The 57,671-nt window shown below is 52.9% G+C and carries 46 protein-coding genes (1 of these 46 cut by a window edge); 20 read left to right on the top strand and 26 right to left on the bottom strand.

The features are described 5' to 3' along the window. Positions 1-194, bottom strand: the 5' portion of a protein-coding gene (locus tag ACO0K8_RS10555; protein WP_422946605.1) for an accessory factor UbiK family protein. Its footprint begins 37 nt before the window's first position; 194 of the gene's 231 nt are visible here — the first part of the coding sequence; it begins with the start codon at positions 192-194; the stop codon falls past the left edge of the window. A gap of 345 nt (positions 195-539) precedes the next feature. On the opposite strand from ACO0K8_RS10555, the gene ACO0K8_RS10550 reads away from it, so the two are divergent. The 4 genes from ACO0K8_RS10550 (at position 540) to ACO0K8_RS10535 (ending at position 4,057) form a co-directional block, all read left to right on the top strand. Next, positions 540-1,277: a TorF family putative porin gene (locus ACO0K8_RS10550; RefSeq protein WP_422946604.1), complete on the top strand. Its 738-nt coding sequence runs from the start codon at positions 540-542 to the stop codon at positions 1,275-1,277. Positions 1,278-1,292: 15 nt separating this feature from the next. Further along, positions 1,293-1,631 carry a P-II family nitrogen regulator gene (locus ACO0K8_RS10545; RefSeq protein WP_422946603.1) on the top strand — a complete coding sequence of 113 codons (339 nt, stop codon included), beginning with the start codon at positions 1,293-1,295 and terminating at the stop codon, positions 1,629-1,631. Between the two features lie 19 nt (positions 1,632-1,650). Beyond that, the gene (locus ACO0K8_RS10540; protein WP_422946602.1) at positions 1,651-3,225 is read left to right on the top strand and encodes an ammonium transporter; all 1,575 of its coding nucleotides are present in this window, start codon (positions 1,651-1,653) and stop codon (positions 3,223-3,225) included. A 328-nt stretch (positions 3,226-3,553) separates the two neighbouring features. Next, positions 3,554-4,057 (top strand): hypothetical protein, encoded by a 504-nt coding sequence (locus ACO0K8_RS10535; protein WP_422946601.1) that lies wholly within the window; start codon positions 3,554-3,556, stop codon positions 4,055-4,057. 31 nt (positions 4,058-4,088) lie between these two features. On the opposite strand, the gene ACO0K8_RS10530 is transcribed toward ACO0K8_RS10535, so the two are convergent. The 8 genes from ACO0K8_RS10530 to ACO0K8_RS10495 all read right to left on the bottom strand — a co-directional run bounded on the left by ACO0K8_RS10530 (position 4,089) and on the right by ACO0K8_RS10495 (position 10,979). After that, positions 4,089-4,508, bottom strand: coding sequence for a nuclear transport factor 2 family protein (locus tag ACO0K8_RS10530; RefSeq protein ID WP_422946600.1), 420 nt, complete (start codon positions 4,506-4,508; stop codon positions 4,089-4,091). Next, a complete protein-coding gene (locus ACO0K8_RS10525; RefSeq protein ID WP_422946599.1) occupies positions 4,505-5,332 on the bottom strand; it encodes an SDR family NAD(P)-dependent oxidoreductase in 828 nt (275 codons plus the stop codon). Before ACO0K8_RS10525 ends, ACO0K8_RS10530 begins: the two co-directional genes overlap by 4 nt. Then, positions 5,329-5,868, bottom strand: a complete 540-nt coding sequence (locus ACO0K8_RS10520) for a DUF3833 domain-containing protein (RefSeq protein ID WP_422946598.1) — start codon at positions 5,866-5,868, stop codon at positions 5,329-5,331. The genes ACO0K8_RS10525 and ACO0K8_RS10520 overlap by 4 nt, the downstream gene beginning before the upstream one ends. Further along, a complete protein-coding gene (locus ACO0K8_RS10515; protein WP_422946597.1) occupies positions 5,865-7,112 on the bottom strand; it encodes an MFS transporter in 1,248 nt (415 codons plus the stop codon). The genes ACO0K8_RS10520 and ACO0K8_RS10515 overlap by 4 nt, the downstream gene beginning before the upstream one ends. After that, positions 7,109-7,678, bottom strand: a complete 570-nt coding sequence (locus tag ACO0K8_RS10510) for a chalcone isomerase family protein (protein WP_422946596.1) — start codon at positions 7,676-7,678, stop codon at positions 7,109-7,111. The genes ACO0K8_RS10515 and ACO0K8_RS10510 overlap by 4 nt, the downstream gene beginning before the upstream one ends. Next, positions 7,644-8,789 carry a class I SAM-dependent methyltransferase gene (locus ACO0K8_RS10505; RefSeq protein WP_422946638.1) on the bottom strand — a complete coding sequence of 382 codons (1,146 nt, stop codon included), beginning with the start codon at positions 8,787-8,789 and terminating at the stop codon, positions 7,644-7,646. Before ACO0K8_RS10505 ends, ACO0K8_RS10510 begins: the two co-directional genes overlap by 35 nt. A gap of 89 nt (positions 8,790-8,878) precedes the next feature. Beyond that, positions 8,879-9,670 (bottom strand): DUF1365 domain-containing protein, encoded by a 792-nt coding sequence (locus ACO0K8_RS10500; RefSeq protein WP_422946595.1) that lies wholly within the window; start codon positions 9,668-9,670, stop codon positions 8,879-8,881. Between the two features lies 1 nt (position 9,671). After that, on the bottom strand, positions 9,672-10,979 hold the full coding sequence (locus ACO0K8_RS10495) for an NAD(P)/FAD-dependent oxidoreductase (protein ID WP_422946594.1): 1,308 nt from the start codon (positions 10,977-10,979) through the stop codon (positions 9,672-9,674). Between the two features lie 138 nt (positions 10,980-11,117). Here ACO0K8_RS10495 and ACO0K8_RS10490 point away from each other — a divergent pair, with 138 nt between their 5' ends. After that, the gene (locus tag ACO0K8_RS10490; protein ID WP_422946593.1) at positions 11,118-11,723 is read left to right on the top strand and encodes a TetR/AcrR family transcriptional regulator; all 606 of its coding nucleotides are present in this window, start codon (positions 11,118-11,120) and stop codon (positions 11,721-11,723) included. A gap of 6 nt (positions 11,724-11,729) precedes the next feature. Here ACO0K8_RS10490 and ACO0K8_RS10485 read toward each other — a convergent pair whose 3' ends face one another. The 4 genes from ACO0K8_RS10485 to ACO0K8_RS10470 all read right to left on the bottom strand — a co-directional run bounded on the left by ACO0K8_RS10485 (position 11,730) and on the right by ACO0K8_RS10470 (position 19,457). Then, complete coding sequence (locus ACO0K8_RS10485) at positions 11,730-12,473, bottom strand: DNA alkylation repair protein (RefSeq protein WP_422946592.1); 744 nt, start codon at positions 12,471-12,473, stop codon at positions 11,730-11,732. 20 nt (positions 12,474-12,493) lie between these two features. Next, a complete protein-coding gene (locus ACO0K8_RS10480) occupies positions 12,494-13,369 on the bottom strand; it encodes a DNA ligase (protein ID WP_422946591.1) in 876 nt (291 codons plus the stop codon). A gap of 372 nt (positions 13,370-13,741) precedes the next feature. Beyond that, entirely contained in the window at positions 13,742-17,749 is a 4,008-nt protein-coding gene (locus tag ACO0K8_RS10475) for an EAL domain-containing protein (RefSeq protein ID WP_422946590.1), read from the bottom strand. Between the two features lie 493 nt (positions 17,750-18,242). After that, complete coding sequence (locus ACO0K8_RS10470; RefSeq protein WP_422946589.1) at positions 18,243-19,457, bottom strand: alpha/beta hydrolase family esterase; 1,215 nt, start codon at positions 19,455-19,457, stop codon at positions 18,243-18,245. 681 nt (positions 19,458-20,138) lie between these two features. On the opposite strand from ACO0K8_RS10470, the gene acnB reads away from it, so the two are divergent. Continuing rightward, positions 20,139-22,724: a bifunctional aconitate hydratase 2/2-methylisocitrate dehydratase gene (acnB, locus tag ACO0K8_RS10465; RefSeq protein ID WP_422946588.1), complete on the top strand. Its 2,586-nt coding sequence runs from the start codon at positions 20,139-20,141 to the stop codon at positions 22,722-22,724. Between the two features lie 276 nt (positions 22,725-23,000). After that, entirely contained in the window at positions 23,001-23,891 is an 891-nt protein-coding gene (locus tag ACO0K8_RS10460; protein ID WP_422946587.1) for a PAS domain-containing protein, read from the top strand. A 92-nt stretch (positions 23,892-23,983) separates the two neighbouring features. On the opposite strand, the gene ACO0K8_RS10455 is transcribed toward ACO0K8_RS10460, so the two are convergent. Further along, positions 23,984-25,951 (bottom strand): PhoX family protein, encoded by a 1,968-nt coding sequence (locus ACO0K8_RS10455; protein ID WP_422946586.1) that lies wholly within the window; start codon positions 25,949-25,951, stop codon positions 23,984-23,986. 338 nt (positions 25,952-26,289) lie between these two features. Between ACO0K8_RS10455 and ACO0K8_RS10450 the strand changes: the two genes are divergently transcribed. The 7 genes from ACO0K8_RS10450 (at position 26,290) to ACO0K8_RS10420 (ending at position 35,151) form a co-directional block, all read left to right on the top strand. After that, positions 26,290-27,168: an outer envelope protein gene (locus tag ACO0K8_RS10450; RefSeq protein ID WP_422946585.1), complete on the top strand. Its 879-nt coding sequence runs from the start codon at positions 26,290-26,292 to the stop codon at positions 27,166-27,168. 269 nt (positions 27,169-27,437) lie between these two features. Further along, a complete protein-coding gene (gene xdhA / locus ACO0K8_RS10445) occupies positions 27,438-28,907 on the top strand; it encodes a xanthine dehydrogenase small subunit (protein ID WP_422946584.1) in 1,470 nt (489 codons plus the stop codon). Positions 28,908-28,923: 16 nt separating this feature from the next. Beyond that, the gene (xdhB, locus tag ACO0K8_RS10440; RefSeq protein WP_422946583.1) at positions 28,924-31,284 is read left to right on the top strand and encodes a xanthine dehydrogenase molybdopterin binding subunit; all 2,361 of its coding nucleotides are present in this window, start codon (positions 28,924-28,926) and stop codon (positions 31,282-31,284) included. A 15-nt stretch (positions 31,285-31,299) separates the two neighbouring features. Beyond that, a complete protein-coding gene (xdhC, locus tag ACO0K8_RS10435) occupies positions 31,300-32,391 on the top strand; it encodes a xanthine dehydrogenase accessory protein XdhC (protein WP_422946582.1) in 1,092 nt (363 codons plus the stop codon). 145 nt (positions 32,392-32,536) lie between these two features. Next, positions 32,537-33,880, top strand: a complete 1,344-nt coding sequence (gene guaD / locus ACO0K8_RS10430) for a guanine deaminase (protein ID WP_422946581.1) — start codon at positions 32,537-32,539, stop codon at positions 33,878-33,880. A gap of 261 nt (positions 33,881-34,141) precedes the next feature. Further along, entirely contained in the window at positions 34,142-34,930 is a 789-nt protein-coding gene (locus ACO0K8_RS10425) for a class II aldolase/adducin family protein (protein WP_422946580.1), read from the top strand. A gap of 29 nt (positions 34,931-34,959) precedes the next feature. Next, positions 34,960-35,151, top strand: a complete 192-nt coding sequence (locus ACO0K8_RS10420) for a 4-oxalocrotonate tautomerase (protein ID WP_422946579.1) — start codon at positions 34,960-34,962, stop codon at positions 35,149-35,151. 13 nt (positions 35,152-35,164) lie between these two features. Here ACO0K8_RS10420 and ACO0K8_RS10415 read toward each other — a convergent pair whose 3' ends face one another. The 5 genes from ACO0K8_RS10415 to ACO0K8_RS10395 form a co-directional block, all read right to left on the bottom strand. Then, positions 35,165-36,004: a substrate-binding periplasmic protein gene (locus tag ACO0K8_RS10415; RefSeq protein WP_422946578.1), complete on the bottom strand. Its 840-nt coding sequence runs from the start codon at positions 36,002-36,004 to the stop codon at positions 35,165-35,167. A 67-nt stretch (positions 36,005-36,071) separates the two neighbouring features. Next, a complete protein-coding gene (locus tag ACO0K8_RS10410) occupies positions 36,072-37,121 on the bottom strand; it encodes a BMP family ABC transporter substrate-binding protein (protein WP_422946577.1) in 1,050 nt (349 codons plus the stop codon). 255 nt (positions 37,122-37,376) lie between these two features. Next, positions 37,377-37,784 (bottom strand): tautomerase family protein, encoded by a 408-nt coding sequence (locus ACO0K8_RS10405; RefSeq protein WP_422946576.1) that lies wholly within the window; start codon positions 37,782-37,784, stop codon positions 37,377-37,379. Between the two features lie 81 nt (positions 37,785-37,865). Beyond that, positions 37,866-39,092, bottom strand: coding sequence for a M20 family metallopeptidase (locus tag ACO0K8_RS10400; protein ID WP_422946575.1), 1,227 nt, complete (start codon positions 39,090-39,092; stop codon positions 37,866-37,868). Positions 39,093-39,116: 24 nt separating this feature from the next. Then, entirely contained in the window at positions 39,117-40,343 is a 1,227-nt protein-coding gene (locus tag ACO0K8_RS10395; protein WP_422946574.1) for a urate hydroxylase PuuD, read from the bottom strand. A 298-nt stretch (positions 40,344-40,641) separates the two neighbouring features. On the opposite strand from ACO0K8_RS10395, the gene ACO0K8_RS10390 reads away from it, so the two are divergent. Next, the gene (locus ACO0K8_RS10390) at positions 40,642-41,580 is read left to right on the top strand and encodes a LysR family transcriptional regulator (RefSeq protein ID WP_422946573.1); all 939 of its coding nucleotides are present in this window, start codon (positions 40,642-40,644) and stop codon (positions 41,578-41,580) included. Between the two features lie 5 nt (positions 41,581-41,585). Here ACO0K8_RS10390 and uraH read toward each other — a convergent pair whose 3' ends face one another. After that, positions 41,586-41,939: a hydroxyisourate hydrolase gene (gene uraH / locus ACO0K8_RS10385; RefSeq protein ID WP_422946572.1), complete on the bottom strand. Its 354-nt coding sequence runs from the start codon at positions 41,937-41,939 to the stop codon at positions 41,586-41,588. 173 nt (positions 41,940-42,112) lie between these two features. Here uraH and puuE point away from each other — a divergent pair, with 173 nt between their 5' ends. The 4 genes from puuE to ACO0K8_RS10365 all read left to right on the top strand — a co-directional run bounded on the left by puuE (position 42,113) and on the right by ACO0K8_RS10365 (position 48,384). Then, on the top strand, positions 42,113-43,075 hold the full coding sequence (gene puuE, locus ACO0K8_RS10380; RefSeq protein ID WP_422946571.1) for an allantoinase PuuE: 963 nt from the start codon (positions 42,113-42,115) through the stop codon (positions 43,073-43,075). A 153-nt stretch (positions 43,076-43,228) separates the two neighbouring features. Further along, on the top strand, positions 43,229-44,989 hold the full coding sequence (locus tag ACO0K8_RS10375) for an allantoate amidohydrolase (RefSeq protein WP_422946570.1): 1,761 nt from the start codon (positions 43,229-43,231) through the stop codon (positions 44,987-44,989). A 585-nt stretch (positions 44,990-45,574) separates the two neighbouring features. Continuing rightward, complete coding sequence (locus tag ACO0K8_RS10370) at positions 45,575-46,963, top strand: nucleobase:cation symporter-2 family protein (RefSeq protein ID WP_422946569.1); 1,389 nt, start codon at positions 45,575-45,577, stop codon at positions 46,961-46,963. A gap of 59 nt (positions 46,964-47,022) precedes the next feature. After that, positions 47,023-48,384 carry an 8-oxoguanine deaminase gene (locus tag ACO0K8_RS10365; protein ID WP_422946568.1) on the top strand — a complete coding sequence of 454 codons (1,362 nt, stop codon included), beginning with the start codon at positions 47,023-47,025 and terminating at the stop codon, positions 48,382-48,384. Positions 48,385-48,679: 295 nt separating this feature from the next. Here ACO0K8_RS10365 and ACO0K8_RS10360 read toward each other — a convergent pair whose 3' ends face one another. From ACO0K8_RS10360 to gcl, 6 genes are all read right to left on the bottom strand, one after another. Next, a complete protein-coding gene (locus tag ACO0K8_RS10360) occupies positions 48,680-49,597 on the bottom strand; it encodes an urea transporter (RefSeq protein WP_422946567.1) in 918 nt (305 codons plus the stop codon). Between the two features lie 21 nt (positions 49,598-49,618). Continuing rightward, positions 49,619-51,040: a pyruvate kinase gene (gene pyk, locus ACO0K8_RS10355; protein WP_422946566.1), complete on the bottom strand. Its 1,422-nt coding sequence runs from the start codon at positions 51,038-51,040 to the stop codon at positions 49,619-49,621. 101 nt (positions 51,041-51,141) lie between these two features. Then, the gene (locus ACO0K8_RS10350) at positions 51,142-52,410 is read right to left on the bottom strand and encodes a glycerate kinase type-2 family protein (RefSeq protein ID WP_422946565.1); all 1,269 of its coding nucleotides are present in this window, start codon (positions 52,408-52,410) and stop codon (positions 51,142-51,144) included. Between the two features lie 245 nt (positions 52,411-52,655). After that, positions 52,656-53,543 carry a 2-hydroxy-3-oxopropionate reductase gene (locus ACO0K8_RS10345; RefSeq protein ID WP_422946564.1) on the bottom strand — a complete coding sequence of 296 codons (888 nt, stop codon included), beginning with the start codon at positions 53,541-53,543 and terminating at the stop codon, positions 52,656-52,658. A gap of 63 nt (positions 53,544-53,606) precedes the next feature. Beyond that, complete coding sequence (hyi, locus tag ACO0K8_RS10340) at positions 53,607-54,386, bottom strand: hydroxypyruvate isomerase (RefSeq protein ID WP_422946563.1); 780 nt, start codon at positions 54,384-54,386, stop codon at positions 53,607-53,609. 330 nt (positions 54,387-54,716) lie between these two features. Further along, on the bottom strand, positions 54,717-56,498 hold the full coding sequence (gene gcl, locus ACO0K8_RS10335; RefSeq protein WP_422946562.1) for a glyoxylate carboligase: 1,782 nt from the start codon (positions 56,496-56,498) through the stop codon (positions 54,717-54,719). Positions 56,499-56,627: 129 nt separating this feature from the next. On the opposite strand from gcl, the gene ACO0K8_RS10330 reads away from it, so the two are divergent. Then, complete coding sequence (locus tag ACO0K8_RS10330; protein WP_422946561.1) at positions 56,628-57,536, top strand: LysR family transcriptional regulator; 909 nt, start codon at positions 56,628-56,630, stop codon at positions 57,534-57,536. Positions 57,537-57,671: the final 135 nt, after the last annotated feature.

Below are 57,671 nucleotides of genomic sequence, written 5' to 3'. Positions count from 1 at the left end.
TCTTCTAGCTTGGCACGGGTCTTGGCCAATACCTGTGCTTGTATATCAAATTCTTCGCGCGTGACTAAATCGAGCTTGGCAAAGCCTTGGCTCATCATGGCTTTGACATTTTTTTCTATGTCTTTTGCCGGAGAGTTTTCCAAAGCTTGATTGATTTTAGCTTGCATATCAGAAAAGAAATTTTGCTTATCCATAGTATTCCTAATAAAGTGGTTCTTGTACGCTTTTCGCACAATTTTGGTGCGGACTATTTGCAGCATGTCATTTGCTCCGCCTTAACTTGGTGCGGACACGAATGCGCGTCGATGTGTTAAATGATATTTTACTATTATCTTGCGAAAGTTTTATGACTATCATAGCGCATAGCGTTCCAAGCATAGCGTCTTTTATCCACATTGTGGCACTCGCTACACTATGAAACGTGAAAACGTCTTTCCCTATTTTTTGCGTCATCTTAATACTTGGCACGACTTCTGCTTATACAAAATCAAAAGCAAGAAAATCTTTCAATTTGTTAAACAACCAAAAGAGGGAACGCAATGAAAAAACTACTACTCTGTGTCGCAGTTGCAGCAACTTTCACTGGCAGTCTGGCGTATGCAGAAGATGCTAAGCCAGACAATGAACTCAGTTTCAATATTGGCGCCGTCAGTGATTACCGCTATCGCGGTATCTCACAATCCCGTTTGGACCCAGCCTTGCAAGGTGGTGCCGATTACACGCATAACCCTAGCGGTTTTTATGCAGGGACCTGGTTGTCTAGCATTAAATGGATCAAAGATGCCGGCGGTAGTGGGAATCTTGAATGGGATGTGTACGGCGGTAAAAAAGGTGAAATCGTCCCTGGTGTTTCTTACGATGTCGGTGTGCTCTCGTATATTTACCCATCGAATGGTTTAGCGGTTGATGCCAATACCACCGAGATCTACGGCCAAATTGGTTACGGACCTGGGTATATCAAATATTCTCAAGCGGTGACGAATCTGTTTGGCTTTGATAACAGCAAAAATAGTGGCTACCTCGATCTGGGCGCGAATTTTGAAGTCGCTCCTGGTTATACCCTGGGCTTGCATTATGGTCACCAATCTGTGAATAACAATGGTGCGGTAGCCTATGACGACTGGAAAGTCGGCGTGAATAAAGAATTTTTCGGCGTGAATTTTGGCTTGGCCGTCATCGGTACCAACGCCAACGAAAAATTGTATGTCACTCCAGCTCCAGACAGTAAATTCACAGGCAAAACCGCCGTTGTTTTGTCTGCAGTTAAAACATTCTAAATAGTCGAGCTCACCATGAAACTAATTACTGCAATCATCAAACCCTTTAAGCTCGATGAAGTGCGTGAAGCACTTTCGGCGATCGGCGTACAGGGCATCACCGTTACCGAAGTAAAAGGTTTCGGCCGTCAAAAAGGACATACCGAGTTGTATCGTGGTGCCGAATACGTCGTCGATTTTTTGCCTAAAACAAAAATCGAAGCAGCGGTCGACGATACCATCGTAGACAGAGCGATAGAGGCGATAGAAACAGCTGCCCGCACAGGCAAAATTGGTGACGGTAAAATTTTCGTCTACTCACTAGAACAAGTAGTGCGTATCCGTACCGGCGAAACCGGCAACGACGCGCTCTAATCGGCCACAGGGGACATTCATGAAAAAACTATTTGCACACCTACTTGCTGCCAGCACTTTGATGCTGTCTGCTAGTGTATTTTCTTCCGCAATGGCGGCCGATGAGGCCGCTGCCGCTTCGGCAGCAGTCACCAGCGCAGTAACATCTGCAGTCACGGCACCAGCCTCAGCTACGGCAGAAGCCGCACCCGCTGCAGCGCCAGTCGCAGCACCTGCAGCCACAGTTGAAGCCAGCGCAGCATCGGTAACGGCGACTCCGGCAGCAGTGCCAAATAAAGGCGATACGGCCTGGATGATGGTTTCGACCTTGTTGGTCATCTTAATGACGATACCGGGTCTGGCTTTGTTCTACGGTGGACTGGTACGCTCCAAAAACATGCTGTCTATCCTGATGCAAGTGTTCATGATTTTTGCTGTGATCATTGTATTGTGGTGTGTATATGGTTATTCCCTGGCCTTCACCGAAGGTGGTAAATTCATAGGCTCGTTTGACCGTCTATTTTTAAACGGTATCTGGGATCCGGCCAAAGCCAGTTTCTCTACCGCTGCCACTTTCAGCAAAGGTGTGGTGATTCCTGAGTTTGTCTACGTCGCCTTCCAGGCAACGTTTGCAGCGATTACTTGCGGTCTGATCATTGGTGCTTTTGCCGAACGCGCAAAGTTCACAGCAGTCTTGTTGTTTGTGGTCTTGTGGTTCACTTTCAGTTATTTACCAATTGCCCATATGGTCTGGTTCTGGACTGGTCCGGATGCGATCAAAGATGCCGCAACGCTGGCTACTGAAACAGCCAAAGCAGGCTTCTTGTTCCAAAAAGGTGCTCTCGATTTCGCCGGCGGTACGGTGGTTCATATCAATGCGGCGGTAGCAGGTTTGGTTGGTGCTTTCCTGATCGGCAAACGTGTTGGCTACGGTAAAGAAGCGATGGCACCTCACTCCTTGACGATGACCATGATAGGCGCGTCCCTGTTGTGGGTGGGCTGGTTCGGTTTCAATGCTGGTTCGGCGCTCGAAGCAGGTGATATCGCAGGTTTGGCTTTCATCAATACTTTGTTGGCTACTGCCGCTGCCACTGTTTCCTGGGTGTTTGGCGAGTGGATGTCGAAAGGTAAGCCATCCATGTTAGGTGGTGCTTCCGGTGCGGTTGCTGGCCTGGTAGCGATCACTCCAGCCTGCGGTTTTGTTGGCCCTATGGGCGCCTTGGTAATCGGTTTGCTGGCTGGTATCGTATGCCTGTGGGGTGTGAATGGTTTGAAGCGCTTACTCGGCGCCGATGATTCTCTGGATGTGTTCGGTGTGCATGGCGTCGGTGGTATTTTAGGTGCCTTGTTGACTGGCGTATTTGCGTCGCCAAAATTGGGTGGTCAAGGGATCATGGATTACGTGACCAACAAAATGTCGGCTGATCCTTACTCCATCATCGATCAAGTTACGGTACAAGCAACAGCAATCGGTACTACCATCTTGTGGTCGGCGGTGGTCTCTATCGTTGCCTTCAAACTGGTTGATCTGGTGGTTGGTCTGCGCGTTCCCGAAGATGAAGAGCGTGAAGGTCTGGACATCACTAGCCACGGCGAATCTGCTTATCATTCTTAAAAAAACGTAAGCGAAAATTTTTACCATAGCTGGTATCCGCTAGCCCTGCTCAGAGCGCAGGGCTAGCTTTTATAAGCACCTCTTGTAGGTGCTTTTTTTTATGCGCGCAAGCATCAATTCTCCAGTGCCTGCCCCAGCGCGCATATTCCATGCGGGTTTGCAGCCATGCCGGCCTGTGTGGCGCATGGAATATGCGCGCTGGCAAGGGTGCTTTTTTAAAATGGAAGAATAGCCAATTCTGTCGGCTATCTGGTTTATGTGGCGCATGCTGTATGCTGTGCACCTGCAACGAATCCAGACTTATTCAGCCATCTAGACAAGAATTTCTATGAACGACAACAGCACTAGTAAGCCAAACGCCATCCCCGACAGCCTGGCCGAGATGTTACCGGTCGGTATGCTGGCCAATGGCGGCTTGGCCGCCGACGCCATGGCTGCCATCGCGCAACGCCGCCATGCAGTCGCCGGGTGGGAGGCGTTTCATTATGAGCGTATTTCTGAGAGCGAATTTGAGATCACCGGCGGCATGTTGGTGATGGCGGGGAATAGCAAAAAATGGCCGGGCCCGCACGATTGCGTCCGTGTCACTGAGGCCGAAATTTTACAAGAAATGCGGGCGATGGCTGGCCCCATTGCGGCCAGCCTCACGCCGCCGCCAGCGGCCATACTTACGCCATCCGCAGTTCAGAATTCCGGACAGTATTTGCAAGTTCAGTTGGCCCTGCCGGAAGATGAGGCCGGACGTCAGCGCATTCTGAAAGCCTTCCATTTGCAGGCCGATTTTTTTGGTGCCAAAGTGCTGGCTTGCTCTTTGCACGATAGCCTTAGCTAGGCTAGGTTTTCGTTTAAAGCCATGTCTCCAATTATTTAGTTGCGCTAAATTTTTTGCGCAACCAACGTACCGGGGCACCGATCAGTGGGAGTTTTTGCCACAATTCTTCCGCCGGATCCCAGTAATCGCGGTGCTCGATAATCTGCCCCAGTTGGTTCAAGCGCAGATGGGTGCCACCATTCACGGTGTAGGTTTTTCCGTTTAATCCAAACAGAAACTGCCAGCTCAAAAAAGCTTGCTGACCTTGCTCAAATGCGTCAACCACGACAAATCTGGGGTTTTCGGTAGTGGCAAACATGTGCAGAAAAATCTGCTGTATCGCCGCCACGCCGGTGACCTCGTTAAACGGATCTTTGAATGTGGCAAGCGCCGCGTATAGCGCGTGAATCTCGGGTAGGTTTGCTGGGCTGAGCGTGGAATACCACGCTATGATTTTTTCTAAAGGGCTCATGCCTGTCCTGGTTGATTAAATACGCGATCGAATAATGCAAAACGCCAGCGGTAGGGCAGTATTTGCAAAAATTTAAGGAGACGGGTAAAGCGACGCGGAAAGTGAATTTCAAACTGACCCTGTTGCATGCCTTTGATGATGGCAATGGCAGCTTGTTCCGGGCTCTGTAGTGCTGGCATAAAAAACGTGTTTTTTGCGGTTAATTCGGTTTTGACGAAGCCAGGATTGACCAGATAAACATTGATATTTTTAGGATGCAGATCAAGATACAGTAACTCAGACAAATTAATCAAGGCCGCTTTGCTCGGGCCATACACACTGGCATTGGGAAGACCCACATACCCTGCCACACTGGCGATGATGGCGATGCCGCCGCTACCTTGCTGCATCATGTCAGGCAAGATGTTGGCTAAGCCTTGATACACGCTTTGCAGATTGATTTGTAAGGTGTCGGCGGCATCGCTGCCACGCACATCCCAACTACGTTCCGGTTGATATTTGGCGGCGCAGAACATGATCAGATCTAGTCCGCCCAAGCGGTTCTGAATTTGTTGGTGTGAGCTAGCCCAGGCCTGTTCATCCTGCACGTCAAACGGCAGTATCAAGGCATTGGTGTGGGGGGCGGCGATACGCTCAAGTTGCGGTGCGCGCCTGGCAGATAATACGACTTGGGCACCCAGATGCAGGAAGGCGGCGGCCAAGGCCGCACCGATACCGCTAGAGGCGCCGATCAGCCAGATACGTTTTCCTTGCCATTCATTGATACGAGTGTTCAATGGTGTTAGCAGGGTGGGGCACCAGCTGCTGTCGTCGATTTTGCTCATCCTTGTCTCCTGCGGAAAAATAAAGTGACTTGTCCGAGTTCGACGCCAAATTTGCGCATGCTGGTGCGATTGATTAAGGTATCTTGATCCATCAAATACATCCAATCGTCCATCTGCATTTCATAGATGCTACCCGATACCGGAAGCAATAATGTGTATTGCCAATGCAGCGCATTGCCTGCAATCTGGCCGAGCGCGATACCCTTGACGTCATCCGCACGGCCTTGCCAAGTGCCGTCAGTCTGTTTGCTCAGGCGCCAGATTCTTTGTTGGCTGCTGCCATCGTCGTACTCAAATTTTTCATCAAGCACCAACTGCTCATTGATTTTTTTGCCCTCTATCGTGACTTTAAAACGTTTTACCACGCTGCCGTCTCGTTGTTGAAACATGCCCCAGGCATCGCTGGTGCCAATAAAGTATTTTTCCAGATCGAAATTTGGTTTCTGGTCTTTGTAGTGATTCACGTCATTCATGGCGCATGAGCTGAGCAGAACGCTGATAAAGAGGATGTAGCAAGTGCGGAAAAATGTTTTCATGATGGATACCGGTGGAGTAAGCGGAGCGCGATCAGTTTTAAGACGCAAGGTACAGCGGCGTACAGCAAAACCAGACTGGCACTATGGCTAGCCTGGCCGGGTTGATATTGAAGGAGAGCCAATAGCGGCAGGCCTAAGCCAGAGATGGCCAGCGCTAGTTTTCCCAGCAGTGTCCAGAAGCCGTAATAACTGGCAGCGGGCTGTTCGGCTGGAATGATTTCAGCCAGTAATACTGGCGGCAATGCCAGATCCGCGCCTAATGCCAGGCCAGCCGCCGCACAAATCAGGAAATAAGCGCCAACGTCGCCACTGGAGAGAAAACTGCAACCGACGAAACTTAGTATGGCCAGCAGCATGCCGAGTTTCCATGCCGCGACGCAGCCGTAGCGCTTGGCAAGCTTGATCCACAAAGGTAGGCCGATTGCTCCGGTGATGAAATACAGCGCCAGAAAATAGCCGCTCAATTGGGGGGCTTGAATTCTGTCGTTGATGAAAAACAGCGCCAGCGTGGCGGGAATAGAAACCGACAGTGAATTGATGAAATAGATGGGCAACAGACGCCGAAACAGCGGGTTACTCAATACCACGCGCAAGTTGGGACTAGTGCTGCTTGCTTGCGCTCTCCATTTGGGGGCATACAGCAATAGACTGGCAAGTGAGAGCGCCAACAAAACTGCAAAGCCAATTGCGTAATTGTTCAGAGCTAGGTTCACTTGACTGGTTTTTTGTTGCAGGATGAAACTCGGTATCAGGCTGGCGAGTATCAGACCGGTCAGACTCAGGCCTTCGCGCCAGGCCGCAGCGCCTAGTAAGCTGGTTTGGCCGGTGTCAGAATGGCCGCTCTGACTGAGTCTGGCACCCCACGAAAGATAGGCAATATTGAGCAAACTGTGGGCGCTGTAGGCGAGCACCAGCATGAGGCCGAGCCACATCAGCAAGCCACTGCCGACGGCAAAAACCGGAGGTAACCACAGGCCAAAAAACGCGGCTGCCAATAAGGCCGCAGCAGCGACTAGCCAGAGCGCAATGTGGTGCTGATGGCGGTCTATCATGCGTCCCAGTAATGGGTCTTGTACTGTGTCTAACAAGCGGGCAAAAAACAAGACCAGACCGGTACTCGCCAGTGGCAAGCCCAATTGTGTGGTGTAGTAGGCCGGAATTTGCACATATACCGGTAAGGCCGACATCGCCAATGGCATTCCTAACAAGCCGTAGGCCAGCGCCATCAGTGTCGGTGATTTCATGGCTGGGCCCCAATTAACTGCTGGCGTAAATTGCTGTCTTTGCTACGCGGGTCAAACCAGATGGCAAAAAAAGCATCGGCAAATTGAGGATCATTAATCTCGGCCAGTAATTTGTCACGACTATAAAATTTGCAACCGATCTTGGGCAGGTTGACACCGATCAATTGCTCGCCATGTTTGACATCGGTGAACGCCGTTTCCATATACTTGCGCCAGCGTTGCAGTAGTTCAGGGCTGACACTGCTCCCTTGCAGACGCTTGATTTCATCAATGCTAGTATCGACGAAGCGCTCACGGCTGATCGCGCGCTGGTAAGTTAGCTCCAACGCGAAAGGGGATTTAGCATCAAAGTTGCTGGCCGCTGACCACAGTTTTGCATTGTAGATGTGCAGGCCGAACCAGCGTAAATCTCCGCTACCTAAGAGCTTAGCTTGCGGCAGATCCTGACGCCACTCGACTGCAAAAGCCTGACTACTGATGGTACTTATCAGCAAGATGCTGAGCATCAGTAGACGAGCACTGATGTTGAGCTTAAGCATTTTTTTCCAATAGAAATTGGTAGACATCAGTGCTGCCTTCGTCGAAACCGGCTTCGCAATAGGCAAAATACATGTACCAGATCCGTTGAAACGCCGGGCCGAAGCCTTGTGCTTCGATGTTGGCGAGCTGTTCGTTAAAAACGTGGTTCCAGCGCCGCAAAGTCTCGGCGTAATCGCGGCCAAATGCATATTCATGCCTCACTTGCAGCCCCTGCTTTTGTGCTTGCTGGCAGAAACGTTCAGGGCTAGGCAGCATGCCACCGGGGAAGATATATTGCTGAATGAAATCGGTACCGCTGCGGTAGCGCTCAAAACGTGATTCTTGTATCGTGATGCTTTGGATTAAAGCTTTGCCGCCCATCTTCAAACGTTGATGTACAGTAGAAAAATAACCCGCCCAATATTTTTCACCGACTGCTTCAAACATTTCTATGGAGACGATGGCATCGTAACTGCCATGCAGGTCGCGGTAATCACATAATTCCAAACGCACTAAGTCTTGCAGTTTTGCCTGTTCGATGCGCTGTTGCGCGATTGCTAGCTGCGAAGGAGAAATTGTTACCCCGTGCACAGCGATGCCCAACTTGGCTGCGTGCTCGGCAAAACCGCCCCAACCGCAGCCTATTTCTAAGACCTGGTCACCCGCCTTGAGTTGCAGCACGTCGATAATGCGCTGATATTTTTGATGCTGGGCTTGTTGTAAGCTGATCTGATAATCGCCGTTGAAAATTGCGCTAGAATAAGTCCAGCTAGGATCTAACCATAGACGGTAAAAATCATTGCCAAGGTCATAATGGGCGTGGATGTTGCGGCTACTGCCACTGCGGGTATTCGGACGTAGCCAGTGCTTAATGCGGTACCAAAGTGTGCTCAGTTTGCCGCCGAACAGCGCCGGTTCTAAGCTGTTTTCGTTGCGAATTGCCAAACGCAGTAAGACCACCAAATCGGGGCTAGCTAGCCAACCGGCTTCGTAACTTTCCGCAAAGCCTATATCACCGGCGCGCAGTATGCGCTGGCAAGCTCGCCAATCATAAATCCGCAACACCGCACTTGGCGCTTGATGAAAGTCGCCGAATAGCAGCTGCTTTTCATCGGGCGTGATAAGGCACAGATGTCCTTGCTTCAGATTACTCAGCATTTTTAGAAAAATTCGCGCCGAGGCAGGTATTTTTTGTGCGCTTTTGATCGCATTCAGTACTGTCAGTTGCGGTTGGGGGCTTGAGTTGTTCACTTGATTTTTTCCTTTGGTTCCGTATGGCTGACAGTCATGTTCGATGCAGGTGCTGCTGGTTGATGGAAAAACGGCACCCGTTTTCGCCAAAGCAATAAGGCTTGCCAGTGGATACGCCAGACCACTCCCAAGCTGAGTAAGGGCTGGCGCAGCAGGGCCAGGAATAAATTGGTGGGGCTTAGCGCCTGCTTGCGCGCGCTAATTGCGGTATTGATCAGTACCCCTTCGGTATTGTCATAATCAATATTGACCTGGCATTTTTCCGCGCTGTCAGCGAAGCTAAAGCGATAGCTGCCCTTGACTTCACAAAAAGGCGATACATGCATCATTTTTGTGCTGAAAAGCGTGCTGTCCTGATTAATCGCATTTCCACTTTCGTTGCGCAAAATGTACAGATGGTGCTCACCGAAAGTGTTGTTCACCTCCGCCAGTACCGCGACCAATTCGCCTTGACGATTGTGGCAATACCAGAGATTGATGGGATTAAACGCGTAGCCAAAGATGCGTGGAAAAGTCTGTAGAAATACATGTCCATCGAGCTCAACGTCCTGGCTACGGAGCAAATCTTGTACCCATAACAAAAGATTGGAGCCGTCACGGGGCCCGTAATCTTTAAAAAACAGTGAGAGCGGACGCCAGCGATTGATCCCGAAAATGACACTGTTGAGTAAGTGCGTGTGTGCCAGATTGATGCGTACAAAAAATACCGGGTAGGTAAATCGGTGCAACACCGGACGTAAACGTTGGTGCATCACCTGTGCGACGAGGAGGTTAGATTGGGAGTGCATATTAAAGACTTGCCCAATCCGGTGCCACTGCAAAATCGCGCGCCACCCTTAATGCCGATTTCAAGCCGTCTTCATGAAAACCATAACCAGTCCAGGCACCGGCAAACCAGATTTTGTTTTTTCCTTGTATCTCAGGCAAGCGGCGCTGAGCACGGATTGCCGCGCTGTAAAATATCGGATGTTGGTACTCAAATTTGGCCAAAATACTGTTACTAGCTGGCGCACAAAAAGGATTGAGTGTCACCACCACAGGCTGCTTGATGCTGAGATTTTGCAGCTGATTCAATAGATAGCTGACGCATACAGGTCGGCTTTGTGCTAGCAACTGCTGGGCACTATTGTTCGATGGTGCCGCGCCCAGGTAGTTCCAGGCCGACCACACCTTTTTTCTCTTGGGCAGTAAGTTGACGTCGGTGTGCAAAACAGCGGTATTTGCCTGGTAGCGTATCGCCGAGAGTAGTTCTTGCTCGGCACTGCTGGCGTCTTTTAGCAGGCGCAAAGTGTCGGGCGCATGCGTGGCGAAAACCACGGCATCAAACTGCTCGCTGGCATGGCTAGTGATCAGCTCCACTCCTGCTGCATTTCTACGTACCGACAACACCGGGGTATACAGTCTGACATCGGGCAAAACGGCGGCAATTTTGCGTACGTATTCGCGGGCACCACCAGACACCGTGCGCCACTTGGGGCGATTATTTACTTGTAGCAAGGCATGGTTGATGCAAAATTGCAGGAAGGTGCTGGCCGGGAAATCTAAAATATCTTCAGGCGAACTGGACCAAATAGCGGCCGCCATCGGTAATAAATAGGCATTGCGAAATTCTGTGCTGTAATGATCGGCCAGTAAAAGTTCACCCAAAGTGACTTCACTGATCAGGCAGCGCTCTAAATTCTGTTCTGCGGCGGCATTAAATTTCAAGATGTCGCGCAGCATCCTATAAAAGGACGGAGAGAGCAGATTACTGCGCTGCGCAAACACGGTATCGAGATTGGTGCCTGCCCATTCCAGTTTTCCATCTTCCAGCGAGACGCCGAAAGACATATCAGACGGGTAACTGGCAACCTTGAGCTCTTCCAAAAGTTTGATCAGATTGGGGTAGGTGTGATCATTGAAGACCAAAAAGCCGGTATCGACTGCTTCTGATTTACCTTCTAATTGGATATCAACCGTATTGGTGTGCCCACCCAGATAAGCGCCGGCTTCAAACAAGACCACTTCATGCTTCTGATTGAGAAAGTAAGCGCTGGCTAGCCCGGAAATCCCTGAGCCAATTACTGCGATGCGCTGACGCTGTGCTTGATTTGTCATTGTTTGCTCTGCTTATTCATCGCCACAACGGTCTTGGTAAGAGGTATTTGGCGTGTTTTGATTGAGTGGGTTCTACTTTGCTGCTAATATTAATACCGTTCTAAAATAAATGCTACTGATTAGTAGCAATAATTACTAATGAGTATATTTGGCAAATTAAGTTTCAAAGATCAGGCGTTTAAATTGCGCGAAGATTCTATTCTGGATGCCACTACCGGCATTTTGGCGACTAAGGGTTTTGATTTGATGACCATGGACGACGTTGCCAATTTGATCGGCATCTCCAAGCCTAGTCTGTATAAACACTTCAAATCCAAGGAAGATTTGGTTGGTAGCACGATGTTGCGCTTGCTCGATGCGGCGATGCTGCAACTAGAGCAGTTGCCTGCTAGTTTGAGTGCGCAGCAGAAACTGTCGGCTTTACTGGAATGGGCGCTGCGGGTGCGGCTGGAGGGCGGCTTGCCATTTTTACCCGCTACCAGTGCGCATGTGCGCGAAATGCTGATGCGTAACTTGAAGTATGTAGGCAAAGTCATCAAGCTCAACTCTCAGTTAGAGAAACTGGTACAGCAAGCGCAAAAGGCGGGCGACCTCAATCCTGATCTGCCTAGCGATGTGATCTTGTATAGCTATTACGCGCGAACTTGTGATCCTGCGGTGGAGTATCTGCAAAGATTTAGCAAAATGAAGCCTGATGACATCGTACGCCACATGCTGCAAGTGTGTTTTACTGGGCTGAAATAGCCGCGACTATGCTGAGCAGACATTCAGTCTGGGACGTGTGCTGATCCCCATGTTGGGTAAATGTTTGCTGGCTTCGCGATAACTCAGACCGGATAAATGCGCGCGTTCTGCCTCTAAAAATGAGCGCACCGCCTCAGGGTTGTGCCTGGCATAATCGCGTAGCGCCCAGCCTATTGCTTTGCGAATAAAAAATTCTTTTTCGGACGCAAGAGACTTGGCATACCCAAACAGCCGTGCCACATCGGTAGCCTCGCGCCAGCCCAACTGATGCAGTAAAGCCACCCGCCTGAGCCAAAAATTCGGATGCTGCAGGGCTGCGTCCATGCAGCTTTGACAGTCGGTTTGTGCACTCATTTGCATACCGCGCTGCGCAAATAAGACATCGCCGATGACACTGGATAGGGCATCGACGCTATCCCACCAGGATTTATTCAGTACCAGCTGCAACATCTGCGGGATATCTTGCATGCTAAGTTGCTGGTAATGCTGCGCCAATAGGTCGATGGCCAGATACTGATATTCGCGTTCTGGCAGCGCCCAGAGTTGCTCTGCCAGCGACAATAGTTGTGCTGCCGTACAGCCTTTAAGCTCTTTGATGAGTGGCTTGCAAGCCTGGCGTCGGGCTGGTGCTGCAATCCCTAAAAACGCAAAATGATGCTGCATATACGCCGCCATCGCTGGCGCTTTTTGCGGCTGCGCCAGCTTTGACAACTGCTGTTGAAAACCAGTGAATGCAGAATCTAAAGGCATAGGATGCAATTTTTTTGAACTTATTCTGGCTGCTGCAAGCGCAAATAGCTGGCAAATTTTGGCAGGCCGCTGGCGCTGAAATCACGATAACGGTAGCTGATGGTACTGCCTATTGCTGGTGGATCGCGCCGCTGCGCATCCGAGAAGCCGGTTCCTAAGCGCAAGCGCTGGCCATTTTCTGTCTGTACCAGCAAGGCACCGAGCATGCCCTGATATTTTCCCTTGCCAGCCTCATGCGCGAGCACGATGGCTTCGGCATCGAATTGTGGTTTCAGTTTGAGTAAGACTGCGCTACGCCCGCTCTGCCAGGGCGCATCGGCACGATGCAACATCAACCCCTCGCCACCGGCTTGTACGATTTGCGTTAAGCGCGCCTGTAGCGCTGCATGGTCTTGCACTGCTTCTTGCACGACCATCTGTAGCCAGGGCTGCGCGGCCTGCGTCACCAGCACCTGCAAGCTGGCCAGACGCTGACGGAAGTCGCCCGTGCCCTCAGGTAATTCATACAGTTGATAGCTAATTGCACGCCACTCCTCATCGCGTGGCTGCTGTCTGCGCACGGCGGCCGAGAGTCGCTCAAAAGTCTGGCGGCCCATCCACAATTCGCCGTCTAAAGCCTGCGTCGGTAAGGCAGCGGTGAACCAGGCCGGCGCATAGATCAGCCGACCGCTGCGAAAACGCAAATTACTGCCATCCCAATAGGCGCGCACCCCGTCGAGTTTTTCACTGAGCAAATACAGGCTGGGGTCAAACTGTGCTGAGTAATTCTGTGCCAACAGCAAGGCGGGCGCACTAGTCGCACTCTTGGTGGTAGCGGCGCGCACCGGTAGCGGTAGCGCCGCCATCAAGAGCATTAAAGAGAACCGACGACGGCGCACAAGAATAGCTGGCAACATGATGAAAGCCCGGGTGAGTACGGCAGGTTGAGATAATTTTACAGTGGAAGCTGAGAATTAATTCTAGTCTTTTCGCTAATAAATTGCTTGCTTAACTTGCAAAAAATCTAGGAAATGTTTTTCCTACGCTGTGGCTAATTTATATACTCCACCCTAGTATTTATAAATTGCGCATACGGGATATGCGCAAATTGGGTATTTTTATTAAAATTGACGGGAGTATATGCAGAAGAAGAAATTTTGGCAGAGAGCTTGCAGTTTTCTTCAGGTATCGTAGGTTTCAATATTTCAGTGTTTCAGGGCGTTCCGCCTGGATCGCGCGCGAACTCAGCCAGTTACCATTGGTCTGCGTTTGCTGCAGGCTGATGAGCACTAATCGTTGTCGTGTATCAGGTTTTGCAGTTGTTTGAGCAAACTGTCGCGCAGTGCATGGAGCTCATCCAGTCTAGCCAGAGCTTGCTGCGTATTGCCGTCCTGGTGCAGCTTACATAATTCTGCACCCAATTTGTGGATTTGCTTGTGTACGGTATCGAGTAGCAAATAGTGCGCTTGCTTGCCATGTCTAGCTTTGCCATCAGCGGCCAGCCATCGTCCAAAATGACAATGTCTATGATCTGGCTCGGGCGCTTTATCCTGCTCACCCTTGAGGTAGAGTCCCAGTTGTCTGATCCACGCAGTGTGCTCGACCCGCGCAAACATTAGCGGTAGGTCTTCGCGACTCAGTGCCGGTAGATTATTCCAGCTGGCGTCTGGCTGCCAGTTGGCCGCCCAAGCCGGAAATTGCGCGGCTGGCATAGGGCGGGCGATGCCGTAGCCTTGCGCCAGATCGCAGCCCAGTTGCAGCAACATGGCACCGTGTTCTACCGTCTCAACGCCTTCGGCAATCACTTCACGGCGAAATGCGCTGGCTAGTCCAATGACACCTTCTAGTATCGCCAGATCATCCGGATCGTCGAGCATGTCGCGCACAAAACTTTGGTCTATTTTTAATTCGCTTACTGGCAGATTTTTTAGATAAGTGAGAGAAGAGTAGCCGGTACCGAAGTCATCCAGTGCAAACATCACGCCCATCGCACGGCACGCTTGGATCACCTGAGAAACGCCGCTCACGTCTTCCAGCGCGCTAGTCTCCAATACTTCTATTTTGAGTGAGGATGGACTTACCTGCGGATGCGCCGCCAAGATCGCGCGCAAGCGCGCCACGAAGTTAGTTTGTTGTAATTGATAGGCCCCGATGTTAACGCTGACCGGTATTGCCAGACCCTGGGCCTGCCACAATTCTATCTGACACAGGGCCGTCTCTATCACCCATTCGCCGACCCGAATGGCGAGCGGATGAACTTCTATTGTCGGCAAAAATTCAGCGGGAGCCAACAGGCCCAATTGCGGATGTTGCCAGCGGATCAGGGCTTCGGCACCGATCACCGCAGCACTACGCATATTTACTTTGGGCTGGTAATACAGCACGAATTGATTTTCTGTCAGGGCCGACTGAATACGTTCGAGTCGCTCATGATGATCGCGTAGTTGGCTGTCCTGCGCAGCGTCAAATAAATGATAGCGATTCTTGCCAGATAGCTTGGCCTGATACATGGCCTGGTCGGCCTGGCGCATTAGCTGGTCGGCATCGACCTCGGTCGCTTGCGGATACAGAGTGACACCGATACTGGCAGAAACTTGTAGCACAGCGTCGCCAAAGTTAACGGGCTGGGCGGCGGCCGCCAGCAAACGGCTAAGTATAGCGGCGCTCGCTGCGGCATCTGGCAAATCGACCAAGACCGCGACAAACTCATCGCCCCCCAGCCGCGCCAGCGTATCGCCGTCCCTTAGCGCGTGTTTCATGCGCGCCGCGATGCTGACCAGTAACTGGTCGCCAGCGGTATGTCCGTGACCGTCATTAATTGCTTTAAATCCATCTAGATCGACAAACACCACGGCCAGCAAGTCATTGCGTCTTTGTGCCTGTGTCATGCCCTGACGCAGACGATCCGCCAGCAGTACCCGGTTGGGAAGATTGGTCAGGGCGTCGTAATGGGCGATATGCTCTAGCCTGTTTTGCTGCTCCTTAAAGGCGGTAATGTCGGAAAATAGGGCAACGTATTGCGTAGTATTGCCTTGCGCATCGCGCACCGCGCTGATAGTTTGCATCTCGGCATACACTTCGCCGTTTTTGCGGCGGTTCCAGACTTCGCCATAACAGTGCCCATGCGCGTTTAAGTTGGCCCACATAGTGCGGTAAAACTCCTTGGACTGGCGACCCGAGCTGAGCAAGCGCGGATTTTCCCCTTGCACTTCGGCACGGCTATAACCGGTGATTTCGCTAAAGGCATCGTTGACGTCGATGATGCTGCCGTCCACACTGGTAATCATGATGCCTTCACGCGCATGGGTGAACACGCTGGCGGCCAGTTGCAGTTTTTCCTCTGCCTGTTTGCGCTCTATCGCCAGGCTGGCAAGGCGCGCCGATTGTTCTATCAGCGCTAAGTCAAATTCGCTCGGGGCATGCGCCTCGTGATGATAGATTGCAAAGCTTCCCAGCACCTCGCCAGAGGAAGCTAAAATCGGCTGCGACCAGCAGGCCCCCAAGTTTGCCCTGGCCGCTAGCTCTCTATAATGAATCCAGTCAGGGTGAGTCGCGATGTCTTGGACGATCACGCGCTGGCCCGTGTAAGCAGCTGTGCCGCAACAGCCTACGCCCTGGCCAATTGTCAGTCCATTGAGCGCCTGATTATAAAAATCTGGCAGACTCGGTGCTGCGGCAGTGTGCAGTTGCTGGTTTTTTTTATCCAGCAGCAAGATGCTGCACAACATGTCCTGATTGATTTGTTCAACACCAAGAACGATGCCTTCGAGAATAATCGTGAGCGTGTCGCTGCCGGCCAGGGATTCCAAAATCTGGTTGCGAAAACGCTCGTATAGCTCGCTTTGCTTACGCGTACTGATGTCGGCAATCACGCCCACCATCGTCGCATCTTGTTTGCCAGAGCTACGCCGTCCGATCAGGCGACCCCAGAAGGAGCTCTGATCGGCGCGCCAGTAGAGCCGGTCCAGGTCTATCGAGCTAATGTCGCTGGCGAATAATTCGCTGAACTTTTTTTCTACTATTGCTCGATTAGACGGATGCACCAGAGACAAATATTTTTCTCCTTCCAGATCAGCGACCGCTCTGCCGAACATCTCAGCCATACGCTGGTTGGCCTTGGTGATACGGCCTTCGCGGTCGATCACGAAGATCGCCACACTGGAGGCATCAAGTATCTGCTGCAGTAAAATTTCGCGCGCCGCAGACGATTCCAAGAGCCGGTTGAAGCTGCCTATCAGTTCACCAATCTCGTCCTCTCTTTCTATCGAAAGTGGGTGTGGTGGCTGCTGCCGCTCCGACAATGCTGCCAGGGTCTTGGCGGCGCTTAGCACCGGGGATAGCTGTGCTTTGATGACCTTCGAGACCAGCCACCAGATCAGGCTGCCGGCCAGCAAAGTCAAGATCAAGGTCGCCAGCAGCATCCTTTGCTGCATGCTGCGTATCGGCGCGAAGGCCTCTTTGGCAGGCAGGTTGCTGACGATGAACCAGCCTGCCAGCGGTATCTGTTTGGCCGCAGTTAATTCTTCCGTCCCACGCGAATCGTAGGCAATGCCGTAGCCCTGATAACCCTGCATGTATTTATCGTGCATCAGATTGATACCGGGCGCTGGCACAGGCTGCAGGATGCGGTTTTTTTCTGTGGCAGTGACAAACAGCTGGTATTGCGGAGCGATCAGCAAAAAACCACCGGTCTTACCGTAGCGGTTTTCCGAAATCTGATCGAGGAAATTGGTTTTGCTTAGATTGGTCACGCCGACGATGGCAGCAATCACGCTGCCTTGCGCATTGAGTATGGGAGCTGCGATGCTAAATACCGGAGCCGCGAGTATCCGGTCTACGACGGGGCGCCCGATAATTGGTTTGGCCAGCTTGAAGACGCTGGCGATGCTGTCGATCTCGGTATCATTGCGGCCTATCCGTGCTGCTGTGAGCGGAATCTCTGCCAGCGTGCTGCCATCGGCACGCACAATAAGTACGCCTGCGTTGAACATACGCTGCAAGATGACACGTTCTTCTATCGATTTTTGTAACGCGGCAGTATCGCTGAGCATGGCTGGCGTTACGCCGCTGGCGATAAATTCCAATGCCTTGATGCGGCCATCGAGTTCACGATTAATTTCGTCGGCGATTACGGAGACAGTAGAAAATTGCTGCTGACCCAGCAGCGCTTGCATATCCTGACGCAGCATATGGCTGGCAAAAATTTCCAGTACCCAGATACTGATTAAAAAAATCAGTAAGGTAAATAAGGTGAGGCGTGTCTTGAGCCAACGCCAGCCGAAGAAATTCAGGTTCATGGTGAATCTAGACTTTCTATATTGATAGGGCTGACGCAAAACTCCCCTGCGTTGTTATGCTCGCCTTCGCATTTTCGCGGACGATCTTTGACAGCGACAACTGTTTACTTCGCATGACTGTGATATATGCAAGCGTCATGCTTCATTGATGGAGGCGGGGAGGGCGTGCGGACGAATTCTTAGAATGAGATTTTAAGCGGAATTGTGCTGGTCGGAAATGACCTATATCAAATGTTGATGCATATCCTGATGTGGTCGGACCCGGATCTGTTCGCTTCTGGCGTCTACTAGATGTCATGATTAAATTCATATACCCCACTCTAGTATTTTTTATTTACGCATATAGGATATGCGAAAATCGGGTGTTTGCATAAAAAATTGGGGGAGTATAGGAATTCCCCATTCTTTTCGACGCTCAGGCAACTGCTTGTGGTGTCGGCGATTCCACGCCTGAGCGTGCGAAGACCGGCGTAACTGTTATTGGCTTGCGGTCTTAAGTATTCAAGGTATTTATTCGACTATGCAGGGAGAAAAAATCCAACATCATTTTGCTGGCATCGGGTCCGCTTGCCGAATTAAACGGCAAGCTGGCGTTGCCGCCGCTCCACGCATGCCCCAGGCTGGCAATTTGGGTGCTTCTTAGTAGAAGTTTCTTACCCAGGTAAAAATCATGAACTTCGTAGGCATTGGCCGCTTTAAGGCTGCCTGCGGCACTGGCTGGCTGGCGGGCGACGGCTCTGGCGCTATCGGCCGTCAGTCGATTTAGTAAAAAAGTTTGTTGGATCAATTGGCTCTGGTTGATAGGCCGCACGATGGTGTCGCTCATTCCTTGGATCAGCAGCGTCGGCATGGACGGAAACGCCGGTGTCCGGTGCAAGACTTCGGTGATGGCAGCGCCCACGCGGTGGCTCGCTCCATGCTGCATGACGCCGTAAGCACCGATCTTACTATGCCCGGCACCAAACATCGGTCCCGAATGCAAGCCTATCGCGGCAAACAGATCAGGATGATTCAGCGCCACAATATCGGCCATCGCAGCCCCCGCCGAGATACCGCAGAGATAAATGCGTGTCGTGTCGATAGGGTATTTTTGAGTAATTTTTTTGATCATCCCTATGATCATCTGGACGTCACCACCGCCTTCCTGAGTGGCCGCGTCATACCATTTCCAGCATCGGTTCGGATGCGCACGCAAAGCTTGTTGCGGATAAAGTACCGCGACTCCTTTTTTCCCGGCGAGCTGATTCATGCGTGAGCCTAGCGCAAACTCGGTAGCCGATTGTTCGCAGCCGTGTAACATCACGATTAAAGGTCTCAGCGTTTTATTCTCATGATTGTTCTGGTTAAGCCGTGCAGCATGAGCGGAATATTGATCAGGAAGATACAGGCAGTAAGTCATGCGCCGCACCGGCAATATGGCGCTATCGGCTAAGGATGAATAAAAAGACGTGAGCCATATGCCCGACGGCAAGCTTGAAATTGCATCCGCGTCTAGATTGCGAAGAGCTGCCGTTGCTCTCGCTGACTTGGCGATTTTCGGGCGTTTGCGCAGTATTGCGGAGGATTTTGGCTTGGCTTTGATTTTGGTCTTGGGTTTGGCCTGTGCTTTTGCTTTGGGCTTAGTCAATAAGCTCTTGAGTAATTTGCTGGCTTGGATCTGCTGTGCCCGCCCTGCGCGGGCTAAACTACGCAACCAAAGACGGCTCATGGCTTTTAACATAAGGTACTCGCAGTGAATACGCGCGGCCGTCCCGGTAACTGCCGCTGGATCATTAATGCTGCACTTGCGTTATTGATACTGTAGAGTGAAAATTTCATTATTCCTGGCTCCATTTGCTGCAAGTGTACAATTATAAAAAAGGGTACTTCCGTACGATAACGCACATAGTTATTCGCCCAGTTTCGCCACTCGCTCAGGCTGTTCGACAGGGATGGCGATTGAAAAAATAGCTAGGTAGCGAATCAGTTACCGCGCGTTTTAAGTTTTTTCGCCTTGCTAAGCATTGCAAAGCGAGGTGTTTTATCGGTGTTTAGCCGCTGATAAATTTGTGATTAATCTGTGATTAAGCGCTAAATTTTCACTCCGATTAGTTGCTAGCCATGGCAAAACAACAGAGATGCAAAATTTTCTTTCGAAATTGCCTAAAAAACGGGCGTAATTACGAGATAATGTCGGTCTTACCGTCAGCCAGCATGTTAAATACCTCGTCTTTTTGAAACTAATGGGATCGGGACGATGCCTAAACCGCAGGTAAACCTTATTCGCCGTCAGTTTTTCTGGCAAAAAGTCTTGTTACCTCATGTAAATTTGCATGCTGATTTGCACGTCCATCCTTAAATTTTGCTTAGGATGGAGAGAAATTTTTTGTTCATTGAAAGGGAGTTGATTATGTTGCAAGCCTATCGTGCCCACGTCGCCGAACGCGCCGCCCTCGGTATTCCACCTTTGCCCCTGTCTGCCAAACAGACTGCTGAAGTAATTGAATTACTCAAAAACCCACCGCTGGGCGAAGAAGATACCCTGCTCTATCTGATCACCCATCGCGTCCCGGCTGGTGTCGATGATGCGGCCAAAGTGAAGGCCAGCTATCTGGCCGCGGTTGCTCATGGCACCGAAAAATGCGCGCTGATCTCACGCGAAAAAGCCACAGAATTACTCGGCACCATGCTGGGCGGCTACAACATCAGCCCGCTGGTCGATTTGTTGAACGACGATACCGCTGTAGCAAGTGCTGCGGCTGAAGGTCTGAAAAAGACCTTGCTGATGTTTGATCAATTCCATGACGTACAAGAAAAAGCCAAGCAAGGTAATGCACAGGCCAAAGCCGTGTTGCAAAGCTGGGCTGATGCCGAATGGTTTACTTCACGTCCTGAAGTGGCAAAATCTATCATGTTGACCGTCTTCAAATGCGAAGGCGAAATCAACACCGATGACCTGTCTCCTGCACCAGACGCTTTCAGCCGCCCTGATATCCCTATGCACGCTTTGGCGATGCATAAAAACGGACGCCCTGGCATCGTGCCTGAAGAAGACGGCAAGCGCGGTCCGGTCAAGTTTTTTGACGAACTCAAATCTAAGGGCAACCTGGTTGCTTACGTCGGTGACGTCGTCGGTACTGGTTCTTCGCGTAAATCAGCAACCAATTCGGTGCTGTGGTTTACTGGTGAAGACATTCCTTTCGTGCCAAACAAGCGTTTTGGTGGTGTTTGTCTGGGCAGCAAGATCGCTCCGATTTTCTACAATACCATGGAAGATTCCGGTGCCTTGCCGATCGAACTCGATGTTAGCCAAATGAACATGGGCGACGTCATCGAACTGCGTCCGTTTGACGGCCAGGCATTGAAAGACGGTAAAGTTATCGCTGAATTCAAGGTGAAGAGCGAAGTCTTGTTTGATGAAGTACGTGCCGGTGGCCGTATTCCTTTGATCATCGGCCGTGGCTTAACTGCTAAAGCACGTGAAGCGTTGGGTCTGCCAGTTTCCACCCTGTTCCGCTTGCCGCAAAATCCTTTGGATACCAAAAAAGGCTTTACGCTGGCGCAAAAAATGGTAGGTCGCGCTTGCGGCTTGCCTGAAGGTCAGGGCGTACGTCCAGGCACTTATTGCGAACCAAAGATGACCAGTGTCGGTTCGCAAGATACTACCGGCCCGATGACCCGTGACGAGCTGAAAGATCTGGCTTGCTTAGGTTTCAGTGCCGATCTGGTGATGCAATCGTTCTGCCACACCGCAGCGTATCCAAAACCAGTCGACGTCAAAATGCACCACGAGTTGCCAGATTTTATGAGCACCCGCGGTGGTATTCCTTTGCGTCCGGGCGATGGCATTATCCATAGCTGGCTCAATCGTATGTTGTTGCCGGATACCGTCGGTACTGGCGGCGATAGCCACACCCGTTTCCCTATCGGTATCAGCTTCCCGGCCGGTTCTGGTCTGGTTGCTTTCGGTGCCGCCACTGGCGTAATGCCTCTGGATATGCCGGAAAGCGTCTTGGTACGTTTCAAAGGCAAGCTGCAAGCTGGCGTGACTCTGCGTGACCTGGTGAATGCGATCCCTTTGTACGCGATCAAGGCTGGTTTGCTGACTGTTGCCAAGCAAGGTAAGAAAAACATTTTCTCCGGTCGGATTCTGGAAATCGAAGGTTTGCCAGATCTGAAGGTAGAGCAAGCGTTTGAACTTTCTGATGCTTCTGCTGAGCGTAGCGCTGGTGGTTGCACCGTGCATCTGAACAAAGAACCTATCATCGAATACATCAACAGCAACATCACTATGTTGAAATGGATGATCGCTGAGGGTTACTCTGATGTGCGTACCATCAAACGTCGTATTGCTGCGATGGAAGCATGGCTGGCCAATCCGCAATTGCTTAAGGGTGATGCAGATGCCGAATACGCCGCCGTGATCGAAATCGATCTGGCCGATATTCACGAGCCTATCGTGGCCTGCCCTAATGATCCTGATGACGTCAAGACTTTGTCCGACGTGGCGGGTGCCGCGATTGATGAAGTGTTTATCGGTTCCTGCATGACCAATATCGGTCACTTCCGCGCAGCCTCTAAGTTGCTCGAAAACAAGCGCGATATCCCGGTCAAATTGTGGATGGCACCGCCAACCAAGATGGACGCGAAGCAGTTGACCGAGGAAGGCCATTACGGTGTCTTGGGTTCGGCTGGCGCGCGTATGGAAATGCCGGGTTGTAGCCTGTGCATGGGTAACCAGGCACAAGTGAAAGAGGGTGCAACTGTGTTCTCCACCTCGACCCGCAACTTCCCTAACCGTCTGGGTAAAAACAGCAATGTTTACCTCGGTAGTGCTGAACTGGCGGCAATTTGCTCCAAATTGGGTCGTATCCCGACTAAAGCGGAGTACATGAGTGACATGCAGGTGTTGACCGGTGCTAGTGACAAGATTTATCAATACCTTAATTTTGATCAAGTTCAAGATTACACCGCCGCTGCCGCAACTGTGAAGTAAACATTTGCGATTAAGCTGACAGCATTGTTGTGCTGAAAAAAAGCCCCTCCATCGTCCGATGGCGGGGCTTTTTCTTGCGGACTATTTTTCTTACTTCGGATACGTAAATTGTCTGTCACGATAGTCTTTAGGTAGACCGCTTGAGTATGGCGTATACTAAAAAAAATTCCTTGGACTCAGACTCAGGCGGTACGGCAGTAGCTGAAGTTGTCAATATGATTTTTAAAAAATCGTCTCGCTGTATGCGGTCTTAAGTCCCCCCTATCAGGAGTAAACATGAATTCTGATCCTCAGATTGATGCCACTCAAGATGAATGGTTAATCGATGACGATGTGCCAGAGCATAGTGCTGAACAATCACCGGAAATGCTGCCCTGGCGCGTGCTGATCGTCGATGATGACGTCGATGTCCATGTAGTGACCAAGTTTTCTCTGCGCAATGCAACTTTTAAAAATCGTCCTCTGAATTTTTTACATGCCTACAGTGCTAAAGAAGGTTTACATATTCTGCGCGATACGCCGGAGGTGGCCTTGGTGCTGTTAGATGTTGTAATGGAGACTGAGAACGCCGGTCTGTTATTGGCGCGCCAGATTCGCGGCGAACTGAACAATCAGTTGGTGCGGATAGTGTTACGTACCGGCCAATCCGGCCTGGCGCTGGAGCAAAGCGTGATCGTTGATTACGACATTAATGATTACCGTACTAAGAGTGATTTGACCACGCAAAAACTGTTTACCACGGTAATTTCTTCTTTGCGCGCTTACGACAGCCTACAGAATGCCACGCAAAGCCATTTTGCATTACAACTGGCAATGGCAAAAATCAAAGAACTGCGCGCAGGTCTGGATAGGCATGCACCTATATCGATCGCCGATGAGCACGGAAAATTAGTCTATGTGAACGATAAGTTCTGTACTTGCTCGCATTACACGCGGCAGGAGTTGATCGGAATGGACTATTTAGATTTATTGATTGAAGCGCAAAGGCAAGTCTTCCTGCACGATATATGGCGAATTTTGCAGCAAGGGCAGACCTGGCACGGCGAACTGCAGGCAAGACTGAAAGACGGCAGTACAGGCCCTCTGGACTGCAGCATCGTTCCCTTACTCGATACTCAGGGCAAGCCCTATCATTATCTGGCGATCTATTCTGCGATCGGCGCATAAACAAAAAAAAGGAGGATCGGGGCGCGTGCCCGGATCCTCCTTTTTATACCGTCACAGAAAAGCTGGGTAGTTAAATCCCAGCTTAATTTTGCTTAGCCCTTGCTCAGTTTCAGACTAGTTGCGTCTGCGGTCAGGTAACCGACTGCGGCACCGAATCTGTCCTTGTAATTGGCTCGCACCAAAGGATCCAAAGTCGCTTGTACTTTACTGTGCAATGAAGAACTCCAGTCGCCAGGATGTTGGAAATTACTCATGATGTAAGTCCAGCCGTTGAGGTCATCGACGACATGCAAACCGGTCGCTTCGCCACCGGATGGCATAGACATCAGACGTGACAAAACTTTCGTGTCGATATTGTAAGCCCACAAGAAATTATTCACGTGGTAACCGCTGTCTTCGCCGATAAACAGGGTGCGCAATTTTTCCGAAAACTTCAGATTGTCTGGATTGCCTATCTTGTCTGGATTGGCCAGATTGCCTAGTGCATCCGCCGCGATATCTTCACCGACCAGCAAGGCCTTAGTTTGCATCGGTACCCATTCACTCTTGATCGCAGCACCTTTGGTGTCGCTTTGTGCGCCACCCAGACTATGTGCCATGACGCCACCAGCTACCAGCGCCTTGTCGAGAGCGATGCCGCTTTGCTCGTTCCAGCCTTTGGCATTGCCTTTGACCATGGAATCAACCATGTTTTGCAAGGCGGAGTAAGCGACTTTATCTTTGATATTGACGGTAGTGCCTTCCATTTTGGTGAAGCCCATGCTGCCGCCAGCCAGATAGGCATAGCGATGAGTTTCCAGGAAGGCGGCGGCTTTTTCCATACCCGGCATGACCTTGATCCAGTTGGCTTTGCCGCCAGTAAATATTTTGGTATAGCTAGCATCGAGCGGGTCAGTTTTAGAGACCGCCATGATGTCTGATGGTTTCAAAGTATTTGCCATGTTTTCAATTTCGGCGCTGGTCGCGTGGCCGAGATTGATCCATGTTAATTTGGCACCGGCAGCCGCAGGATCGATGGAGAAACCAGCACCGATTTTTGCCACGTACAAGGTACCTGCCGACAGATCTTTTTCGGTATCGGCAACAAACATAAACAAACCACTGTTGGTGGCGTCATCGCCCATCAGTACGGTGCGGTTGTCCGGCATCACTTGCACTAGTTCATGCGAGATGCGGCCCATGCAGTAATGCTTCTTGATGCTACCGGTGCCGTCAGGATTGACCGTCACTTCTGGCAGATGACCATAGTGGTAAGGATTGGCCGCAGTCTCACTGCCAAAAGTGTTTTTGCTATACGCCTTGAATTGCGCATCGGTACTGGCAAATGGTGCATCCGGTTCGTATTCCTCGGACGACAAATGGGTGCCCCATGGTGATAAGCTAGAACCGCAAGTAATCCACAGGCCATGCACTTTAGAGGTGTCGACATTATGGTATTTGACCAGGCTGAGCTTACCAGTCGTCTGATCTTGATCCAGGGTCAGGACCGCGATAGGCGAAGGCAGTTGACCGTACATGTCGGCGCCCGACAGATTACGAGTAGTGTATTCAAATTGCACGACGGCGAATACTGCTTTGCCTTTGATGCCAGCGACGGTAGGATTAGCGACTGACAACAGGGACGTACCATCAGGCGAATCAGAAAAAATCTGACGTTCTTTGCCGACCACGGAATTGTCCATGATGGCTTTGTTATTGATGTCGTAGTAAGCGCCAGCCAGTACTTTACCGCCAGCACCGTCGGCCACCATGTCACCGGTGATGAAAAAAGGTTGATATGCCAGCTTGTAATCTTTCACGCTCTTGTCACTCATAGTCACGCTCAGCGTCGAGCCTACCGTGGTGGTTGCCATTGCTGCTGCATTCGCCAATGACGGTGCCGCCATAGAGCTAAATGATGCCGACACAAAGCTGACTGCAGGAGCGACTTCCGCCGCAGTACTTCCTCCGCCGCAAGCGGACAACATCGAGGCCATGGACAGTGAGCCTAGTGGAAGCAAGGGAGCACCAGCGAGAAATTTAAGCGCTTGGCGACGGCCGATTTGAGGATGATCTGACATGTTTCGATTTTTCCAAGGTAGTTGACAACAGAGTGCAGCAGCACCATTTAAAAATAAGTTGCCAACACGCAATGTTATGCTGGCATGCGGCGAAGTATAGAAAATATGTATGACAAGCTGATGACAAAAAAGTCAGAATATTTTTCTCTCTAAATTTTCGGTAACAAATTCGTGTCTATAAAATTGGCTGAAGAGCCTTAATTGAAACGCTATTCCGGTCAAAATTATACGTTTGCACATATAGCGAGTATTCCTCAATATCGCAGGCCAGAAGCGTGATTGTTAACATACTTCAGCAGACTATTAGTCATAAAAAATCAACCACAAGGAGTCACTTAATGTCCCGAAATTTGTCCCAAAATATCAGTGCTGTAAAACACCTTTGTCTGGCCATCGCCATGATTAGCGGCAGCGCCGCCCAGGCTTCTGACTGGAGCGACACTTCTATTAACTATCGCTACATCGCGAAAGAAAGCGGCTTCATTACGGATGCGGCAGGTAATAAGGTAGACGTCGCCAAGAATATCGTCTCGCTGGAACATATCAGCGGCTATAAGTACGGCAGCAATTACTTCAACGTTGACATCCTGAAATCGGATAGTAATGACCCGGCGAACGGCAGTACTGCAGGTGCCCAGGAAGTATTTGCTATTTACCGCCACAACCTAAACCTCGGCGCAGTGACTGGCAGTAGCATGAAATTTGGCCCTATCAAGGAGATCGCTTTGACTGCCGGATTTAATGCAGGGGCAAAAAATAATGCAAATGCCGCTCAGCCGCTGGCGTTTGTGTTTGGGCCTACTCTGCAATTCGCACTACCTGCCGGTTTTCTGAACGTCGGTCTGCAAGCGTACAAAGAGACTAACAACAGCAAATTTGACGGTGGCAAACAAGATTTCGATATGGCCGCGCAGCTCAATGTGGTTTGGGGCGTGCCGTTTCACGCGGGTATCCCTGCCAATTTTAAGGGCTTGCTGGTTGTCACCGGTCCTAAAGGTAACGGCAAAGCTGCCGGGATGGAAACCACGACCGAGACTTTGCTCGATGCGCTGGTGATGTTCGATGTCGGTAGCTTGGGCGGTAAAAAAGATACTTTTTATGCGGGCGTGGGATACCGCTACTGGAACAATAAATTCGGTAATGATGAATCTTTAAGCGCGGGGAATAAAGCCGGCCATGTTTCTGCACCCTTCCTGCAACTCGAAGCACATTTCTAAATACTGGCCTGTGCTGGCCTTGGCGTAAAAAAGCGTTCATCTTTGCAAGATGGGCGCTTTTTTTTAAAACTACCTATACTGATAGCATGGGCTGTAAGCTGAACTGTGGAATAGAGCTGCGTCATCAAACGACGGTGCAAGTTCAGTACGCTGGCAAGCAATGCTTTATTTTATTTGATTTCGCAGATAATAAACATCATATTCTGAATATAGTAGTGAGGGCCGCGAATGCTAATCTCGGTACACAAGAAATTTACAGCGGAGCACCTATGTCAAACCCCATACGTTTTTATTTTCAAGGCCAGGTCCAGACGGTCGATGATATCGCAACGACGCAAACCATATTGCAACATTTGCGCGAAGACCGTCATTGCACCGGCACCAAAGAAGGGTGCGCCGAGGGCGACTGCGGTGCCTGTACCGTCGTCATCGCCGAGATGAAGGATGGCAAGGTCGAGATGAAATCGGTGAATTCCTGCATCCAGTTCATGCCTACGCTGGACGGCAAGGCCTTATTTACCGTCGAAGACCTGAAACAACCCGACGGTGCCATGCATCCGGTGCAGCAAGCGCTGGTCGAATGTCATGGTTCGCAATGCGGTTTTTGCACGCCCGGTTTTGCCATGTCGCTGTGGAGTCTGTATCTTAAAAAAGATGGAGAAAGTGCGGCGCCCTGTCGCAAGGAAATCGACGAAACCCTGTCCGGCAATCTGTGCCGCTGCACCGGTTACCGTCCGATTATCGATGCCGCCAAACGCATGGGCGAATTGCCTGAAGTGAAATTTGACCAGGCCGCGCTGACGAGCTCCTTACAAGCCTTGCAGCGCAGCGAGATGTTCGTGTATCAGCACGGTGAACAAACTTTTTATGCCCCGCGTACCTTAGAGCAATTGGTGGCTATCCGCGCCGCCAAGCCGACCGCTTGCATCCTGTCCGGTTCTACTGACGTAGGACTGTGGGTCACCAAGCAGATGCGCGATCTGGGCGACATTATTTATGTACGCGAAGTGGCGGAACTCAAAACCATCACGGAAACGAATGGCATGCTGGAAATCGGTGCCGGCGTAAATCTGAACGACGCCTATGCCGCCGTTTGCCGCCAATACCCGGATGAATTGACCGAAATGTGGCAGCGCTTCGCCTCGCAGCCTATCAGGAATACCGGCACGCTCGGCGGCAGTGTCGCCAACGGCTCGCCTATCGGCGATTCGGCACCCTGGATGATCGCCTTAGGTGCCGAAATCGTCTTGTGCGGTGTCAATGGCCAGCGTGTACTCTTGCTGGAAGATTTCTATCTCGATTACATGAAGAAGGACATGCAGCCCGGCGAATTCGTAGCGGCAGTGCGGATACCGCTGCCACGCGCGAATGTCCATTTTCGCACCTATAAGCTGGCGAAACGTTACGATCAGGATATTTCGGCAGTGTGCGCCGCTTATGCGATTACGCTGGCTGGCGATATCGTGCGCGATGCGCACATCGCGTATGGCGGTATGGCAGCGACCTCAAAACGAGCGCCGCAAGCCGAGGCCGCCTTAAATGGCCAGCTCTGGAATGAGACAAATTTACAAAACGCGATGGCGATGTTGGCACAAGATTACAGCCCCCTGAGCGACATGCGCGCATCAAGCGAATATCGCATGAAAACGGCGCAAAATCTATTACGTCGTTTTTGGCTGGAAACCCGTACCGATGCCCCGTTATCGCTGCAATCCGTCAGTGCATACGCCAACGCTTAAGGACGGAGACCAATCTATGAATAAACAAACTGAAACCTTTATGGCAGAACTGCCGGTTGCGCCTTCGAGCTGGACTGAAGTCGGACTAGCGCGGCCGCACGAATCAGCCGTATTGCACGTGCTGGGCGAAGCGACGTATACCGACGATATCCCAGAAGTACAGGGCACGCTGCACGCCGCGTTGGGCTTATCGTCCAAGGCGCACGCACATATCCTGGCCATGAATCTGGATGCGGTCAAAAGTTCGCGCGGCGTGGTCGCCGTGTATACCGCCAAAGACATCCCCGGTACCAATGATTGCGGCCCCATTGTTCACGACGACCCGATTTTGTCGGAAGGTCTGGTCGAATATGTCGGCCAGCCGATTTTTGTGGTGGTGGCCGACAGCCACGACAACGCGCGTCGCGCCGCCCGTAAGGCCGATATCAGTTACCAAGAACTGCCGGCGATTTTGACGCCGCAAGAAGCTAAGAAAGCCCAGTCTTTCGTGATCCCGCCTATGCGCCTGCAACGCGGCGACGCGCAACAGGCTTTTGAAAAATCAGCGCACCGCGTCAAGGGTGAACTGTATGTAGGCGGACAAGAGCAGTTCTATCTGGAAGGCCAGATTTCTTACGCCATCCCGAAAGAAGACAATGGCATGCTGGTGTATTGCTCGACCCAGCATCCGACCGAAATGCAACACGTTGTCGCGCATGCATTAAATGTCCATTCGCATAATATCGTAGTCGAATGTCGGCGCATGGGCGGCGGTTTCGGCGGCAAGGAATCGCAATCGGCGTTATGGGCGGCACTGGCGGCAATTTCCGCTTCGCACCTCAAGCGTCCGGTGAAACTGCGCGCCGACCGTGACGATGACATGCTGGTCACCGGCAAGCGCCATTGTTTCCATTACGAATATGAATGCGGTTATGACGATACCGGCCTCATCGTCGCCGCCAAGGTTGAGATGGTCACGCGCGCCGGTTTTTCGGCAGACCTATCGGCACCAGTGGCGACCCGTGCGGTCTGTCATTTCGACAATACCTATTATCTGGCCGATGTCGACATCATCGCCATGTGCGGCAAGACCAATACCCAGTCGAATACGGCTTTCCGCGGTTTCGGCGGGCCGCAAGGCGCGATCGCGATTGAATACATCATCGACGAGATCGCGCGAAATCTGGGGCAAGATGCACTGGATATCCGCAAGATCAATTTCTACGGACGCAACGAGGCCGAAGGTCGCAACGTCACCCAATATGGCCAGAAAGTCGTGGATAACGTGATCCATGAACTGGTGGCGGAGTTAGAAGCCAGCAGTGAATATCGTGCAAGGCGCGCTGCAGCTATAGCGTTTAACGCGAGCAGTCCGGTCCTGAAAAAAGGCCTGGCGCTGACCCCGCTTAAATTCGGTATTGCGTTTAATGTCACCCATTTCAATCAGGCCGGCGCGCTGGTGCATGTTTACACCGACGGTTCGGTACTGGTGAATCATGGCGGCACCGAAATGGGCCAGGGTATCAATACCAAGGTGTGTCAGGTGGTTGCGCATGAACTTGGCATCCCTTTAAAAATGGTGCGCGCCACCGCGACCGATACCAGCAAGGTTGCCAACACCTCGGCCACCGCCGCTTCTACCGGTGCCGACTTAAATGGCAAGGCCGCACAGGATGCCGCACATACAATACGCCAACGCCTGGCCGAGTTTGCCGTCAAGACTTACGGCGGCGATGTCGCATCAGTCATCTTTGCCGATGGCCTGATTCATGTGAATAACCATGCGATTGCCTTCGAAAAAATGGTGAACAAAGCCTACCTGTCGCGTGTACAGCTGTGGTCGGATGGCTTCTACGCTACGCCCGGCCTGCACTGGGACCCGAAGACCATGAGCGGCAATCCTTTCTCGTATTTTGCCTACGGCGCCTCGGTCTCGGAAGTGATCGTCGATACCCTGACCGGCGAGTGGAAACTGCTGCGCGCCGATGCCCTGTACGATGCCGGCCAGTCACTGAATCCGGCCATCGATATCGGCCAGGTCGAAGGCGCTTTCATACAAGGCATGGGCTGGCTGACCACCGAAGAACTGTGGTGGAATCCGGGCGGCAAGCTGATGACGCACGCGCCCTCCACCTACAAGATCCCGGCGATCTCAGATTGCCCGGAAGACTTTCGCGTTAAGTTATTTACCAACCGCAATGTGCAGGACAGCATCCATCGCTCGAAAGCGGTCGGTGAGCCACCTTTGCTGTTGCCGTTCTCGGTGTTTTTTGCGATCCGCGATGCCGTGGCCAGTGTAGCCAGCTACCAGTTTAATCCGCCGCTAAATGCGCCTGCCACCAGCGAAACGATTTTGCGTGCTGTGGATGCGGTCAGCGCTATGGCTAACGCCGCTTGATAGAGTGAGGACGCGATGAATCACTGGCTCACTGCACTGGCGGCACAAACCGGCCCCAAGATACTGGTGACGGTAGCGCAGGTGCTTGGCTCCGGCCCGCGTGAGCCGGGTGCAAAAATGCTGGTGACGGCTAGTCAGAGTTTCGACACGATAGGCGGCGGCCATCTGGAAATGCGCGCCATCGAAATCGCGCGTCAGATGCTGGTGCTGCCGGCCGGCGCACTGGCGGCTGAGCGCAGGCTGGAGCGTTTTCCGCTCGGGCCTAGCCTGGGCCAATGCTGCGGCGGCGTTGTGCATCTGGCGTTTGAACGGATAGAACAGGATGCGCTGGCATATTTGAGCTGCTTGCATCAGCGCTGGCGGCTAGGGCAAGACAGCCGGCGCTTTGTCTGTCTCGATCAGGTTAGCGCGGCGACGCTATGCGATACTGCCAGCACGCGTTTACTCGGGCCGGATTTGCCGGCACAGCTAACATCGCTAGTGAAGCACAGGCCCGCTTGTCAGGTGATACAAGATCATGCCGGGCAGCGCTGGCTGGTGGACGACTGTCTGGCCTATAAACCGCATCTGATGCTGTTTGGTGCTGGCCATGTCGGTGCCGCCATCGTGCGGGCGCTGGCTGAGTTGCCGTGCCAAGTTACCTGGATCGATGAAAGAGAAGACATGTTCCCGGCGCTATTGCCGGCCAATGTTAGGATAGAAGCGACCGACACGCCGGAAGCGCTGATCGCCACTGCGCCCGCCGGAGTATCGTTTCTGGTGTTGACGCATAGCCATGCACTCGATCAAACACTGTCGGAACATATTTTGCGCCGCAGCGATTTTAGCTGGTTCGGCCTGATAGGCTCGCAAACCAAGCGCGTGCAGTTTGAACGGCGCTTGCGCGAACGCGGCATCCCGGCCCCGCGTCTGGACGATATGGTTTGCCCGATAGGCCTGCCCGGCATCCGCGGCAAGCAACCGGCGGTTATCGCGGTCGCAGTCGCCGCACAGTTGCTGCAAGTGTGGGAAGCGATAGAGCAGGAAAGACAGCAAGAACTTGGTGACGCGCTAGCGCAGATGAGTCGAGCAGTCAGCCGGCAGGATGTCCTAGACGAATGCCACTAGCTGGCTACGGCGCGCAATGCAGATGCGCCGTAGCACCTGGATTGCATATCGTAGAGCGGGTGCAAGCCGCGCTGCTTTGCCCTACATCAGCGCGGGTTTCACCCGCCCTAGCCATCAATATTATTTGTATTTAAGGAAGCGCCACATGGCCCTCACCAATTCCAACAACAGTGGAGTCTACCGCGCCAGTCTGCTGCACTTCACGAATGATCCGGCGTTTCACCAAAACGCGCATGCCTGGCATGAAGACGGCTTGCTGATCATCCAGGACGGCAAGGTCGTGGCCGCTGGCGATTATGCCCAATTGAAAAACAGCTTGCCAGAAGGTCTGGATGTGCACGATTATCGCGGCAAAATCATCATGCCCGGCTTCATCGATACCCACATTCATTATCCGCAAACCGACATGATCGCCTCGCCGGCACCTGGCCTGTTGCCGTGGCTGGAGACTTACACTTTCCCTACCGAGCGCAAATTTTCCGACTCTGCGCATGCGCAAGAAGTGGCCAGTTTTTTTCTGGATGAATTGCTGCGCTGTGGCACCACTACCGCTATGGTGTATTGCACCGTGCATCCGGAATCGGTCGAAGCTTTCTTCACTGAAAGCGAGGCGCGCAATCTGCGCATGGTGGCCGGTAAAGTCTTGATGGATAGAAATTGCCCCGAATTTTTACGCGACACGGCCGAGAGCGGTATCCTGGAAAGCGAACAGCTGATCAAAAAGTGGCATCAGCGCGGCCGCCAGCTGTATGCGATTACGCCGCGTTTTGCCCCAACCTCGAGCGAGGCGCAAATACAACTCGCCGGTGAATTGGCGCGCGCCTATCCCGACACTTACCTGCAAACGCACGTGGCCGAAAATACCGATGAAGTGGCCTGGGTCAAATCGCTGTTCCCAAAGGCGCGCAGCTATATGGATGTGTACGATCACTACGGCATGTTGCGGCCGCGTGCCATGTACGCCCACTGCATCTGGCTCGACGATGCCGACCGCAGGCGCATGGCAGAGACCCAATCGGCGGTATCGTTTTGCCCGACCTCGAACCTGTTCTTGGGCAGCGGCTTGTTTGATTTTGAGCGTGCCGATGCCTTGCAAGTACCACTATCGCTGGCTACCGATGTCGGCGGTGGTACCTCGTTCTCGATGCTGCAAACCATGAATGAAGCGTATAAGGTGGCACGTCTTGGCGGCAGTTTTTTACCCGCCTTGCGTATGTTTTACATGGCGACTTTAGGCGGCGCACGCAGCATGCAGCTGGAAGGCACGATAGGTAATTTTGTCGCCGGCGCTGAAGCCGATTTCATCGTGCTCGATCTGCAGGCCACGCCCTTGCTGGCACGACGCACGGCACGCACCGAGAGCCTGGAAGAATTGCTGTTTGCCCTGGCCTTGCTGGGTGACGACCGCAGCGTGGCGGCCACCTACGCGGCCGGTAAGCTAGTCCATCAGCGCCATGCACCTGACGCTAGTCATAGACCGGTATTTTAAGAATTTTAAAAATATTTGCGCAATATCCATGCGGGTTTCCAGCCAATAAGGTCTGGAGATGCGCATGGATATTGCGCCTAGCATCTTTTGGAACTTCTAAAAACCCCATACTCGGGCGCATCGCGGCGTTGCAAATCCTCGCAATACCGACGTATTGCTCCGGTTTGCGCCTTGCGCTGCATCCCGATTAAAGGTTTTTTAGAAGTTCCCTTTTGAATTCTTAAACACCCTGATACATTTCTTCACGCAAGGATTTTTACCATGACTATGCCAAAGAATATCTTCACGCATGGCGGTGCCACAATCGCCGCGTCCGGCAGCATGAGCGACGCCGAATGGCAGGTGCGGGTGGACCTGGCTGCCTGTTATCGTTTGTGCGCCCTGAAGGGCTGGGACGACTTGATCTATACCCATATTTCGGCCGCAGTCCCGGGCCAGCCCGGGCATTTCCTCATAAATCCCTTCGGCTATCGCTTCGATGAGATTTGCGCCTCGAATCTGGTGAAGGTCGATCTGGCTGGCAACATCATCGGTCACCGACAATATAGGATCAACCTCACCGGCTTTGCAATTCATGCGGCAGTGCATGGCGCAAGACCAGATGCGGTCTGCGTCATGCACCTGCACAATACCAACGGGGTGGCGGTTGGCATCCAGCAGCAAGGTCTGCTGCCCATTTCACAGCACGCCTTACGTTTTTTTGAGCAGCTGGCGTATCACGATTACGCCGGCGTGGCCTTAGCGCCAGAAGAGCAGTCACACCTGCTTGCCGCGCTGGGTACACAGCCTGCCATGCTGCTGCGCAATCACGGCACGCTGGTGTGCGGACGCAGCGTTGCCGAAGCCTATGTGCTGATGGATACGCTGGATAAAGCCTGCGAGATACAGCTAAAAGCCCAGGCGGGCGGTGGCCCGCTGACTGTTCCCACGCCAGAAATTTGCCGCCAGACCTATCTGCAACTGATCGGTAACGCTGCCCCTGAGGGTGAGCTGGAATGGCCGGCGCTGCTACGCCAGCTAGATCACATCAACGCGACCTATACCAACTAATTCTGTAGCTAATTTAATCGGAACGAACTATGCCTACCATTAACGTGCAATTGTTTGAAGGGCGCAGCGCAGAACAAAAGCGCGCCTTTGTCAAAGCGCTCACCGAAGTCACCTGCCAGACGCTAGACGCGACGCCGGAATCGGTCGATATCATCATTCACGAATTGAAACGCGAAAATTGGGCGACTGGCGGTAAGCTCTGGAGTGAGCCGGAAACTTAGCATTGTTCCGCCTTTAATCTTGCTCATAGTGCGCAAGAATTTTCTTGACGGTGCCATCGTCCAGCAAGGATTTCACCGCCCGCTCCACTTCATTAAACGGTATCGTGCTTTTCAATGAGAAACCGCAAGCGCCGACAAATGTCGACAGACTCAGGCTTGCCGCCTGATTGAGTTCGGGATGGAGTCGTGCCGCATAGTTCAAGCTTAAACGGTCGATCATCGCATACTGAAATCTGCCAGCAATGAATTTTCGGATATTCGCCCCCATGCTAGGGGCATCGTCACGCGTATAGTTTCCGGCCACGCCGGTGTCGAGTTCCGGATAACGAAAGCTCAATACGGTGCCTATGGTAGCGCCGGCGGCGTCGCTAATTTTGAATGGGGCGACACTTTTTCCGTGCCTCAGCAAGAGCTCGGAATTGGGAATGATGCCTGCTGTCCAGTGCAAGGGCAGGCCCAGCCATTCCGGGCGTGAATAGCAGATTCCGTCTACCTGACCGCTTTTTAATGCCGTCACCAAACGGTTGCGCGACAACGGCAGGAAAACCGCCTTGCGCTGCAGGCGCAGGGCAATTGCTTCACCCAGATCTTTGACGATACCGGCAGTCAGTTTCTCGCCTGAAAATATGGCAATCGGGGGATTTTGTGCCGTCAGTGCGGCGAAGACCAAGGTCTCATTGTCGGCCAGGAGTGGCTTGCTGAAACTGAGCAAGGATAATAGCGAGAGGCATATCCAGTTCGCCGGCCTTACCGCTAATGCTTGTGGGTAGAGTATCATTTTTATCCATTTCCGCATCAGGGTGTCGCCAACCTTGCCAGCCAGGGCCGGTGACGGGGATTTTTTGCTGATCAAACCTCAGACTAGTATGCCGGATTTTAAATCAAATTTCCCACGTGCTTTTTTTTCCCCAGAGCTCGCCTCATTCTATTTTCAACTTGCCACGGATAATGGCGTTGCTGGCCTCGCGTAATTTTTGCAAGACCGGGCGCTGGCGCAGGATCTCGCATTCAGAAAAGGCAGCATCGGTGCCTATGCCGGTCAGCGATACGGCGCCTTCTTTCAACCCGTAATCTATCTTGGTCGCAGCGGAACCTTTGAGTATCGCACCGACGGCCAGAAAGATCGCGGTATCGCCATGGATTTGGATATTGTCGAGTATCCGCCCCGGTGCCAGTGGGCATTGATTGACATAGTTGCCGATCGCGCGCGCCTTGGTCTGGCCAGACAAGGCCTTGAAGACGCCGTTATTGCTGCCGCCGGCGGCCGTATAGATAACATCGACACCGTCGGCCAGCATGTTTTTTGCCAAAGTCTCGGCGCGAGCCGCATCGTTAAACGGCTGGCTGCCTTCTATCCAGACGATATTGTGTAATGTGATGGCCGGATTGACGGCACGCGCACCGGCATAAAATGCCTCGCTGCTCTTTTGTTTTAAAGGCGTTTTCACGGCGCCTATGATGCCTATGTGGGCATTGGCCGAGATCATGGCCGCTTCCATGCCGGCCAGATAGTTGACTTCCGCATCCCGGAATGTGATGCAAGTCAGGTTGGCCGGAGGATTAGGGATGCATTGCTCCAGAATTATAAAATGTACCTGCGGTGCGGCGCGGGCGCTGGTCTCGAGCAGTTCTTTAAATTCATAGCCTATCATCACCACTATCTTGGCACCTTGCTTGACGGCGTTATCGAGCTGTTGCTGGCGGCCTGCGCGGTTAGCCTGGCTTTCCAGCGTGCTGGCTTGTAGTTGGTACATGATCGCCGCCTGCTTGATGCCATTACTGCCTTGCTGCAAATAGGGATCATCGTTTTGCGGCACCGGTCTGACGTAAATGATTTTGCCATTTTCGCTGGCTGCCGCGGGGGCGGCTGGCAGAAAACATAAGAAAAATTGCAGAACAATCTGCAAGCCAGCAACGCCACAGCAAAGGCGCGTTAAGCGCTGTGCAGCACCACTAAATAACATCATCATCATCGTCTCCTATTTTTATATATTTACGTGCGCGGCCAGTTCGCCCCATGTCTAGCGTTTATCTTGGCGCAAAGTAACAAGACCTGGACCTTGTGACGCGAATACAAGGTATAGCGCTGGGAAGATAGCTAAGCCGGTGTTCGTATGCTGCTGGCTATCCGTTTTGTACATCAAGACCCGGTGGTAGAAAGAAAAAATCCCCGCAAACTGAGCGGGGATTTTTTATTCAGATAAGGGCGTCAACCAGATCGCAAATCAGGTATCGGTGCCGCGTTGCTGAACTAGCGCCATGGCAAACTGGCCATTGCCAACCGACCAATCGGAGTAGTCATTTTCGTGGGTAAAAATGAATACATCTTTGGGTGACACTTCGGCCTGCATTTCCAGATTTTTTGCAATTTTTTGGTACAACATTTTTTTCATGGCATCGCTACGGCCACGACGCATGGTGATTTCTACCACGACCAAATTTTCGGAGCGTGCGACACCGTTAAATGAACGATTATAAAAAAAATTATCCGGCTCGTACTCTGAGATTAAATTGAAAAATTCATCCTCGGGCATATTGATGCTCTCCACCAGGGCTTGATGGATACCGTCTGCGATGCGCTTTTTCTGTAAAGGGCTGATGCCCTTTTTTACTGCGGTGCGTATGAATGGCATAGTGTTTTCTCCATGTTTAGGCCGCTATTGCAAAAGGCCCGAGTATACAAATTTATACACCCGGATCATGCCAATTGCTAGTTAGGCCACCAGTAAATCCTGCAAACTACGGGCGATCACCTTGGTGGCGCGGCGCAGATCTTCTAGATTCAAACGTTCGTCAGCGCGCTTGGCATGCGATTCCAGTACCGTGCGCGGGCCAGCGCCGTAAATCACGCCGGGAATGCCAGCTTCGCAAAACAGCCGCACGTCGGTGTATAGCGGGGTACCGAGCGCCGGGATTTTTTCGCCGAATACTTGTTCACCGTGTTTCTGTATCGCTTTCACCAGTGGTGCGTTGCCGGGCAGCGGGCGCAAGGCATTCGCCAGCAAGATACGCTTGATCTCGACACTGATGCCAGGCATGCTGGCGGCCGCGTCGGCAATCACCTGGCGCAACGTGGCCTCGACGGCGGCCGGATTTTCTTCCGGGATCATGCGTCTATCCAGTTTGAAGGTGACGCGACCCGGGATCACGTTGGTATTGGTACCGCCTTCTATCGTCCCTATATTCAAATACGGGTGGTTAATGCCCTCGACTTCTGAGCTTATATTCTTGTACAGGATATTTTGCGCATACAGAGCATTCATAATCAGGGTCGCGCCTTGCAGTGCATCGACGCCTGATTCGGGGATTGCCGCATGCGCCATCTTGCCGTGTACTGTCACTTCCATTTGCAGACAGCCATTGTGTGCGGTGACGACCTGATAAGAAAATCCGGCCGCAATCATCAGGTCGGGCTTGATGATATTTTTTTTCAGCAGCCAGGCCGGGCCGACTTCGCCGCCAAATTCTTCATCGTACGTGAACAGCAATTCAACGCTGCCCGCTTGCGGTTTGGCGACCGCTTCCAGCGCCCGCAGCGCGAAGGTAAAGGTAGAAAAATCGCATTTACTGACGGCGGCAGCGCGGCCATAAATCTGGCCGTTTTCTATCTCGCCGCCATACGGTTGTTTAGTCCAGCCATCGCCCGGCGGCACCACGTCGCCGTGCGCATTCAGGAGTACCGTTTTGCCCGGGCCGTATTTGCGGCGCACCACCAGATTGGTGATGGTTTCCAGACCAGCGGCGCGCACTTCAACTTCCGGTACCGCGTATTTTTCGACTTCTAGCCCAAAGCCTTGCAACAGTTCTGCGGTGCGCTCAGCGTGCGGCGTATTATTGCCAGGTGGTGTGTCGGTAGGCACACGTATCAGTTCCTGCAAAAACCGCACTTGTTCGTCAAAGTGGGCGTCTATCCAGGCGTCGGTTTGTTCGTAATTATTCATATTGTTCTCAATAAAAGTGTTGAATTATTTCGCACCGGCTTCATACCAGGCGCCGATCAGGGCGCGCTCGTCGTCGGTGATCTGGGTCAGGTTGGCGATAGGCATGGCCTTCAGTACCACTGACTGCTGATACATTTTGGCGGCATTTTGGTGTATCAGTTCCGGCGTGTGCAACATGATGCCGGCCGGCGCTGCGGCAAATCCAGGCTGGCTAGGTTGTGCCGAGTGACAGCTGATACAGCGTTGATTGATCACCGCCTGTACTTTGGCAAAATCGGCTACCGTAGCGCCTTCAACTGCGAGCATTTTCACTGGTGGCTTAGGGGCAATCGCAATGGCGACTGTCAGCAACAGGACGACGCCGGCGGTCGGGTAGGCCCAGTTAGTGATGCCCTTGTGGCGCAAGTTGAAAAAATGCCGTATCAGTACGCCGGCGGCAATAATGCCGGCCAATACCAGCCAGTTGTAGGTATTGCTATACGTCATTGCATAATGGTTGCTGATCATGATGAACAGCACCGGCAAAGTGAAGTAATTATTGTGCACGCTACGCTGCTTGGCTTTTTGGCCGTGAATAGGATCAGGTGATTTACCTGCTTGCATCGCTTCCACCAGCTTGCGTTGGCCAGGGATGATCAGCATTAAGACATTGCCTACCATCATGGTGCCTATCATGGCACCGACGTGGATGTAGGCAGCGCGCCCGCTGAGCCATTTTGACAAGATAAATGCGACTGCCACGATGAAGCCGAACATGATGATACCCATCCAGCCTTCGCGTTTGCCTAGCGGTGAACGGCACAATAAATCGTAGAAGGTCCAGCCTGCAATCAGCGTGCCCAGGCCTATGCCTATCGCCTGCCAGCTAGTTAAATCCGCTACCGATTTATCGATCATCATGGCCGAAGCATTGAAGTAATAGACGATGAACAGCAGCGAGAAGCCGGAGATCCAGGTCCAGTAAGCTTCCCATTTAAACCAGTGCAGTTCTTCCGGCAATTCTTGCGGTGCTACCAGGTATTTTTGTGGATTGTAAAAGCCGCCACCATGCACGGCCCAGAGTTCGCCGGAGACACCTTTTTTTGCCAGTTCGGAACCGGGTTTCGGTGGCCGGATGTTGTTGTCTAACCACACAAAATAAAACGAGGCGCCGATCCAGGCGATGCCGGTGATCAGATGCAGCCATCGCACGATTAAGTTGAGCCATTCAGTGCCATAAGCAAGTAAAAATTCCGACAAAAAAGCTTCCATGTTTTTCTCTCATGTTTGAAGCTCGTCTGCCACCGCGGGCTCTCCAGACGAGAGGGATCTTGTCCCATAATAGTCGCGAACTTTTTTATGAAAGTAAAAAGCTCCGCTGCGACCGAAAAACTTCCTATACACAATAACCGCAGGTCTGCCTCTGTTGTCTTGGTATTAGTGAAATCCGCGGTGTTTTTGAGGCAGGCACGGATTTCTGCGAAGTCTAAACAAGATAAAGCTAATCCTAGCTTTTTTCATTGAAATTGGCGTATATTAAAAATACATTTTTCAATATATGGTTACGTCCATGGCTAATTTACCCAACCACCTAGACTTGCATTTGATACGCATACTTTACTTGTTATTGAGTGAAAGAAACGTCTCGCGCGTTGCGCTAAAGTTGAATCAGCCGCAGCCATCGATTTCGGCTTCGCTGCGCAAATTGCGCGACCTCACCGGCGATCAGTTGCTGGTGCGCGGCGGTCGTGGCATGGTACCGACGCCGCATGGCGAAAGCCTGATGAAGCCGGCCAAACGGATACTCGACGAAACAGAATTATTGTTCGAGCGTAAACTACCCTTTGCCTCGCAACAGGAGAGTCGCACCTTTCATATCGCCGCTCCGGATTCGCTCGACATCCAGTTTTTACCGAATGTGGTAGAGCGTTTTCGACGTGAATCGCCGAAAAGCCGCATCGTGATCCACGGTCTGGGGGCCGAGGTTGATTACATTCGTCAACTGTCCGACGGCGACCTTGATCTGGTGATCGCCAACTGGGATGAGCCACCACAGCATCTGCATTTATCCAAGTTGTTTGAGGACCCTATCATCTGCGCCATGCGCGCCGACAGCCCCTACGCCAAGCGCACCGCTTTTGATGCCATGACGCTGGAGGATTACTTGAGCCTGCCGCATGTGGCGCCATCGCAGATGCTGTCGGGCTATCATGGGGTGATAGACGCGCATCTGGAGCGTCAGCATTTGCGCCGCAATGTCGTGGTCGAGTCTGCCTATTTCGGCCTGATGCCTTACATGCTGACCAATACCGATCTGGTGCTGACCACAGGTAAACAATACATGCGCTATTATGAAAAAAGTCTGCAGCTCAAAACTTTTACGGTACCAATTAAATTCCCGCCCTTGCGTTTTTATCAGCTCTGGCACGAGCGCGTACACCACGCACCCGAGCACAAATGGTTGCGCGAGCAAATCATGGCTGCGGCCAAGGCCTTGATCGGAAAATAAACAAATTAACTGCCGCGATAAGTCGAATACGCCCAAGGTGAAACGACTAGCGGCACGTGGTAGTTTTGCGTTACGTCGGCAATTCCGAATGCCAGCGTGACGCGGTCAATAAATTTAGGGCTGGGCAAATCCAGGCCCTGCGCATCAAAATAATCTCCCGCCGCAAACACCAGTTCATACAGGCCTGCCTTCAGGTCGGCGCCTTCCAGCAGAGGCGCATTGCAGCGCCCATCGTGGTTGGTGTGCTCGGTTTTTAATAACCGCTTGCCACCGGCCTCGACTGCATACAACTCTACCTGGACACCGACTCCAGCTTGTCCTTTTGTGATATCCAATACGTGTGTGCTGAGCTTACCCATAGTGTTCTCCTATATCGCCATGTCGAAAATGTGTATCAATCAAATCATATACCGCCAACAAGCGATCCATATATTATCGAGCATATACAAACCATGTCGCCGGCAAGCGCCTGAACGCTGCGATCTTGGTCATCATAGCCAACATCGACTAACCCCTCAATTTCAGGCCTAGCGTGAACGATACTTACCAAAATTACCCGCGGGACTTGATAGGCTACGGCCGCACGCCACCGCATGCGCAATGGCCGAATGGCGCCAGAGTCGCGCTGCAATTTGTCCTCAATTACGAAGAAGGCAGCGAAAATTGCGTCTTGCACGGTGACAAGGCTTCCGAGACGTTTTTGTCCGAGATTATCGGTGCGCAAGCCTTCGAGATGCGTCACATGAGCATGGAATCGATTTACGAATATGGCTCACGCGCTGGCCTGTGGCGCCTGTTGCGCCTGTTTGAACAACGCAAACTGCCACTCACCGTGTTCGGCGTCGCTATGGGGCTGCGACGCAATCCGGAAGCGGTGGCCGCATTCCAGCAGCTTGGCCACGAAATCGCCTGCCACGCGCTGCGCTGGATCAGCTACCAGCATATGGACGAAGCGACAGAACGCGCCCACATGGTCGAAGCGGTGCAGATCATCAAAGACTTGACCGGTGCCGCCCCCGTCGGCTGGTACACCGGGCGCGATTCGCCGAATACCCGCAAGCTGGTGGTCGAGCATGGCGGCTTTCGCTATGACGCCGACTATTACGGTGACGATCTGCCATTCTGGCAAGAAGTGGCGATTAAGCGTGATGGCAAAGACAGCGTGGTGCCGCATCTGGTGGTGCCATATACCTTAGACACAAACGACATGCGTTTTGCCGCCATGCAGGGTTTTAACTCTGGCGAACAGTTTTTTAGCTACCTGAAAGACGCTTTCGATGTGCTGTACGCAGAGGGCGATCCGCAAGGCTTGAATCAGCCGAAGATGCTGTCGGTAGGCCTGCATTGTCGCCTGATAGGGCGACCCGGCCGCGTTGCCGCGCTGGCACGTTTTCTTGATTACGTGCAGTCGCATGACAAGGTCTGGATCACGCGCCGCATCGATATTGCCGAGCATTGGCACAACACACATCCCTACACGAAGGCACTGATATAAATATAATTCTCGGGCGCATAGCTGCGTCGGTTTTGCAAAATGCGATGCTCGCAATACCGACGTATTGCTCCGCTGTGCGCCTTGCTCTGCATCCCGATAATTAAATTTCTAACAGTACCCATTAAGTAAAATTGACGGCAAGTATACAAACCCATGACAACTACACTGGACTACCTGAACCAAGCAAGCGCAAGCGAATTCGTTGAAATTTTGCATGGCATTTACGAACACTCGCCGTGGATACCGCAACGCGCCGCAGCGCAGCGCCCGTTTGCCTCGCTGGCCGCGTTGAAGCTAGCCATGCAAACCGTCGTCAACAACGCTGGCGAAGAGCAACAACTTGCCCTGATCCTGGCTCATCCTGAATTAGCAGGCAAGGCCGCGATTGCCGGTGAATTGACCAAGGAATCGACCGGCGAACAAGCGCAGGCGGGCTTAACCCATTGCAGTGCCGAAGAATTTTCTCGCCTGCATCAACTGAATCGCGATTACAAAGAAAAATTCGGTTTCCCTTTCATCATCGCGGTGAAGGGGCCGGACGGCCTGGGTTTTACGCGCCAGACCATCATCAACACTTTCACGCGTCGCAGCAAAAACCAGCGCGCCGATGAGCTGGCCGAATGCCTGCGCCAGATCAGCCGGATTGCCGAGCTGCGTCTGAATGATTTGCTCGATTACAGACTGGAATTTGGTCGCAGCATCATGGCCTGGTCGGAAACCATCGCCGCCTGGAGCGACGAAGAAAATGCCCTGACCTGCGCCTACATGACAGATGCGCATCGCAAAACCGCTAATCAGCTGGCGCTCTGGATGAAACAGGCCGGCATGCAAGTAACGATCGATGCGGTCGGCAACGTTGTGGGCCGTTATCTGTCGGATAAGCCAGACGCTAAAACCTTGCTGACCGGCTCGCATTACGACACCGTCTGCAATGGCGGAAAATACGATGGACGCGAAGGGATCTTGCTACCGATTGCCGTCGTTAAATACTTGCATGAGCGCGGCGAGAAACTACCGTTTCATTTTGAAATCATCGCTTTCTCGGAAGAAGAAGGGGTGCGTTTCAAGAGCACCTTCCTCGGCAGCAATGCCATCATCGGCCAGTTTGACCTGGCCTTGCTAGAGAAAACCGATGCCGATGGCGTGACGATGCTCGATGCCTTAAGCGCGGCCGGCCACGATGTTGCCACTATCCCTGCCATCGCGCGCAATCCGGCCGATATTTTAGGTTTTGTCGAAGTCCATATCGAGCAGGGCCCAGTCTTGCTGGGGCGCGATCTGCCAGTCGGTATCGTCACCTCGATTGCCGGCAGTTGCCGTTATCTGGTCGAATTGACGGGCGTCGCCAGCCACGCCGGCACCACGCCTATGGATATGCGTAAAGATGCGGCCGCGGCGGCGGCCGAGATCATCCTGTATGTCGAGCAACGTTGCGCACAGGTGCCCTCGCTGGTCGGTACGGTCGGCCAGTTGCAAGTACCAAATGGTTCGGTGAATGTAATCCCGGGTAACTGTAAATTGTCGCTCGATATCCGCGCTGCCGACGACGCCACGCGCGACGCGGCGGTGGCCGATATCGTGCAGCAGATCAACGCGATTTGTCAGCGCCGTCAGATAGCAGTGAATCTGAATAAGACGATGTCGGCACCGGCCGCACCCTGCGCGCCATGGCTGATGCAGCAACTGGCCGCCGCCGCCGCCAGAGCCGGCGTGCCGGTATTTGAATTGCCCTCGGGCGCCGGCCACGATGCCATGGCCTTGGCCAAAATAACTGATGTCGCCATGCTATTTACGCGTTGCGGCAATGGTGGTATCAGCCATAATCCGCTGGAAACCATGACTGCCGACGACGCCGACATTTCGGCGCAGATCTTGCTGGATTTTTTGCGTCATTTTCAAGTTAAACCCAACTAAAAATCAGCGAACACTCGGCTCACAACGAGAGAAAAATAAAGGGAGGAAACACAAATAGCTTGTCCGTTGTGGCAAAAGACGTCTTGCCACAAGACTTTGGAATTCATGAACACTGCAGAGAAATCGCGGTTTTTATCATGAGGGAATTCTTGCGCCACTTTCAGTCATAAAAAGACTGAGCTTGAGCCTGCTACTGCCAGCGATGGCGGTGAGAGGCGACGCAAAAATATATCGTTAGCGATATTTTTTTACGACGCGGATCTATCCCGACAATACTGGTTTCAAACATAAGTCCTGCGGTATCTGCGCAGGACAAAGTGGAACTTTTTGTCGGATTGCAGTGCAGGCTCAGTATCGCTCAAGCGGTGACTGAATGTTTAGGCCGCTTCTTGCGCAGCATCGTTTATGGCGATGGCAATGCACACAAGAAGCATCAAGGAGATCACATGCGATACATGAAGTAGCAGTACCTATTCTTGTCAAAAATATTTATTAAGACAGATATGATTTTATGCCAGATACATTCCACAAGAGAATGATCGCAGCAAATTTGAAACAGTGTACCCACAATCCAAGGACGAGACTATGCAAGCCAAAACCCACCCGGTAGACCAGAAACTACCCGCAGGAAAACTATTCGCATTAGGAATGCAGCATGTGCTGGTGATGTATGCCGGTGCTATCGCGGTACCGCTGATCATCGGCGGCGCACTGCATTTACCCAAAGACCAAATCGCTTATCTGATCAGCGCCGATCTGTTTTGCTGTGGCCTGGTGACTCTGATACAGGCCCTTGGCATATGGAAATTCGGCATCCGCATGCCGGTCATGATGGGCGTCACCTTCGCTGCGGTTGGCCCTATGGTGGCCATGGCAAACAACCCTAGCCTTGGCATACTCAGTATTTACGGTGCAGTGATTGCCTCGGGTATCTTTGGCCTGATCATTACCCCCTTCATGAGCCGTGCGGTCAGGTTTTTTCCGCCTGTGGTGACCGGTACCATCATCAGCGTGATCGGCATTACGCTGATGCGGGTGGGGATCAATTGGGCGGCCGGCGGCCAGCCGACGATGTTCGATATGGTGACTAAATCTATGATACCCAACCCTGACTATGGCGCGCCGGAAAATCTGGCGGTTGCCCTCGCCGTACTGGTCTCGATTATGTTGATGACGAAATATCTAAAAGGATTTTTAGGTAATATTTCGGTCTTGTTGGGGATGATCTTCGGTTTTGTGTTGTCGTTGATCATGGGTAAAGTCAGTTTTGACGGCTTGGGCGAGGCTAGCTGGTTTGCCCTGGTGACGCCGTTTCACTACGGTATGCCGACTTTCGATCTGGGTGCCATTATCGGCATGTGTCTGGTGATGATAGTGACTATGGTGGAGTCGACCGGGATGTTTTTGGCCTTGTCGGACCTGACAGAAAAGAAAATCAGCAATGAAGAGCTGGCCAATGGCTTGCGGGCCGACAGTATCGGGACCGTGATCGGCGGCGTCTTCAATACCTTTCCTTACACCTCGTTTTCACAAAATATCGGTCTGGTTGGTGTGACTGGGGTGCGCAGCCGCTATGTCTGCGTGGCCGCCGGCCTGATCCTGGCCGCTTTCGGCTTGTTTCCTAAAATGGCGCATGTGGCGGCATCGATACCGGTGTTTGTGCTGGGCGGTGCCGGTATTGTGATGTTTGGCATGGTGGCCGCCACCGGCGTCAAGATTTTGGGCAATGCGGATCTGAATCACAATCGGCATAACCTGTTCATTGTCGCCATCAGTTTTGGGGCTGGCATGATCCCTCTGGTCGCGCCGCAATTTTTTCAGCAAATGCCGCATTGGCTCGCTACCGTAGTCGACAGTGGCATCTTGCTGGCCACCATTAGTGCCGTCATGCTCAATTTATTTTTCAACGGCCAGGGCAGCGTCGAAGACATTAGGAACTATGCGATGGCAGCGGCACACAGCTCCGATCATTAAGCTTTTTTACTCCTTACTTTACCGTGACGACATTCTAGAAATAGGGTGTCTCTCCTATCATGACAAAAACTTTATTAATTAAAAACGCCCGCGTAGTAGTGACTATGGATGCCGAGCGCCGCGAAATTGCCGGCGGTGCCATTTTTATCCGCGATAACGTGATTGAACAAGTCGGCAATAGTAGCGACTTGCCGCAGACGGCCGATGAAATCATCGATGCCAGCAATCATGTTGTGATGCCCGGCCTGATCAATACCCATCACCATATGTACCAAAGTCTGACGCGCGTGATCCCGGCGGCGCAAAATGGCGAACTGTTTAACTGGCTGACCAACCTGTACCCGATCTGGGCCAATCTGACGCCGGAAATGATCCATGTGTCTACTCAGGCCGCGATGGCGGAACTGATGCTGTCCGGCTGCACCACTAGCAGCGATCATCTCTATATTTACCCGAATGGCTGCAAGCTCGATGACAGCATACAAGCGGCGCAAAAAATCGGCATGCGCTTTCACGCCGCGCGCGGCTCCATGAGCGTAGGGCAATCCAAGGGCGGCCTGCCGCCGGATCGCGTGGTCGAGGATGAAGCGGCAATACTCAAGGATACCCGGCGCCTGATAGAAACTTATCACGATGCCAATCGCTACGCGATGCAACGCATCGTGGTCGCGCCTTGTTCGCCGTTTTCGGTGTCGCGCGATCTGATGCGCGAATCGGCGGTGCTGGCGCGCCATTACGGTGTCTCTTTGCATACCCATCTAGCAGAAAACGCCAACGATATCGCCTACAGCCGCGAAAAATTCAATATGACACCGGCCGAATACGCCGAAGATTGCGGCTGGGTCGGGCACGATGTCTGGCATGCGCATTGCGTACAACTCGATGGCGACGGCATCAATATGTTCGCCCGTACCGGCACCGGTATCGCGCATTGCCCCTGCTCGAATATGCGGCTCGCCTCCGGCATCGCACCTATCCGTAAAATGCTCGATGCCGGCGTAGCGGTCGGTCTCGGGGTGGACGGTTGCGCCTCGAATGATTCTGGTCATATGTTGGGTGAAGTGCGTCAGGCCATGCTATTGCAAAGGGTAGGCTTCGGTCCGGATGCGATGACGGCGCGCCAGGCACTGGAAGTCGCCACGCTGGGCGGTGCCAAAGTTCTCAATCGCGATGACATCGGCGCCCTCAAACCCGGCATGGCGGCCGACATCGTCATGTTCAACCTGGATCAGATCGGCTTTGCCGGTGCCTGGCATGATCCGGTGGCGGCGCTGGTGTTTTGCACCCCGTCGAATGTCGCCTATAGCGTCATCAATGGCCGCGTAGTGGTACGCAATGGCCAACTGGCGACGCTCGATCTGCCAGTCATCATGGAGCGGCACAACCAGTTGGCGTTTGCCTTGGCCGAGGCGGCGCGTTAGTTTTGCTAGCAGGTCGGGCTAAAATTTTATTAACATGCGTGTGATTAGCGTCGCGTAATCGCACGCATGTTCGTTGTTGTAATTTGTACTAAAATTCATAATGACGATTACCTTGCACTAATCCTACCTATTACGTTCTCGTGCTGTATCGGCATAGCTGATAGCGATAAACAAGGCGCACTGAAATTACAGGTAAATCGCCCTATAAAATATACTGCCGCCAGTATATTTTCAAAGCGCACGTATTTATTGCGCAATTACCTGATTTCTATAAAAATATAGGGGAGTATATTGATTATGCGGCTGCGGCTTGCTGGGTTTTTCCGTCTTGGGCCGCCACCGGTGCCGACAGTGCCAGTGCGCTCCAGCTGGCCAATACAAATGGCAGCGTGAAATAGCTGACGCCCAGTTTCGCCAATATCAGGCACAGCAAGATGCACCAGCCGCAAGCCAGAATGCGCCAGATCCAGGCGCGCTGATATACGCTTAAAGCCAGCGTCACCAGCATGCAATTGACACCGATGCCGGTGGCTAGCGTGGCGCTGATGGCTTGCGGCCACAGGCTGTCGCCGAGTATCCATGCATACCAGGCCAACATGGCCCCGAGTACGACCCAGGCACCGAGTTGCCAGCGCCGCCACGTCACCGTGCTCAGTATTAGCAAGCCCAGCGCGGGTGATTCCATGAATGCGATTTTTGCGCTTATGCAAAATGGGTAGGTAAGCACTGCGCTGCTGCAGGCCGAGCTAGCGGCGTCTGCGTTGAGCGCCTGCAAGCCGGTGGTTGGGCCAGCGTAGGCGGCTAGCCACATGACGAGGACGAATGGCAAACTCAGCACCGGCAGTGTGCTCCAGCGCAAAAAAGCGTGACTCAGCAAGGTGCTCGATATGCCGGCCAGCGTGATCCAGCCCAGTAGTGCCGGCGTGTAGCGATATAGGCTGCATAGCCCGATCGCGCTTAGCGCCGCATTAAAGCCGTACAGTCCCTGACGTCGCAGCCGTGGCGAAAAACCTGGCGCATAGGCGCTCAGCGTCGCCACCGTGGCAGCCAGCAAAGCGCATAGCGCCATATAAGGGCTGCTCAGATACAGGCAAAGCAACAGCACCAGGCCGGCCAATGGCGCACTCTGGAAATAGATCTGCCCCAGACTGGTCAAGACGCTGTGCAGAAAATGGCGCAGCAACTGTGGCAGCAATGGTGGCAAACCCGGCACGCGTGTTGTCTAGGTGCAGCGTTAGCGCGGCCAGATCTCGGCGATGCGCAGCAGATTAGTGCTGCCGGGTTGGCCGAAAGGCATGCCGGCAGTAATCGCGATCTGTTCACCGACCTTGGCAAAGCCTTCGCTAAGGGCGGTGTGGCAAGCGGCTGCCACCATGGTATCGACATCATGCACCTCGGCGCTGACCGTAGAATGCACGCCCCAGACTAGCGCCAGCTGGCGCGCGGTAGCCAGTTTGGGTGTGATGCTCAGGATAGGGGCGATCGGCCGTTCGCGTGCGGCGCGCAGGCTGGTGTGGCCTGAGCTGGTGTAAGTCACGGTGGCCACCGCACCGACGATCTGGGTCACTTCACGCAAGGCGGCGCAAATGGCGTCGCCCTTGTTCGGTAAGGCGACCTGATGCTGGGCATCGATCATGGAGCGGAACAAGGGATCGCGCTCGACTTCACTGATGATTCTATCCATGATCTGGACCGCCTGTAGAGGATAGGCGCCGCTGGCCGATTCGGCTGACAGCATCACGGCATCGGCACCGTCGTAAATTGCGCTGGCCACGTCCGAGGCTTCGGCCCGGGTCGGCACCGGTGCAGTGATCATCGATTCCAGCATTTGGGTAGCGATCACGATAGGCTTACCGTGCTGGCGGCAGACCCGCAGTATGCGTTTTTGCACGCCGGGTACGCGCTCCGGTGGCAGCTCTACTCCGAGGTCGCCGCGCGCCACCATGATGGCGTCGGAGACCGCGACGATTTCTTCCAAGCGATCCAGCGCCGCCGGTTTTTCCAGCTTGGCCAGGATGCAGGCGCGCCCGGCGACCAGAGCACGCGCTTCCAGTACGTCCTCCGGGCGCTGCACAAACGACAGCGCGATCCAATCAGCGCCCATCTCCAGCGCAAAGCTGAGATCGCGCCTGTCTTTTTCGGTCAGGGCCGGGATCGGCAATACCACGTCCGGCACATTCACGCCTTTGCGGTCGGACAAGACGCCGCCATTGATGACGCGGGTGCGGATACTATTGCCGTCGCTGCTCAACACTTCGAGTCGCAGCTTGCCATCATCGAGCAACAGCGACTGGCCGGCCGTGATGACTTCAAACAGTTCGGGATGCGGCAGGCACACGCGCTGTATATCGCCCGGAGTAGGGTCGCGGTCCAGCACAAAGGGCGCGCCGTCAGCCAGCGTGATTTTGCCTTCGGCAAATTGGCCGACGCGCAGTTTGGGGCCTTGTAAGTCGGCCAGGATGGCGATAGGGCGGCCGCTACTACGTTCGATCTGGCGCACGAAATCGCAACGGGCTTGATGATCCTGATGGCTGCCATGGCTGAAGTTAAAGCGGAACACGTCGGCACCGGCCTCAAACAGCGCCTGTATGGCTTCTTTTGTGCTGCTGGCCGGGCCTAGGGTGGCTACTATTTTGGCTTTACGTAAACGTCGCATGATGGTCCTTGATTAAAGTTGTGAACGCACTCAGCCCCAGGCCATGCTGGCCTAAAAGCATAAGTGGAAATTGCCCCTAGTTAGCGCGCGGGGCGAGAAATTTAAAGTATCAGGATGGCCCTGAAATCATTAACATTGGTACGGGTAGGTCCGCTCACCACCAGATCATCAAGGGCGCTGAAAAATCCATAACCATCATTGTTTTCCAGCATGAGCTTGGCGCTTAGTTGTAGCGCTTCGGCGTGCTTGATTGAATCGGGCGCGAGCAAGGCGCCGGCATTGTCTTCCGAGCCGTCTATGCCATCGGTATCGCAGGCGAGCGCATAAATATCCGGGTGGCCGTCTAGCGCCACCGCCAGACTGAGTAAAAATTCGGCGTTGCGTCCGCCCCGGCCTTTACCGCGCACCGTGACGGTGGTTTCGCCACCAGAAATCAAGACACAGGGTTTCTGGAAAGGCTGACCGTGTTTCGCCACTTGTCGGGCGATGGCGGCATGCACGATGGCGACATCGCGCGCTTCGCCTTCTATACCGTCCGATAAGATATACGGCGTAATGCCGGCGGCGCGTGCGCTGGCAGCGGCCGCTACCAAAGCCTCTTGCGCAGTGGCGATCACGTGCTGACTATTGCGCGCAAAACGCGCATCACCTGGCTTCGGGGTTTCGCCTGCACCGGATTGCAAATGCGTCAGTATCGCGGACGGAACCTCGATCTGGTATTTATGCAAAATCGCCAGCGCTTGGGCGCTAGTGCTGGCGTCTGGCAAGGTCGGGCCGCTGGCGATGATGCCTGGGTCGTCGCCCGGCACATCGGAAATCATCAGGGTCACCACGCGTGCCGGTGCGCAGGCCAGTGCCAGCCGGCCGCCCTTGATATTTGATAGGTGCTTGCGGACGCAATTCATTTCAGAAATCGCCGCGCCGCTTCTTAACAGGGCCTTGTTGATGGCCTGTTTTTGTTCCAGCGTGATGCCGTCGGCCGGCAAGGCCAGCAAGGCCGAGCCGCCGCCAGAAATCAGGCACAGCACCAGATCGTCCTGGCTCAAACCCTGCACCATTTCCATGATACGGCCGGCGGCGCGCCGACTGGCCTCATCCGGTACTGGATGCGCCGCCTCCACCACTTCTATGCGGCGGCAATCGGCACCGTGTCCATAGCGCGTCACTACCAAACCAGAAAGTGGACCGGGCCAGTGATCTTCTACCGCTTTTGCCATCGCCGCCGCGCCTTTGCCGGCACCGATGATGATCGTTCGCCCGCGCGCCGGCGGCTCCGGCAAAAACGCCGGCAGACATTTGGCGGCACTGACCGCATTCACGGCACTGGCATACAGATCGAGTAAAAACTGGCGGGGAGCTAGGGTAGTCATGCTGGAGAACTTTCAAAAAACGGTAATCAGGCTATACAAAGAGCTGTCCACGAAAGACACGAAAATCACGAAAGCAAGCAAATCTCATTTTTTCAATTTTCGTGTCTTTCGTGCTTTTCGTGGACGAAAATCTAGTCTTGTGAGGTGCGCCAGGCGCACCCTACAATTTACCCCCGAACCGCAAAACATATGAGTGAAATTTTTCCCTGTGGTTCGCGAGGTTCGGGCTTGGGCTCAAAAATTATTTAAGCTTGGGCAATCTCATGATTCGACATCAGTTCGATGGCGCGGCACAGCGCCGAGTGATCTAGACCGCTCAGGCCGTTGGCGGAGCAGGAATTCATCAACTCCTGCACCATCGCGGTGTTCGGTAAGGAGACACCAAGCGCTTTCGCGCCTTGCAAGGCCAGGTTCAGATCTTTCTGGTGCAGCTCTATACGGAAGCCTGGGTTAAAGGTGCGTTTTACCATGCGTTCGCCATGCACTTCGAGTATCCGTGAAGCGGCGAATCCACCCATCAAGGCCTGTCTTACTTTGGCCGGATCGGCACCTGCCTTGGAGGCGAACAACAGCGCTTCCGCCACGGCCTGAATATTCAGGGCGACGATGATCTGATTGGCGACCTTGGTGGTCTGGCCATCGCCATTGCCGCCGACTAAGCTGATGTTTTTACCCATCAGTTCAAATACCGGTTTGACGTTCGCAAAGGCTTCCTCAGAGCCGCCAACCATAATGGTCAGCGAGGCCGCCTTGGCACCGACTTCACCGCCCGAGACCGGCGCATCCAGATATTCACAATTGAAAGCATTGATTTTCTTGGCAAAACCCTTGGTCGCAATCGGCGAGATTGAACTCATGTCAACCACGATCTTGCCGGGACTTAAACCGGCAGCAACGCCGTTTTCACCAAATAGCGCAGCTTCTACATGCGGCGTATCGGGCACCATGATGATGATAATATCGGCCCGTTTCGCGACTTCTTCGCCGGAAGTGCAGACCGTGGCTCCGCCCTCTATCAATTCGAAAGGCGGGTTTTTGAGGTCGTGCAGATACAGCTTATGTCCGCCTGCCTGCAAGTGGTTTGCCATAGGCGTACCCATGATACCTAAACCTATAAATCCAATTTTTGCCATGATGTTTCTCCGTTAATAAGTACTGAATTTTTTGTGGATAGAAGTTTTATGTTTTGAGCTTGCTCAAACGCCGTGTGCAGCGCGCCAGCCTAAGCCATCTAAGGTGCCGGCTTTGGGTTTGTATTCGCAACCTATCCAGCCTTCGTAGCCCATAGCATCGAGTTGGGTAAAGATGTTGCGGTAATTGATTTCACCGGTGCCAGGTTCAAAGCGGCCAGGGTTATCGGCCAGCTGCACATGCTTGATCAGCGCCAGATTGGCCTTGATGGTGTTAATCAGTTCGCCTTCCATGCGTTGCATATGGTAGATGTCATACTGGACGAACAGATTATCCGAGCCAGTGGCCGCGATCAGCTCGACTGCCTGCTGAGTATGCGAGAGGAAAAAACCGGGTATATCAAAGGTATTGATAGACTCGATCAGCAGACGTATGCCTTCCAGTTTCAATTTATCGGCGGCATATTTCAGGTTGCCGATCACGGTTTCTTGCGCCGCTTGTTGGCTGACATCCTTGGGAGTTATACCGACCAGGCAGTTGAGCTGCTTAACGCCCAGTACTTTGGCGTAGCGTATCGCTTCGTCCACGCCTTCTTTAAATTCGGCAATGCGATCCGGGTGACAGGCAATACCGCGTTCACCGGCTTCCCAATTACCCGCCGGTAAATTGTGCAATACCAGATCGAGTTGATACAAATTGAGCTTGTCGGCAATCTGATCGGCATGAAAGGCGTAGGGGAATAAAAATTCCACCCCGCGAAAGCCGGCGCGCGCGGCAGCTTCGAACCTATCCATAAACGCATGCTCGGTAAACAGCATGCTTAAATTGGCGGCTAGTTTAGTCATGGTCATTCCTTAAAATTCTTGAAAATTGATAATTTTGTTCAAATAATCCTTGCCTCTCCCTATCCGGAAACAACCGGGAGAGCAAGGCGGAGACAGGCGGGGAGACCTGTTTCCTAAACATAGAACTTACGCAAAACCGCCCCAACGTCGTTGTATCCGCCTCGTCGTACTAAAGTACTGCCTTCGGCGGTACGGTGTAGTCGGGAATTCAGACAATATATTGTCTGCCGACGTAACGAGCATCCCCTATCTGGGATGCTTCCCGAGCACCAATGGTTTTACGCCTAGCTGGAACAATTTTGCGTAAGTCCTAAACATAAGGTGGCGCTATCAATCCAACATGGACACTGCAATTGCGGTCGGCGCATGGCCGGCTTCGGTCGCCAGTTCTTCAAACTCATTGATGCTGGTAATTTCCGTTCCCATGGAGATATTCGTGATGCGCTCCAGAATAATCTCAACCACCACCGGCACGTGGAATTCTTCCATCCAGGCTTGCGCCTGCTTAAATGCTGCCTGGATTTGCTCAGGATCGCGCACGCGGATCGCCTTGCAACCCAGGCCTTCAACTACCGCCACGTGATCGACGCCGTAGCCCTCAAGTTCCGGCGCGTTGATGTTTTCAAATGCCAGCTGCACGCAATAATCCATCTCGAAACCGCGCTGCGATTGGCGTATCAGGCCGAGGTAAGAGTTATTCACCACCACGTGCAGATAAGGGATATGGAACTGGGCACCGACCGCCAGCTCTTCTATCATGAACTGGAAATCGTAATCGCCGGAAATCGCCACCACCTTGCGTTTGGGATCTGCCGCACAGACCCCCAGTGCAGCGGAGATAGTCCAACCCAGCGGGCCGGCCTGACCGCAATTAATCCAGTGGCGCGGGTAGTACACGTGTAGGAACTGGGCGGCGGCAATCTGCGACAGGCCTATGGTGCTGACGTAGCAAGTCTCGCGGCCGAAAGCCTTGTTCATCTCTTCATAGACGCGCTGCGGCTTGACCGGTATTTCTTCAAAATGGGTGCGACGTAACATAGTGCGTTTGCGTTGCTGGCATTCTGCCACCCAGGCCGAGCGGTCTTTCAGCTTGCCGGCGGCTTTCCATTCCTTGGCCACTTCGATGAACAGTTTCAGCGCCGCGCCGGCGTCAGAGACGATACCGAAATCCGGGCCGAACACGCGGCCGATCTGGGTAGCTTCAATATCGACGTGGACGAACTTGCGGTCTTTGGTAAATACGTCGATAGAGCCGGTGTGTCGATTGGCCCAGCGGTTACCTATACCGAGTGCAAAATCCGACGCCAGCATGGTGGCATTGCCATACCGGTGGCTGGTTTGCAGCCCGACCATACCGACCATCAAAGGGTGGTCATCGGCAATTGCGCCCCATGCCATCAGGGTAGGGATCACCGGCACGCCGGTCAGTTCGGCAAATTCCACCAGCAAGGCGGCGGCATCGGCATTCACCACGCCGCCGCCAGCGGTAATCAAAGGGCGCTCGGCTTGGTTCAGCATAGCGAAGGCTTTTTCTATCTGGGCGCGGGTGGCTTTGGGCTTGTAGACTTCGAGTGGCTGGTAAGTGTCGGGATCGAACTCGATTTCTGCCATCTGTACGTCAAACGGCAAATCGATCAGCACCGGGCCGGGGCGACCCGAGCGCATGATGTGAAAAGCTTGCTGGAACACCATAGGCACCAGAGCCGGCTCGCGCACGGTGACCGCCCATTTGGTGACCGGCTTGGCAATTGACTCGATATCGACAGCCTGAAAATCTTCCTTGTACAGGCGCGCGCGCGGGGCCTGGCCGGTGATGCAAAGAATTGGGATGGAATCGGCCTGGGCCGAATACAGGCCAGTGATCATGTCGGTGCCGGCTGGGCCGGAGGTGCCTATGCAGACGCCGATATTGCCGGCAATCGCGCGGGTGTAGCCTTCTGCCATATGCGAAGCGCCTTCTACATGGCGCGCCAGGATATGCTGGATGCTGCCCTGTTTTTTCAAGGCTGAATAAAACGGATTGATCGCGGCACCCGGTACGCCGAATACTTGTGTGACGCCTTCTTTTTCCAATACATAGGCGGCTGCCTGTGCTGCTGTCATCTTTGCCATGGGTTCTCCGTATAGCTGATTGGTGAGTGTTCTGAGTGGATGACAGACATGCTAGCGTTAAAGCCGGGCTCTGATAAGAAGACAAAACCTCGTTGCATTCGGTACTCAGAGTATGGAATAATCGACCTTATGGATAAACTCACGCAAATTGAAGCCTTTGTTGATGCAGTCGAAAAAGGCAGTCTGGCGCGTGCCGCACTCGGGCAAAACATCACGCCGGTGATGTTGGGGCGGCGCATCGATGCACTGGAAAAACGCCTGGGCGTCAAGCTCATGCACAGAACTACCCGGCATCTGACCCTGACTGAGCAAGGGATGGTGTATCTGGATCATTGCCGCAAGCTGTTGAGCGACCTCGGGTATGCCGAGCAGATCGTTTCGGAAGGTCGCCACAAGGCCACTGGCCACCTGATTGTCTCGGCCCCGGCGGCATTTGGCCGTATGCACGTGGCACCGCATGCGCCGGCCTTCGTCAAGGCCAATCCGGCGGTGCAGATTTCTTTTAACTTGACTGACCGGGTGGTTGACCTGGTGCGTGAGGGTTACGATTTGAGCATACGCATAGGCGGTGCTATCGATCCCAATTTTGTGGCGGTTAAGCTGGCCAGCAACCGGCGTGTGGTGTGCGGCACGCCAGACTATTTTGAACGTCACGGTATCCCGCGTACGCTGGACGACCTGACGCAACACAATTGTCTGGCCTTTAATTTGCAGGGCGGGCAACAGCGCGGCTGGTATTTTCAGAATCAAGGCAAACCCTTAACTATCAAGGTGAGCGGCAATCTCGATTGCAATGATGGTGAATTGCTGCATCGATGGGCCTGTGAAGGGCTGGGGCTGGCGTGGCGCTCATCGTGGGAAATCCAGGCGCAACTGATCTCGGGCGAGTTGATCACGGTACTCGACGACTACGCCTTGCCTGACTATGACATTGTGGCGGTATATCCGCAGCAGCGCCATTTACCGGCCAAGACCCGATTCTTTATCGATGCACTAAAATTGATCTATACACAATCCGGTTATTGGTTGAAAAAATGAAACCTCGTCTGGCGGCTCGCTAGCGCGGTCAGATGTTGCCTGCCTTGAACAGAAATTTTCTGTCGCTGTTGTCAGAATGCGAAAGCGATCTTGTTGTTTTATGGTTTACAGTCTTAAATCCCGCTCTATTATTCG

The organism is Undibacterium sp. Ren11W (assembly GCF_049340485.1).
In the GTDB taxonomy this organism is placed as follows: domain Bacteria; phylum Pseudomonadota; class Gammaproteobacteria; order Burkholderiales; family Burkholderiaceae_D; genus Undibacterium.
This window is presented reverse-complemented; position numbering and strand designations above follow the sequence as displayed.

Excerpts from the sequence above, each read along its gene's own strand:
- ACO0K8_RS10550 (WP_422946604.1), top strand. The coding sequence starts at position 540 with ATGAAAAAACTACTACTCTGTGTCGCAGTTGCAGCAACTTTCACTGGC.
- ACO0K8_RS10545 (WP_422946603.1), top strand. The coding sequence starts at position 1,293 with ATGAAACTAATTACTGCAATCATCAAACCCTTTAAGCTCGATGAAGTG.
- ACO0K8_RS10540 (WP_422946602.1), top strand. The coding sequence starts at position 1,651 with ATGAAAAAACTATTTGCACACCTACTTGCTGCCAGCACTTTGATGCTG.
- ACO0K8_RS10535 (WP_422946601.1), top strand. The coding sequence starts at position 3,554 with ATGAACGACAACAGCACTAGTAAGCCAAACGCCATCCCCGACAGCCTG.
- ACO0K8_RS10530 (WP_422946600.1), bottom strand. The coding sequence starts at position 4,508 with ATGAGCCCTTTAGAAAAAATCATAGCGTGGTATTCCACGCTCAGCCCA.
- ACO0K8_RS10525 (WP_422946599.1), bottom strand. The coding sequence starts at position 5,332 with ATGAGCAAAATCGACGACAGCAGCTGGTGCCCCACCCTGCTAACACCA.
- ACO0K8_RS10520 (WP_422946598.1), bottom strand. The coding sequence starts at position 5,868 with ATGAAAACATTTTTCCGCACTTGCTACATCCTCTTTATCAGCGTTCTG.
- ACO0K8_RS10515 (WP_422946597.1), bottom strand. The coding sequence starts at position 7,112 with ATGAAATCACCGACACTGATGGCGCTGGCCTACGGCTTGTTAGGAATG.
- ACO0K8_RS10510 (WP_422946596.1), bottom strand. The coding sequence starts at position 7,678 with ATGTCTACCAATTTCTATTGGAAAAAAATGCTTAAGCTCAACATCAGT.
- ACO0K8_RS10505 (WP_422946638.1), bottom strand. The coding sequence starts at position 8,789 with ATGCTGAGTAATCTGAAGCAAGGACATCTGTGCCTTATCACGCCCGAT.
- ACO0K8_RS10500 (WP_422946595.1), bottom strand. The coding sequence starts at position 9,670 with ATGCACTCCCAATCTAACCTCCTCGTCGCACAGGTGATGCACCAACGT.
- ACO0K8_RS10495 (WP_422946594.1), bottom strand. The coding sequence starts at position 10,979 with ATGACAAATCAAGCACAGCGTCAGCGCATCGCAGTAATTGGCTCAGGG.
- ACO0K8_RS10490 (WP_422946593.1), top strand. The coding sequence starts at position 11,118 with ATGAGTATATTTGGCAAATTAAGTTTCAAAGATCAGGCGTTTAAATTG.
- ACO0K8_RS10485 (WP_422946592.1), bottom strand. The coding sequence starts at position 12,473 with ATGCCTTTAGATTCTGCATTCACTGGTTTTCAACAGCAGTTGTCAAAG.
- ACO0K8_RS10480 (WP_422946591.1), bottom strand. The coding sequence starts at position 13,369 with ATGTTGCCAGCTATTCTTGTGCGCCGTCGTCGGTTCTCTTTAATGCTC.
- ACO0K8_RS10475 (WP_422946590.1), bottom strand. The coding sequence starts at position 17,749 with ATGAACCTGAATTTCTTCGGCTGGCGTTGGCTCAAGACACGCCTCACC.
- ACO0K8_RS10470 (WP_422946589.1), bottom strand. The coding sequence starts at position 19,457 with ATGAGCCGTCTTTGGTTGCGTAGTTTAGCCCGCGCAGGGCGGGCACAG.
- acnB (WP_422946588.1), top strand. The coding sequence starts at position 20,139 with ATGTTGCAAGCCTATCGTGCCCACGTCGCCGAACGCGCCGCCCTCGGT.
- ACO0K8_RS10460 (WP_422946587.1), top strand. The coding sequence starts at position 23,001 with ATGAATTCTGATCCTCAGATTGATGCCACTCAAGATGAATGGTTAATC.
- ACO0K8_RS10455 (WP_422946586.1), bottom strand. The coding sequence starts at position 25,951 with ATGTCAGATCATCCTCAAATCGGCCGTCGCCAAGCGCTTAAATTTCTC.
- ACO0K8_RS10450 (WP_422946585.1), top strand. The coding sequence starts at position 26,290 with ATGTCCCGAAATTTGTCCCAAAATATCAGTGCTGTAAAACACCTTTGT.
- xdhA (WP_422946584.1), top strand. The coding sequence starts at position 27,438 with ATGTCAAACCCCATACGTTTTTATTTTCAAGGCCAGGTCCAGACGGTC.
- xdhB (WP_422946583.1), top strand. The coding sequence starts at position 28,924 with ATGAATAAACAAACTGAAACCTTTATGGCAGAACTGCCGGTTGCGCCT.
- xdhC (WP_422946582.1), top strand. The coding sequence starts at position 31,300 with ATGAATCACTGGCTCACTGCACTGGCGGCACAAACCGGCCCCAAGATA.
- guaD (WP_422946581.1), top strand. The coding sequence starts at position 32,537 with ATGGCCCTCACCAATTCCAACAACAGTGGAGTCTACCGCGCCAGTCTG.
- ACO0K8_RS10425 (WP_422946580.1), top strand. The coding sequence starts at position 34,142 with ATGACTATGCCAAAGAATATCTTCACGCATGGCGGTGCCACAATCGCC.
- ACO0K8_RS10420 (WP_422946579.1), top strand. The coding sequence starts at position 34,960 with ATGCCTACCATTAACGTGCAATTGTTTGAAGGGCGCAGCGCAGAACAA.
- ACO0K8_RS10410 (WP_422946577.1), bottom strand. The coding sequence starts at position 37,121 with ATGATGATGTTATTTAGTGGTGCTGCACAGCGCTTAACGCGCCTTTGC.
- ACO0K8_RS10405 (WP_422946576.1), bottom strand. The coding sequence starts at position 37,784 with ATGCCATTCATACGCACCGCAGTAAAAAAGGGCATCAGCCCTTTACAG.
- ACO0K8_RS10400 (WP_422946575.1), bottom strand. The coding sequence starts at position 39,092 with ATGAATAATTACGAACAAACCGACGCCTGGATAGACGCCCACTTTGAC.
- ACO0K8_RS10395 (WP_422946574.1), bottom strand. The coding sequence starts at position 40,343 with ATGGAAGCTTTTTTGTCGGAATTTTTACTTGCTTATGGCACTGAATGG.
- ACO0K8_RS10390 (WP_422946573.1), top strand. The coding sequence starts at position 40,642 with ATGGCTAATTTACCCAACCACCTAGACTTGCATTTGATACGCATACTT.
- uraH (WP_422946572.1), bottom strand. The coding sequence starts at position 41,939 with ATGGGTAAGCTCAGCACACACGTATTGGATATCACAAAAGGACAAGCT.
- ACO0K8_RS10375 (WP_422946570.1), top strand. The coding sequence starts at position 43,229 with ATGACAACTACACTGGACTACCTGAACCAAGCAAGCGCAAGCGAATTC.
- ACO0K8_RS10370 (WP_422946569.1), top strand. The coding sequence starts at position 45,575 with ATGCAAGCCAAAACCCACCCGGTAGACCAGAAACTACCCGCAGGAAAA.
- ACO0K8_RS10365 (WP_422946568.1), top strand. The coding sequence starts at position 47,023 with ATGACAAAAACTTTATTAATTAAAAACGCCCGCGTAGTAGTGACTATG.
- pyk (WP_422946566.1), bottom strand. The coding sequence starts at position 51,040 with ATGCGACGTTTACGTAAAGCCAAAATAGTAGCCACCCTAGGCCCGGCC.
- ACO0K8_RS10350 (WP_422946565.1), bottom strand. The coding sequence starts at position 52,410 with ATGACTACCCTAGCTCCCCGCCAGTTTTTACTCGATCTGTATGCCAGT.
- ACO0K8_RS10345 (WP_422946564.1), bottom strand. The coding sequence starts at position 53,543 with ATGGCAAAAATTGGATTTATAGGTTTAGGTATCATGGGTACGCCTATG.
- hyi (WP_422946563.1), bottom strand. The coding sequence starts at position 54,386 with ATGACTAAACTAGCCGCCAATTTAAGCATGCTGTTTACCGAGCATGCG.
- gcl (WP_422946562.1), bottom strand. The coding sequence starts at position 56,498 with ATGGCAAAGATGACAGCAGCACAGGCAGCCGCCTATGTATTGGAAAAA.
- ACO0K8_RS10330 (WP_422946561.1), top strand. The coding sequence starts at position 56,628 with ATGGATAAACTCACGCAAATTGAAGCCTTTGTTGATGCAGTCGAAAAA.